The 57,671-nt window shown below is 66.9% G+C and carries 45 protein-coding genes (2 of these 45 running past the window's edge); 18 read left to right on the top strand and 27 right to left on the bottom strand.

Annotated features, from left to right (window positions below; all coding sequences use genetic code 11):
* The 15 genes from OR37_RS05340 to OR37_RS05410 all read right to left on the bottom strand — a co-directional run.
* Window positions 1-1,050: the 5' portion of an MFS transporter gene (locus tag OR37_RS05340; RefSeq protein ID WP_004616711.1), read on the bottom strand. Its footprint begins 261 nt before the window's first position; 1,050 of the gene's 1,311 nt are visible here — the first part of the coding sequence; its start codon is at window positions 1,048-1,050; its stop codon lies off the left edge, out of view.
* A gap of 164 nt (window positions 1,051-1,214) precedes the next feature.
* Window positions 1,215-1,472 carry a hypothetical protein gene (locus OR37_RS05345; RefSeq protein WP_004616713.1) on the bottom strand — a complete coding sequence of 86 codons (258 nt, stop codon included), beginning with the start codon at window positions 1,470-1,472 and terminating at the stop codon, window positions 1,215-1,217.
* A 46-nt stretch (window positions 1,473-1,518) separates the two neighbouring features.
* A complete protein-coding gene (locus OR37_RS05350; protein ID WP_004616715.1) occupies window positions 1,519-4,056 on the bottom strand; it encodes a S8 family peptidase in 2,538 nt (845 codons plus the stop codon).
* A complete protein-coding gene (locus tag OR37_RS05355) occupies window positions 4,049-5,254 on the bottom strand; it encodes an ATP-binding protein (protein ID WP_004616717.1) in 1,206 nt (401 codons plus the stop codon). Before OR37_RS05355 ends, OR37_RS05350 begins: the two co-directional genes overlap by 8 nt.
* Window positions 5,255-6,255: 1,001 nt before the next feature.
* Window positions 6,256-7,857, bottom strand: a complete 1,602-nt coding sequence (gene treF / locus OR37_RS05360) for an alpha,alpha-trehalase TreF (RefSeq protein WP_004616719.1) — start codon at window positions 7,855-7,857, stop codon at window positions 6,256-6,258.
* Between the two features lie 62 nt (window positions 7,858-7,919).
* Window positions 7,920-9,413, bottom strand: a complete 1,494-nt coding sequence (locus OR37_RS05365; protein WP_004616721.1) for a tryptophan halogenase family protein — start codon at window positions 9,411-9,413, stop codon at window positions 7,920-7,922.
* An 8-nt stretch (window positions 9,414-9,421) separates the two neighbouring features.
* Window positions 9,422-11,446, bottom strand: a complete 2,025-nt coding sequence (locus tag OR37_RS05370) for a hypothetical protein (protein WP_004616724.1) — start codon at window positions 11,444-11,446, stop codon at window positions 9,422-9,424.
* Between the two features lie 187 nt (window positions 11,447-11,633).
* A complete protein-coding gene (locus OR37_RS05375; RefSeq protein WP_235046549.1) occupies window positions 11,634-14,360 on the bottom strand; it encodes a TonB-dependent siderophore receptor in 2,727 nt (908 codons plus the stop codon).
* 137 nt (window positions 14,361-14,497) lie between these two features.
* Window positions 14,498-15,448, bottom strand: coding sequence for a FecR family protein (locus OR37_RS05380; RefSeq protein WP_004616728.1), 951 nt, complete (start codon window positions 15,446-15,448; stop codon window positions 14,498-14,500).
* The gene (locus OR37_RS05385) at window positions 15,423-16,004 is read right to left on the bottom strand and encodes an RNA polymerase sigma factor (RefSeq protein ID WP_035016992.1); all 582 of its coding nucleotides are present in this window, start codon (window positions 16,002-16,004) and stop codon (window positions 15,423-15,425) included. The genes OR37_RS05380 and OR37_RS05385 overlap by 26 nt, the downstream gene beginning before the upstream one ends.
* Before the next feature lie 112 nt (window positions 16,005-16,116).
* A complete protein-coding gene (locus OR37_RS05390) occupies window positions 16,117-16,290 on the bottom strand; it encodes a hypothetical protein (RefSeq protein WP_004616732.1) in 174 nt (57 codons plus the stop codon).
* The gene (gene zigA, locus OR37_RS05395; protein ID WP_004616734.1) at window positions 16,290-17,513 is read right to left on the bottom strand and encodes a zinc metallochaperone GTPase ZigA; all 1,224 of its coding nucleotides are present in this window, start codon (window positions 17,511-17,513) and stop codon (window positions 16,290-16,292) included. Before zigA ends, OR37_RS05390 begins: the two co-directional genes overlap by 1 nt.
* 195 nt (window positions 17,514-17,708) lie before the next feature.
* Window positions 17,709-19,376 carry an acid phosphatase gene (acpA, locus tag OR37_RS05400; RefSeq protein ID WP_004616736.1) on the bottom strand — a complete coding sequence of 556 codons (1,668 nt, stop codon included), beginning with the start codon at window positions 19,374-19,376 and terminating at the stop codon, window positions 17,709-17,711.
* A gap of 49 nt (window positions 19,377-19,425) precedes the next feature.
* Window positions 19,426-21,516, bottom strand: a complete 2,091-nt coding sequence (locus OR37_RS05405) for a S46 family peptidase (protein ID WP_004616738.1) — start codon at window positions 21,514-21,516, stop codon at window positions 19,426-19,428.
* A gap of 301 nt (window positions 21,517-21,817) precedes the next feature.
* On the bottom strand, window positions 21,818-23,038 hold the full coding sequence (locus OR37_RS05410) for an MFS transporter (RefSeq protein WP_004616740.1): 1,221 nt from the start codon (window positions 23,036-23,038) through the stop codon (window positions 21,818-21,820).
* A 288-nt stretch (window positions 23,039-23,326) separates the two neighbouring features.
* On the opposite strand from OR37_RS05410, the gene OR37_RS05415 reads away from it, so the two are divergent.
* Together OR37_RS05415 and OR37_RS05420 are read left to right on the top strand one after the other, a co-directional pair.
* Window positions 23,327-23,980, top strand: coding sequence for a TetR/AcrR family transcriptional regulator (locus OR37_RS05415; RefSeq protein WP_004616741.1), 654 nt, complete (start codon window positions 23,327-23,329; stop codon window positions 23,978-23,980).
* Window positions 23,981-24,225: 245 nt separating this feature from the next.
* On the top strand, window positions 24,226-26,481 hold the full coding sequence (locus tag OR37_RS05420; RefSeq protein WP_035016994.1) for a TonB-dependent receptor: 2,256 nt from the start codon (window positions 24,226-24,228) through the stop codon (window positions 26,479-26,481).
* A gap of 141 nt (window positions 26,482-26,622) precedes the next feature.
* Here the strand turns inward: OR37_RS05420 and OR37_RS05425 are convergent, their stop codons facing one another.
* Window positions 26,623-27,273 (bottom strand): class II aldolase/adducin family protein, encoded by a 651-nt coding sequence (locus OR37_RS05425; RefSeq protein WP_004616745.1) that lies wholly within the window; start codon window positions 27,271-27,273, stop codon window positions 26,623-26,625.
* Window positions 27,273-28,220 carry a carbohydrate kinase family protein gene (locus OR37_RS05430; RefSeq protein ID WP_004616746.1) on the bottom strand — a complete coding sequence of 316 codons (948 nt, stop codon included), beginning with the start codon at window positions 28,218-28,220 and terminating at the stop codon, window positions 27,273-27,275. Before OR37_RS05430 ends, OR37_RS05425 begins: the two co-directional genes overlap by 1 nt.
* Before the next feature lie 79 nt (window positions 28,221-28,299).
* On the opposite strand from OR37_RS05430, the gene OR37_RS05435 reads away from it, so the two are divergent.
* A complete protein-coding gene (locus OR37_RS05435) occupies window positions 28,300-29,574 on the top strand; it encodes an aminotransferase class III-fold pyridoxal phosphate-dependent enzyme (protein WP_004616748.1) in 1,275 nt (424 codons plus the stop codon).
* Between the two features lie 162 nt (window positions 29,575-29,736).
* On the opposite strand, the gene OR37_RS05440 is transcribed toward OR37_RS05435, so the two are convergent.
* The 3 genes from OR37_RS05440 to OR37_RS05450 all read right to left on the bottom strand — a co-directional run bounded on the left by OR37_RS05440 (window position 29,737) and on the right by OR37_RS05450 (window position 33,202).
* Window positions 29,737-31,161 (bottom strand): N,N-dimethylformamidase beta subunit family domain-containing protein, encoded by a 1,425-nt coding sequence (locus OR37_RS05440; RefSeq protein ID WP_235046550.1) that lies wholly within the window; start codon window positions 31,159-31,161, stop codon window positions 29,737-29,739.
* A 265-nt stretch (window positions 31,162-31,426) separates the two neighbouring features.
* On the bottom strand, window positions 31,427-32,269 hold the full coding sequence (locus tag OR37_RS05445) for a metal-dependent hydrolase (protein ID WP_004616752.1): 843 nt from the start codon (window positions 32,267-32,269) through the stop codon (window positions 31,427-31,429).
* A 222-nt stretch (window positions 32,270-32,491) separates the two neighbouring features.
* Window positions 32,492-33,202 (bottom strand): sensor histidine kinase, encoded by a 711-nt coding sequence (locus OR37_RS05450; RefSeq protein ID WP_004616753.1) that lies wholly within the window; start codon window positions 33,200-33,202, stop codon window positions 32,492-32,494.
* On the opposite strand from OR37_RS05450, the gene OR37_RS20665 reads away from it, so the two are divergent.
* The gene (locus OR37_RS20665) at window positions 33,180-33,410 is read left to right on the top strand and encodes a hypothetical protein (RefSeq protein WP_054508510.1); all 231 of its coding nucleotides are present in this window, start codon (window positions 33,180-33,182) and stop codon (window positions 33,408-33,410) included. The genes OR37_RS05450 and OR37_RS20665 overlap by 23 nt on opposite strands.
* Before the next feature lie 101 nt (window positions 33,411-33,511).
* Here OR37_RS20665 and OR37_RS05455 read toward each other — a convergent pair whose 3' ends face one another.
* Window positions 33,512-34,201 carry a response regulator gene (locus OR37_RS05455; protein WP_004616755.1) on the bottom strand — a complete coding sequence of 230 codons (690 nt, stop codon included), beginning with the start codon at window positions 34,199-34,201 and terminating at the stop codon, window positions 33,512-33,514.
* A 169-nt stretch (window positions 34,202-34,370) separates the two neighbouring features.
* Here OR37_RS05455 and OR37_RS05460 point away from each other — a divergent pair, with 169 nt between their 5' ends.
* The 5 genes from OR37_RS05460 to OR37_RS20670 all read left to right on the top strand — a co-directional run bounded on the left by OR37_RS05460 (window position 34,371) and on the right by OR37_RS20670 (window position 41,096).
* Complete coding sequence (locus OR37_RS05460; RefSeq protein WP_004616758.1) at window positions 34,371-35,492, top strand: efflux RND transporter periplasmic adaptor subunit; 1,122 nt, start codon at window positions 34,371-34,373, stop codon at window positions 35,490-35,492.
* A gap of 4 nt (window positions 35,493-35,496) precedes the next feature.
* Window positions 35,497-38,616, top strand: a complete 3,120-nt coding sequence (locus tag OR37_RS05465; RefSeq protein WP_004616761.1) for a multidrug efflux RND transporter permease subunit — start codon at window positions 35,497-35,499, stop codon at window positions 38,614-38,616.
* A gap of 3 nt (window positions 38,617-38,619) precedes the next feature.
* Complete coding sequence (locus OR37_RS05470) at window positions 38,620-39,999, top strand: efflux transporter outer membrane subunit (protein WP_004616763.1); 1,380 nt, start codon at window positions 38,620-38,622, stop codon at window positions 39,997-39,999.
* A 13-nt stretch (window positions 40,000-40,012) separates the two neighbouring features.
* Window positions 40,013-40,585: a cytochrome b gene (locus OR37_RS05475; RefSeq protein ID WP_004616765.1), complete on the top strand. Its 573-nt coding sequence runs from the start codon at window positions 40,013-40,015 to the stop codon at window positions 40,583-40,585.
* A gap of 106 nt (window positions 40,586-40,691) precedes the next feature.
* On the top strand, window positions 40,692-41,096 hold the full coding sequence (locus OR37_RS20670) for a sigma factor-like helix-turn-helix DNA-binding protein (RefSeq protein ID WP_054508511.1): 405 nt from the start codon (window positions 40,692-40,694) through the stop codon (window positions 41,094-41,096).
* A 23-nt stretch (window positions 41,097-41,119) separates the two neighbouring features.
* On the opposite strand, the gene mmsB is transcribed toward OR37_RS20670, so the two are convergent.
* On the bottom strand, window positions 41,120-42,025 hold the full coding sequence (mmsB, locus tag OR37_RS05485) for a 3-hydroxyisobutyrate dehydrogenase (protein ID WP_004616767.1): 906 nt from the start codon (window positions 42,023-42,025) through the stop codon (window positions 41,120-41,122).
* 23 nt (window positions 42,026-42,048) lie between these two features.
* On the bottom strand, window positions 42,049-43,545 hold the full coding sequence (locus OR37_RS05490; protein ID WP_004616769.1) for a CoA-acylating methylmalonate-semialdehyde dehydrogenase: 1,497 nt from the start codon (window positions 43,543-43,545) through the stop codon (window positions 42,049-42,051).
* Between the two features lie 100 nt (window positions 43,546-43,645).
* On the opposite strand from OR37_RS05490, the gene OR37_RS05495 reads away from it, so the two are divergent.
* Window positions 43,646-44,539, top strand: coding sequence for a LysR family transcriptional regulator (locus OR37_RS05495; RefSeq protein ID WP_004616771.1), 894 nt, complete (start codon window positions 43,646-43,648; stop codon window positions 44,537-44,539).
* Window positions 44,540-44,660: 121 nt separating this feature from the next.
* Here the strand turns inward: OR37_RS05495 and OR37_RS05500 are convergent, their stop codons facing one another.
* Window positions 44,661-45,428 (bottom strand): DeoR/GlpR family DNA-binding transcription regulator, encoded by a 768-nt coding sequence (locus tag OR37_RS05500; protein WP_004616772.1) that lies wholly within the window; start codon window positions 45,426-45,428, stop codon window positions 44,661-44,663.
* Window positions 45,429-45,648: 220 nt separating this feature from the next.
* Here OR37_RS05500 and OR37_RS05505 point away from each other — a divergent pair, with 220 nt between their 5' ends.
* Together OR37_RS05505 and OR37_RS05510 are read left to right on the top strand one after the other, a co-directional pair.
* On the top strand, window positions 45,649-48,426 hold the full coding sequence (locus tag OR37_RS05505; RefSeq protein ID WP_035017020.1) for a TonB-dependent receptor: 2,778 nt from the start codon (window positions 45,649-45,651) through the stop codon (window positions 48,424-48,426).
* A 94-nt stretch (window positions 48,427-48,520) separates the two neighbouring features.
* Window positions 48,521-49,699, top strand: coding sequence for a histidine-type phosphatase (locus tag OR37_RS05510; protein WP_004616776.1), 1,179 nt, complete (start codon window positions 48,521-48,523; stop codon window positions 49,697-49,699).
* 12 nt (window positions 49,700-49,711) lie between these two features.
* On the opposite strand, the gene OR37_RS05515 is transcribed toward OR37_RS05510, so the two are convergent.
* Complete coding sequence (locus OR37_RS05515; RefSeq protein ID WP_004616778.1) at window positions 49,712-49,897, bottom strand: DUF3008 family protein; 186 nt, start codon at window positions 49,895-49,897, stop codon at window positions 49,712-49,714.
* Window positions 49,898-49,953: 56 nt separating this feature from the next.
* Window positions 49,954-51,042: a prolyl aminopeptidase gene (gene pip, locus OR37_RS05520; protein WP_004616781.1), complete on the bottom strand. Its 1,089-nt coding sequence runs from the start codon at window positions 51,040-51,042 to the stop codon at window positions 49,954-49,956.
* 101 nt (window positions 51,043-51,143) lie between these two features.
* Between pip and OR37_RS05525 the strand changes: the two genes are divergently transcribed.
* The gene (locus OR37_RS05525; RefSeq protein WP_035017021.1) at window positions 51,144-51,449 is read left to right on the top strand and encodes a DUF1244 domain-containing protein; all 306 of its coding nucleotides are present in this window, start codon (window positions 51,144-51,146) and stop codon (window positions 51,447-51,449) included.
* A gap of 2 nt (window positions 51,450-51,451) precedes the next feature.
* Here OR37_RS05525 and ilvD read toward each other — a convergent pair whose 3' ends face one another.
* A complete protein-coding gene (ilvD, locus tag OR37_RS05530; protein ID WP_004616786.1) occupies window positions 51,452-53,305 on the bottom strand; it encodes a dihydroxy-acid dehydratase in 1,854 nt (617 codons plus the stop codon).
* A 95-nt stretch (window positions 53,306-53,400) separates the two neighbouring features.
* Here ilvD and OR37_RS05535 point away from each other — a divergent pair, with 95 nt between their 5' ends.
* From OR37_RS05535 to OR37_RS05555, 5 genes are all read left to right on the top strand, one after another.
* Entirely contained in the window at window positions 53,401-54,324 is a 924-nt protein-coding gene (locus OR37_RS05535) for a LysR family transcriptional regulator (RefSeq protein WP_004616788.1), read from the top strand.
* A gap of 5 nt (window positions 54,325-54,329) precedes the next feature.
* A complete protein-coding gene (locus OR37_RS05540) occupies window positions 54,330-55,022 on the top strand; it encodes a response regulator transcription factor (protein WP_004616790.1) in 693 nt (230 codons plus the stop codon).
* Window positions 55,013-56,374 (top strand): sensor histidine kinase, encoded by a 1,362-nt coding sequence (locus OR37_RS05545; RefSeq protein WP_004616793.1) that lies wholly within the window; start codon window positions 55,013-55,015, stop codon window positions 56,372-56,374. Before OR37_RS05540 ends, OR37_RS05545 begins: the two co-directional genes overlap by 10 nt.
* A 3-nt stretch (window positions 56,375-56,377) precedes the next feature.
* Window positions 56,378-57,046, top strand: a complete 669-nt coding sequence (locus tag OR37_RS05550; protein WP_004616795.1) for a response regulator transcription factor — start codon at window positions 56,378-56,380, stop codon at window positions 57,044-57,046.
* A gap of 165 nt (window positions 57,047-57,211) precedes the next feature.
* Window positions 57,212-57,671, top strand: the 5' portion of a protein-coding gene (locus OR37_RS05555; RefSeq protein ID WP_004616797.1) for an efflux RND transporter permease subunit. Its footprint extends 2,765 nt past the window's final position; 460 of the gene's 3,225 nt are visible here — the first part of the coding sequence; it begins with the start codon at window positions 57,212-57,214; the stop codon falls past the right edge of the window.

Consider the following 57,671-nt stretch of genomic DNA (forward strand, 5'->3'; position numbering starts at 1 on the left):
GGCGTGCGACAGGGCGAACTGGGCGGCGAACAAGGCCGGGCGATCGGCGGCCGAGGCCGAGCGGCGCAGGGCTCGCCCCGCCGGCGTCAGGGTCAGCGAGTAGCCAAAGCCCATGACCAGCCAGAGCGCCAGCAGCGCCGGATAGCTCTTGGCGGTGAAGGCGCCGGCCAGTAGCACGCCAGTCATCAGGAAGGCGCCGGCGACCATGGCGCGACGGTCGGTGACCTTCTCCAGGACGCGCGGCAGGACCAGGGCCGCGCTCATCGAGCCCAGGCCGAACACCGCCAGAGCCCAGGCGCTGGCCTGGTTGGACATGCCGAAGTTCGAGCGCACCAGCACGACGGTGTTGATGAACACCATGGCCCCGCCAGCGGCCTCGGCCAGGCTCACCGCCAGCAGGCCCCGCAGGCGCGGCGTCAGGGCGAACAGGCGCAAGCCCCCGGTCAGACGCTGCGAGAACGGCAGCTGCTGGGCGCTGGAGACCGGCGGCAGGACGGCCGTGACCACAAAGCCGGCCGACAGCACGAAGCCCAGCGCCGTGCCCAGGAAGAGGTCGTTGAAGCTGATCACCGACAGCAGGATCGCCGCCAGCACCGGGCTGGCCACGCTCTCCAGGTCCGACGCCAGGCGCGAGAGCGACAGGGCTTTGGTGTACTCGGCCTCGTCTTCGAGCAGGTCGGGGATCATGGCCTGGAAGGCCGGGGTGAAGGCGGCCGAGGCGATGTAGAGCACCGTCATCAGGCCATAGACCTGCCAGGGCTCACGCACGAACGGCAGCGCCACGGCCACCAGCGCCCGCACGACGTCGAGCGACACCAGCAGCGTCTTGCGGGGGAGCTTGGTGGCGAGGGCCGACGCGAACGGCGCCACGCCGATATAGGCGACCATCTTGATCGACAGCACCGCGCCTAGGATTTCCCCGGCGCTGGCGCCCGCTAGGTCATGGGCCAGGAGGCCGAGGGCGACGGTGGCCATGCCCGTGCCCAGCAGCGCGGCGACCTGGGCGATGAAGAGGTGACGGTAGGCGCGGTTGCGGAGGGGCGAAAACATTGGGCGGGGATCCTCGATCGGCCAACGAGACAGCGGACAATCCCGTTGCAAGGTCTTACGCAGCCCGCGGGCGCCGCCCTCGCCTCAATAGGTCGATGTCAATGAAGTCGTGAGGCTTTGCCGCCCCGAACGCCGCACAAAGTCGTTGGAGAGATCGTTCAGTTTCAACCTTCACGGCGATGGTGGATCGAACCAGTCTTCAGCGCCTTCCAATCCCTCGTGAGCACGATGGCGAGGATGGTGTCGAAGGTCCCCACAAGGAACCCCGATAGCCACTTCATGCCGATGAGGCCAAGGACAATGCCCACAATCAAACTGGCCGCGGCGAGCCATCCCAGCGTCGCATAGATGATCGCCTGAGCGCCCTCGCCTCGCTTCGCCAGCAGGAGTTCCAGGATACGTTCAAGCCAAAAGCCAATCACCTTCCCTCCCCTCGATGGACATTACTATCACCCACCACTGGCCGACCTAATTTCGACTGCGCAGGCGGATGGCCGTGCGAACATCCCGAGCATCGGCGCGGCTGGCTTGCAACTGCTGGCGGAATTGCGGAAAGATCGGCCGCGTACCTTCAGGGTCTTCCAAAGTCAGAAGCACAGCGAAGGGCACGCCCTCGGCAGGGAAGCTCGCCTCGGCCCGCACCAAACTCGTGACCTCCAAACACCACTGCGAGGACTCGCCGTTCTCGTTGAAAGTGCTCTCGTACTGCTTGGACGGCCACCATTTCAGGCCGTGATCGATCAAGGCTCGCTCGGGAATGGCCAGCTTCGCCGACCCTGGCAGATAGCCGGCATCGATCTGGTTGAGGAAACGCGCGCGCCCATCCTTGGCTGGTTCGGTTTGCCGCTGCCTGAGGCTGGCCTCAAGATTGACGCGAACGAATTCCGCGCCAAAGGCTGGGTCCAACGGCGGCGAGTAGACAAGGGTAATCCGGGCCCGCCCCGAGCAGGCCCCGTCGGGCGTGGTCAGGCTCTGTGGCCAAGTGAACGGGAAGTGCAGGATAACGGGCTTGCGCTCACCGATGCTGAGCCGGCTCTGGAACAGCAGCGTGATCTGATGATCGCCGGTCTCCAGCATGTCGACCACCTGAGCCGGCTGACCGAAGCCCGCGAATTGTCGGGCCAGTTGCTTGTGCCCGCGCTTGGTCAACGGTTCAGGCATGACCGCGTGGTGCAGCAACATGGCGCGCAGGGCCTCACTGGTCAGCCCGCCCTCCGTCGCGACATCCAGGCCCGCCAGGCCGCGTGCCACCAGAGGCGCAGCGAAGCTGGTGCCGACCACGTCCTGACGAAGACCGGCCGGAGTCAGGGAGCTCAGGCCCGTGGACGCACCAGGCCGAGCCCCGCCGGCCCCGCCATACGCGGCCACGTCAGGTTTGACCCCAACCTGCAGACCAGGCCCGCGCGTGGTGTAAATCGTCGGCGCTCCAGCCACATCCGCCAGACCTGGCGGATTCAACGCCCCCACCGAGATAGAGCGTACGCTCTCGGACGGTTTGAAGATCGTGTCCGGCGACGTGCGTGAGGCGAAATACGACACCGCTTCGCTAGGCTTCTTGGGCCATGGCGCCCGCGACTGAGACCGGGGGAGATTGCCTGCGGAATTGACGAAGATCACCCCGTAGGTGTCGGCGATCTGATCCAAGCGCGAAGCGTAAATGCTGTAGCGGTGACGCTCGACATCCGACACGGCGTTGATCGACAGATTGAAAACCCGCACGCCGTGCTGCTGGATGGCCTCAGCGACCGCCTGCTCGACTTCCTCGAGGAAGTCGGTGAAGCCCCGCGGATACTTCTCGCTGAACGAACCGGTTGGATAGAGCGGCACGTCGTAGATCTGGCAGCCGTTGGCCTCTGGCGTCACCGTCGGCGGATTCACCAGCTGCGGAACGGCGATCAGGCCGGCCACCCCAGTGCCGTGGACAGCGTTAAACTCAGTCTCGTCCAGGAAGTCGAACCGCCCGACCACCCAATCCTCAAGACACTTGCCAACGCCAGAGTCGATCACCCCGACGACCGGATAGCTCGCCCTGCTCGCTGGCGTTGGGATTTCCAACGGCTCATCCCCAAGGGAAAGCCCCTCGGCGGACCGCGTCGGGGTCTCCTCGTCCGTAAGCTGCAGAAGCACCGGCGGCAGCACCGCCCGCACAAGGGGATGGGCCTGCAGAGCGTTCAACACGGCTTCATGCCGCGCAGGATCCAGGTCTACCGGAGCCGGGGGCGGCGCCGGTACCAGATCGGACCGGATAAGACTGGTGCGGTTGTCGACCAGGGCCGGCTGGACGCTGCGGGTCAGCTGCAGTTCCATAACCGGCGTACGGCCGATCGCCGAAGCGATGAAGCTGCGCGCGCCAGCGCCAGTGGACAGCAACACCTGCTCGAGCGATCGGCGCAGCGCAGCTCGCCCCGTGAGATCGCTGGCGATGACCTTTTCATCCGGCGTCTCAAAAAGTTCGATCTGGTAACCGGAAACCACGCGCGGGTCCTCGAAGGCCGCCAGCGCCGCCGAGACCGAAAACGAGCGCTTCTGTTCGGGCGGCGCGATTTCGATGGACTCGATCGCCCCGACCTCCTGGCGCGCGTAGGTGGGAGCCTTGTAGGGTTCGCCGTCGCGCTGGCGATACTTGGTGACGACCGTCAGCTCCGCCTGTTCGATCCTGGCCCGGAGCGTGGCGAGATAGAGCAGCGGGGCCCGGAAGTAGAGCGTTCCGACCGCGTCGGCGCCGACGCACGGGAACTGGTCGCGCTTGAAGAGCCAGCCCGGTCGATAGGACTTGGCCAGCGCCTCAGGACGCATCTGGACCTTGAGATAGGTGGCCGGCCCGTGAGGGCTCTTCGTCACGGCCGCGATCACCGCGTCGACTGCCGCAAGCAACTCGGCCTTGTGTGCGGCGAAGGCGGCGTCGGCTCCGTCGTAGAAGTCCTTGGTGCGGGGCGGCTGACCAGGCTCGGGGGCCTGATGGAAGTCCTGATCGTTGAGGATGATCTGGACCGGATTGTTAGGCATGAGCGGCCTCCATCAGGGGCAGATGCAGCTTGGCTTTCTTCAGATCGCTTATTTTGGATTGGGCGTAGCCGGTGGCGTCGCCGATCTCGGTCTGCTTGAGACCCGCATCAGGGTCACTGGCGATAAGACTGACAAAGGCCTCCAAGTCGGCGGCAAGAATGCGCGCAGGCTGGGAGTCCAGCGATGGCGCGCGGGCCAACACCGCACTAAGAGCTCGGAACAGGGCCGGCCCGTCATGGGCGTCGCCACTCAACGCGACCCAACGCTTCACCGCTGCGCACACTCGCTCAAGATCAGCGCCGGATCGCCCGGCCAGGCAGTAGGCGAAGATCCGCAAGGTGGCAGGCTCGGCACCGATCGGGCGCAGGAAGCGGGCGATCATCTGTTCGCGAGCCCCAGGTTCAGGCTCGCCCATGTGGACGTGGGTCTCGAACCGCCGCCACACCGCCGGATCGAGAAGACGGTCGTGGTTGGTGATGGCGACGGTGATGCCGAACTCGCGGCGCATGTCGAGGTTCTGCAGCAGGGTATTCACCACCCGCTTGATCTCGCCGATCTCCTGGGGGTCGTCGCGAAGCTTGGCGAGCGCGTCGAACTCATCGAGCAGAAGCACGCACGCGTAGCGATTGGCGAAGTCAAACAGGTTGGCGATGTTGCGCGCGGTGGTGCCGAGGAACGAAGAGATCAGGCCGTCGATGCGGGCGGTGATCAGAGGCAGGCCAAGACGCTCGGCAATGTAGCGCGCGGTGACCGTCTTGCCCGACCCCGGAGGGCCATAGATAAGCAAGGTGCGTGTTGGCTCCACGCCGACAGATTGAAGCGCCGCCGCACTGCTCCATTCTTGGAGCAGGCCTTCGATCGTTTCCCGGATAACCGGGCCATAGATCGGCGCCGGAAGACCGTCGCCGACGAAATCGATCGAACACAGCCGCGCGCCGGTTTCGCGATCGATGGGCGGATGCACTTCACGGGTCAGCCGCTCGCCGGTGACCAGAGAGCGGGAAACCTCGACGCGGCTGGGCGCCATTTCGCGGGTTTCCTCGACCGCCTCCAGCAGGCGCTCCAGCGTCGCGGCCTCCTTCGCCGCGCCGGCCTTCTCCAGCCTTTCGCGCAGACGGGCGACCTGTTTGCCCAATGCCGCCTGATCGCCCGCAAGCGCGGCGCGAACGATACTCTGCACCACAGCAAAATGTTCCATAGGACGATCCACCCGTAAACCAGTAAGGCAGATTCATATCGACGAAACAGAAAGAGAACAAGGGAAATTTCGTTAATATATCTCAACACTCCCGATCAATATCGGGATTTTCGCCATTCATATCTGACAATTGGGAAATCAAATCCGAATTGGACGGCGGAGCCATCGCCCATCCCGTCCGCATAAGCGCCGCCCCACCCGAGGCGACCCCTTAGGCGTCGAAGTAGACGAACGAGTAGCTGAGCATAGTCCTTCGCAGCCCCGAGGGCTGGATCGCGCCGCCGACGGGCCGGCGCGCAATTTCGGGCAATTTCGCGCGCTGGAGGGGAGAAGAAAAGGCGAACGCAGTGTACACGCACTGTACACGTCGCCCCATAAGTTATTGATATTTAAGGCCGATCAGACCAATCCATCATCGGCGCGACGGAAAATCTATGAGCTTGAAATGTATTCACTTTTATAGCCGGCCCGACAGCGAGACCAATCCAACCAGGTTCAAATTTCTTGGACCGAGTTTCGCGCTCGCCCCCTCGGCTTTATCACCGCCCGCACCTATAGAGCACGCCGCCATAAAACGGAAACATTGGCGCTGACGCGACCAAGCCCGCCGCGTATCGCCAGCCGGGCGCGACGCCGGAAACACGCCCGCCCCCAGATCAGGGCGGACCGCGCGAAATGCAGAGCGTAAACCTAAATCCGGGAAGGCCTATCAAACGAGAAGCCCGACCAGAAGGAAGCAGGGTGTGGCGTGACGACCTCAGCACTAAGGGAGCGACACCCCATAATCGTCGATTACAGAGCGAAAAATCCTCAGATTTCGGTTGAGAGCCCCGATCTAAAGACGCGCCAGCAGATCCGAGTCCGAAATCGGACCTGCGGCGGTGGGGTCTATAGTACGCTACCGCCGAACAGGCGCGCATCCCCGCCCGGCGCGGCTTTGAAAGTCACTTCGGCGTCTGGGGTGCCACTGTCTCGGGCCTCCAGACGCAAGCCGGGCGGCCCTAGCGACCGGAGGGCGCTTGACGGACGGTCGCCAAAGACTCCTGGAGCGCGCGGGTGACGCCGTTGGTCCAGCCGAAGCCGTCCTGAGTGGGATATTCGCCGCCGCCGCCCGCCTTGGCCTCCTCGATGTCGTACTTCTCCAACATCTTGCCACTGGCCGCGTACTCGCGCTCGACAGTGGAAAGCCAGCGCTTGGATATCTCGGCGGCAAGGGCGTCCTCGCCATAGCGGCGCAGACCGGACACCGCGACCCATTGTAGCGGCGCCCAGCCATTGGGACCATCCCACTGCTGGCCAGTGCGGACCGTGGTGGTGCGCAGGCCGCCGGGAGCGAGCAGCTCGTCCCAGGCCTTCCGGGCCACGATGTGGGCTTGGCGCGCCTCGGTCGCGCCCACGAACAACGGATAGATGGTCGCCGCGCTCAGCCGGTCCAGCCGCTGAGCGGTCGTCCACTGGTAGTCGAGGAAGGCGCCCTTTGCCGAATCCCAGAGGTAGAGGTTGATCGCCTTGGCCCGCGCCGCGGCCCGGTCGCCGTACTCGCGTGCGCAAGCGGCATCGGCCAATCTGGCGCAGCCCTCGGCGATCGCCTTTTCGAGACCGTACATCAGGCTGTTGAGATCGACCGGCACGATCGATGTCGTCTGAATCGTCGAGAGGCTTTCGCCGTTGGCCATCCAGCGCGAGGAGAAATCCCAGCCGCTCTCGGCGCCGGCGCGCAGGTCGCGGAACACGTCGGGCGCTGGACGGTCGCTCTGGGCGGCCGTTTCGAGATCTTCGCGATAAGATTCGTCGCGCGGCGTGGCGCGGTCGTCCCAATAACGGTTCAGAACCTCGCCGCCGGCCAGGGCCACCACGCGACGGTGCGCCTGACTGGGCTTGAGGCCGTCCGCCCCCTCCATCCAGAAGGCGTGCTCGCGCCGCATCAGGTCGACGCGGGTTTTGAGCGTCTTGGGATCGGTCGCCCTCGAGAGTCCGACCATGGCGAAGAAGAACGGCGGCTGCGAGCGGCTCAGATAGTAGGTCCGCGCGCCGTTGGGCACATGGCCGTAGGTTCCGATCAGGTCGCCAAAATTGTCGATCATGCTCTCGACCAGATCATCGCGTCCGTCGGCCTTCAGGCCAAGCATCGTGAAATAGCTGTCCCAGTAATAGATCTCGCGAAAGCGCCCGCCCGGAACGACGAAGGACCTCTTCATGGCGAGCGCCGAGCCGCCCGCGACCGGCTTGACCGGCGGTCGCGTCAGCCTTGGCCATAGGGCCACGATATGAGCCTTGATCGGCGGCCGGGCCTTGCTCGGCGTCGGGGTCGCGCCGGCTTCGGGTAAGATGAAGTTGGCGCGGACGAAGCGCGCCAACTCGGCGTCGGTGAACCGGCGATGCGCGCGGTAGTCGGCCATGATCCGGTCCGCCGGCCGCTTGGGGACCGCGTCGACAAAGGTCTTGCCGTCCGCGAAGATCCGACGGGTCTGAACCGCTTGGAACAGCGCCTGATAGGTGTCCGCCGGCGTCGGGATCGTCGAGGCCTTCTGGGTGGTCTCTTGCGCCCCGACCGTCGAGGCCAGGGCCGTGACCGCCAGCGTCGCGAAGATCAGACGACTCATGTGCGGCCTCCTGGCGCTCAAGGGCGTTGGCGCGCCACGCCCCATCGAAAGTCGGGCCAATCTCATCCCCCAACCAATTCGGCGATCACCGCGTCATGGTTCGGCAGCGTCGGCGCGGCCCGAGCGATCAGCGCCGCGAGGTCGTCTAGACGCCGCAGGTTCGATGCGGGGTCGAGCGTATCGGCGAGCGGCGCGTATCCCTGAGCGACAATCCCCTGCCCCTCCAATACGGCCAGCCAGCTGGCCTCGCGGAAGAGTTCGTCCTGAGAGAGCATCAAGCGGCCCGAGCGGCGGTAGTGGGCGATCTTCTCGCTCAGGGAGTCGGGCGCGGCCATGGCGCGGGCCTGGCGCCACAGGGGCTGATTGTGCTGTTCCGTCGCGTGGTAGTGCAGGATGAGGAAGTCGCGAATGCCGTCCATGTCGCGGCCAAATAGGGCGTTGAACTGGCGCGCCAGGCTTGGGTCGCAGTCACGATCCGGAAACAGCGAGATCAGCTTGGCGATGCCGCTCTGGATCAAGTGGATGCTCGTCGACTCCAGCGGCTCCAGGAAGCCGGCGGAGAGCCCGATCGCCACTACATTGCCTCGCCAGCTCTCGCGCCGGAATCCGGCCTTGAAGCGCAGGAAGCGGGGCTCGGCCAGAAGTTCGCCGTCCAGATTCGCCAAAAGGGTCGAGGCGGCCTCGTCGTCGGAGATGAAGGCGCTGGCATAGACATAGCCATTGCCCGTGCGGTGCTGCAGCGGAATGCGCCACTGCCAGCCGGCCGGGCGAAGGGTCGACCGGGTGTAGGGCGTGGTTTCGCGGCTTCGCGCGCAAGGCGCGGCCACCGCGCGGTCGCAAGGCAGCCAGTGAGACCAGTCCTCGAAGGGCGCGCCCAGCGCCTCGCCGATCAGCAGCGCTCGGAACCCCGAGCAGTCGATGAAGAGCTCGCCCTCGATCCGTTCGCCGCGGTCCGTGGACAAGGCGACGACGAAACCGCTCTTCGGATCCCGCTCCACCGCCGTCACCTTGCCCTCGTGACGAACCACGCCCGCCGCCTCGGCCAAGCCGCGCAGATGGGACGCGTACAGCGCCGCGTCGAAATGGTAGGCGTAGCCCAGGGTCGAAAGGATCGAACGGGGGTCCTCCGCCGGCTTGGCGAAACGATTGGCGGCGGCCAGGGCGGTCGCGAGCGAGAAATCGGACAGCGGACGGGACGAACCGTCCGCCCGGGATTTGAGCCAGAGCTGGTGGAACGGCGCCTGATCCAGCTCGACGCCATAGCGTCCGAACGGATGGAAATAGCGATGGCCGGGTCGCGCCCAGTCGACGAACTCGATGCCGAGCTTGAAACTAGCCTTCGTGGCCCGCAGGAACTCCGCCTCATCCAGGCCGATGAGCGCATTGAACCAATGGATCGTCGGGATGGTCGCCTCCCCGACTCCCACCGTGCCAATCGCCTCTGACTCGACGAGGTCGATCCGCACGGTTCGGCCGAAACAGCGGGACAAGGCGGCGGCCGTCATCCAGCCGGCGGTTCCCCCGCCCAGGATCACGACCCGAGAGATACGGTTCATGGCGTCTCCTACTTTCCGGCCGGAGGGCGGACCGCCAAGTATACCGTGCTCCAAAGCTGGGCGGCGTTCGACTCGTCGACATCGGCCTTACCGGCTCCGAAAGGAACCACCTGGTAGCGTCCATCGCGAAAGGTCCAGGACCAGAGTTCGGAGCTCTGCAACGCCCGGGTGGCGTCGATGGCGCGCCACAGGCTCGCCTGAGCCGCCTTCAACCGGGCCTTTGTGGCTTGGGGCAAATCGCGGCGCGCCAGCTGCCGCTCGATGCCCGCCGCCAGCAGGGCCTGCTGCCACGACCAGACCACCGCGCCGTGATACTCGGCCGGCGAGAAGCGCGTCTTGACCTCATCACCGGCGAACGCGGGGTTGGCGACCACCAGGCCGACATCGGTCATCAGGCCAGCCGGGAACGGCCGCATGATCGCGCCGAGATAGGTGTCGAGGTCGCGGGCCGACGGCGCTCCGAACAGGAGCAGGAAACCCTCATCCGAATTGACGATCGGGACGGGTCGCCCCTCGGCGTCCAGCGACAGCGCGTGGAAGGTCAGGGAATAGCCGCCGAGCGCGGTCAGCGCCGGGGTCGCCGGAACGCCCATCGACGCGGCGTAGGCGTCGATAGCCCGGCGCGCCTGGTCGTTGTCGAGCTTTACGTCGAACAATGGGGGCGCCTTGGCGCGCCAAACACGAGCGGCCTCCCCTGCGCGCTTGAACCGAAGCCGCTCCTGGTCGGACAGATAGGGATCCAGCAAACCGGCCTTCAGCAGCCGATCGGCCGCCTCCAACGCCGCCGGGACCAAGGTGGCGTTGACATCGTAAGCGTAGATCCCCCGCCCCAGCCCCTCGTTGCTGTCGCGCCATTCGCCAGTCATCCGGCCGGCTTTGAGCGCGATCAGTTTCGCCTTGCCGGGCGCTTCGGCGAACGGCGCCGCCGCCGCGAGGACAAAGCGCAGGTTTCTGACCAGCAAGGCTCCGACGGGCTCTCGCTCTCCTGGCCTGGATTCACTGGCCAGCGTGGTCGCAAGATAACCCGCCGCCCGCGCGCGCCCAGGTCCCAGCAGATAGTCGGCCGCGACCGGGCCCAGCATGTAGTCGCCGTCGATCATTCCGTAGTCGAGCTCGGCGGCGTCGCCCGGGCGCCCCGCCTTGCGATTTTGGAGAATGGCGAACTCGCCGATGCCTTCCTCGTGGGCGACCTCGCCTTCGGCCGAAAGCCTGGCCAGGACCGAATTGAGTCCGGCCTCGGTCGCCTCGGGCCGAAGCGCCGGCATCAACAGCCGCGTGGACATCAGGGTGTCCCGGCCGAAATAGGTGTTGAAGCGCCAGGAGCCGGCCAGGAACTTCTCCCGGTAGCTCAGGAAGGCCAGGGCGTTTCGAGCCGCCGGATCCTTCGCGGCGCGAGCATTCAGCAATTGCGGAACAGGCAGAGGCGTCAACGGCGCATCGCCAGTGAGCGCCGTGACCTCCAGCCGGATCTTGCCCTTGACCCCCGCGATGATCGCGCCTTGGTCGATGCGGCCCTCGATCACGCGGAGCGTCAAGCCATAGCCCGGCGCGCCATCAAGACGCGGGCGTCGGTAAGTAATCGTATCTCCGGCAATGGAGGGTTTGACGGCGACTTCCGGGGGGAAGCGGCCGACGGACTGATAGTCGCGCAGATAGCGTACATTCGACAGCACCGCCTGGCGCGGGACGAGCCTGGGGGTCGTGATCTCCGCCGAGAAAACGATCCCACGCGACACGCCTTCGCGCACGGGCTTCGGCGCGGCGTCCAAGCGCCATTCCGCCGACCGATCGAGCCGCTCGAACCACAGACCCGTTCCGCTGTTGCCAGCGGGGAACGCCACCAGGATCCTCGGGTCCACGCCGTTGCGCAGCAGCAGGTGCGCGGCCACCGCTCCGTCGCGGATGAAAGCGTTGAGGTTCTGCCCCTCGGTAAGGCGATAGGCCAGTTCCGGGCCAGCGGCCGCGGCGATCCTTGGCGAGACGAGGGTCAAGGCCAAGGCGGCCGTGACGGCGGCGCGGGTCAGAGTTTTCATGACGCTACCGTTCTGGAAAGGAAAGCGGACGCCGAACCTCGGCGTCCGCGAGTTACGCCCTCAGGGGAGGCGGCTAGAGCCCTCTAGCTTTAGATGGAACCGTCCAAAGCATTCGAAAGGGCTCTAAACCTTTGAAAACAAATCCTGTTTTATCTGGTCTAGGTGGTTCCATCCAAACCAGACAGGCCTAGAAGCGTAGGGTGATCGACCCGCCATAGGTCGGGCCGGCGATGCCTCTCGCGTAGAAGTAACCCGACGCCGCGTTCTGGGTTTGGCCTTGGCGCGGATTGCCCTCGGTCAGGCCCACGACGTCGAAGATGTTGTCGGCGTTGAAGCTGACCTGGACGTTGTCCTTGACGTTCAGGGAGATCCCCACACTGGTCACGCCGTAGGACGGGAGGGCCACGCCATTTCCGGAGTCGGCGTAGATCTTGCCGATGTACTTGTATCGCGCGTAGATCTCGCCGAGGCCGTTGGGCAGCTTGACGGTCGGCGTAATCGTGAGGAGTCGGGCAGGCGTCCGCTCGGGCCGATTGCCGTCATAGGTCGGCTGGGCCACGCCATTGAGCCTCAGATTGTTCAGCTGCGGCTTCTGGAGCACGCCGGCGATATCGACCGAGAACCATGCGTTGGGACGGATCAGCGCATCCAGCTCGATCCCATTGGTATGCAGGTCGGCCAGGAAGCTCGTCTGCTTCGTCGGGTCGGCGGGATCGATGAAGTTGTAGAACTGATTGTTGAAGTTGGTGCGGAACACCGTGGCCGAGGCGTTGATCAGATCGCCGCGCTTGAACCGAACCCCGGCTTCGTACAGCTCGATCTTGGTCATGGGATCGGTGTTGTTGGTCTGGAAGCCGCTGGCGTAACGGCCATAGACCGAGAGGCTGGGCGTAAACAGATAGCTGGCCCCCAGCGTCCAGGCGACCTTGGCGCGCGTCTTTCGCGTCACCGAATAGGTTCCGTCGAAGGTCGAACCGACCGTGCGGACCACGCCGACGACGCCGGGCTGAACCGGCTGATTGACCGCCGCGGTGTTGCCGTCGAAGTGGGTGGCGTCGTCGCTTTCCCACCGCGCGCCGCCATCGATGTGGATTTTCTCGCCGATCGCCAGTTCGTCGTTGGCGTAGACCGAGACGGACTTGTCCTCGTTGCGGCGCATCCCCGCGCCCCAGTTGCCATACGAGATCATGCCGTTGTCGCTCAGCGTGCCGATAACGGCGTTGCTGCTGTTCAGCGCAACGATGTCGTAGATGTCACTGTTGTTCCGGACATCGTTGACCACCGAAGCGACCGCAGACTGGTTCTGCGAGCGGCTCACATCGTAATATTGCAGACCCGCGGTCAGCGAGTTTTGATAACCCTCGCCCCGCTGCTCCCAACGCCCTCCGACATTGACGGCCAGGTCGTGGCCCGACTGGTAGTCGTGGTTGAGGGTGGTCTGTTGCAGAAAGCCATTGCCGTTCAGCGCGTTCAGCGTGGCGACTTGGTTGGCGCCGACGACGACGCCGGTCCGCAGGTTCTTGATCCCGAACCGCGCGGCCGTCGGATAGGCGGCCTGTCCCAGCGTGAGCAGGTCATTGATCGGCGAGCCCGCGCCCGGCGTCAGATAGGCGACCGCGCTGGCCAAGCCGGCGTTGCCTGTGCCCGAGCCCGGAAACAGGCCATTGAAATCGTCGCTCAGATCGAGATAGCGGGCGCGCGCGAAGACCTCGAAAGAGTCGCTGATCGGCTTCTCGATATCGAGCCGCAGTTGCTTGGTCTTGACCCGCACGCCTTCCGAGAACCGGAAATCCCGAAATCCGTCGCTCTCGACGGCCGTCGAGACCGGGACCGAAAGCCTGGCGAAGGCGTCGCCGCCGATATTGTCGAACTGGGTGTCCAGGCCGGGGATCGCGCCGGGCTTGCCGTTTCGATACGCATAGGGCTGGTCCGCATAGTACGCCGCCTTGACGTCGCCGACCTTGCCGGTAAGCCGCGCATAGCCGCCCCCGTCGAAACGGTATTCCAGCATCGCCTTGAAGCGATAGCCGTCATAGTCGAAGGTGTTGTGGCGCACGCCGGGGTTCGACTGGATATAACCCCCGACGTTGAAGGCCAGCTTGTCCGTGATCGGGGCGCTATAATAGACGTCTGCCCGCTTAAGCCCGTAATTGTAACCGGTCAGGCGCGCGACGCCCTCGGCCTTGGTGAAGTTGGGCTTGCGGGAGATGAAGTTGATGGTCGCGCCAGCGCCATTGACCGTGAGAATGCCCGACGTGCCGCCCTTGACCGCCTCGAGACGGTCGATCGTGATGTCCTCGGAAAAGAAGAAGTCCGCGCCACCGCCCTGGTAGATGACCGGTAGGCCGTCTTCCTCCAGCTGGATGAAGCGCTGACCGCCCCCCTGCAGGCCACGGACCGAATAGTTGTTCGAAAGCTCGCCCGCCGTGCCCTCGACGAAGATCCCCGGCACCATCTCCAACAGATCGGCGGTGGAGCGCGGCGCCTTGCGCTCGAGGTCGTCACGGGTGGCGTAGGTGATGTCGGCGGACGCCGTGATCAGCGGGCGATTACGGGATGTCATCCCGGTGACCACGACCTCGTCCACAGTCGTCGGCTCGGCCTGGGGCGCGGCGGCCGGATCCGCCGGCCGAGCGCCTTGGTCGAGAACGATAGTGCGGCCGTTGTTGGAGATCACCTGCAGATTGGACCCCCGAAGCAGCCGCTCCAGCCCCTCGCTGACAGTGTAGGCGCCTTGGACCGCGCTGACGCGCTGCCCTTGAATCGCGCTCTGCGGCGCGAGGATCTGCGTCTCGGCCTGCTTGCCGAACAGGGGGATACCGGTCGTGGCTGGCTGCGCGGGAACATCGAACTTGCGCACCTGGGCCTCGGCGCCAGCGGCGACCATCAAGGTCACGGCGCTCGTTGCGAGCATCAAATAGGATCTATAGTGGCCGCCCTGCGTCCGCATGAGCCCCCTCCCTTAGCGTTGCTTAAATCGACGCTTCTCGGAGCGCCTAATAGTAGGGATGCGCCGGGAGACAGGTTCCGTCAGAAAATTTGATAAATTTGTCAGGATCCCGAGGCGGTTCGGAGGATGATGGCGTCCTCCCGCTGAGTGATTTGGCCGTGGAAGGTCGACGCCGCCGCCTGGGCGAAGCCCTCGGGATCGTTGATGCGGAACCAGCCGACAAAGCGCTTGTCGGCCAAGCGCGCGTCGGCCACCTCGATCTTGCGATCGTTGTAGCGATTGAACTCGGCGGCGGCCTCGGCCAGCGTCTGGCCGTCCAGCACGATCTGCCCGTCGCGCCACGCCAGCTGGCGGCCTAGATCCGCGTCGGCCTTCGGCGGCGTCAGCACGCCCGCGTCATTCTCGGCGAACACCCGTTCCCCGGCCGACACGCGTCGCGGCGGCGCGCCACCATCTCGCGTCCAGACCTCGACCACCCCTTCGGTGACCAGCACATCGCTGCCGCCCTCGCGCCGGCGCACCGAGAACGCCGTGCCCACCGCCCGAACCCGCACCGGCCCGCTCTCGACCACAAAGGGACGGACGGGATCTTTCGCCACCTCGAACCAGGCCTCGCCGCGCGCCAGCCTCACCGCGCGCAAGCGAGGACGCAAAGACACTTCCACTTCGGAATCCGTGTTGATCGCCGCCACCGAGCCATCGGCCATCGGCACTCGCCGGATCTCGCCAAGCGTGGTGCCGTAGCGTCGGACCAGCAGCCGCGGGACCACGACCGCCGCGGTCACGCCGGCGGCCATGGCGCCCAGCCCGGCAATGATGCTCCGCCGCCGCAGGCGCGATCCCCCGGACACCGTCGGCGCCAGCACGCTGGAACGGTCCAGATGTTTCCACCCCGCCTGGGCCCGCGCATAGGCGCCGCTTCGGCGACGATCGGCGGCCAGCCAGGCCTCGAGCTCGGCCTGGAAGCCGGGATCGTCCCCGTCACGGTCCGCCCGGACCACCCATCGGGCGGCGGCGGCGTCGATGTCAGCGGCGCTTTCGCGATCGACCATCACTACTTACTCTCGGTCTCTTCGCCCTCGCTGGAGCGTCCTGTTCGGTGATGGCCGCGAGAATGGCGCGCAGCCCCCTCACGGACTCGTTCTCGACAATGTTCTCGGTCACGCCCAGCCGGCGGGCGATCTCGCGTTGCGGCAAGCCTTCTATCTTGCGCATTTCGATGATCCGTCGACAACGGTCCGGCAGAGCGGCGATCAGGCCCCGAACGCGCTCAAGCTCGCGCCGACCCGAAACCACACGCTCGGCGGAAGGGTCATCGAGGATGAGATTGAGGCTCTCCATCTCGCTAACCGTTTCGATCCGAACCACGCGCGCGCGCCGAAGCTGTTCCAGCGCCACGCTGCGCGCCGCTTGGAAGAAATAGGACCTCGGATGCTCGATATGATCGATCTGGGTCAAGGCCGCCAACCTGCAATAGGTCTCCTGGATAATGTCGTCGACATCCCCAGCATTGGCGAAGGACTGCTTGAGCCAGGCGCGCAGGTCCGCTTCGTGGGGAAGGATGTGCCGCCCCAACCAGATCGTAACGCGGGCCCGCCCTTCCAACACGTCTCCTCACCGCCGCACACTCTAAAGAGATAGATGCACGAGGGCCGGGGTTCCGTCACGCTGGCCGCGGAAAGTTCGCGTCTCTAGGGCCCAGCTGGTCAGCGGCGTGACCTCACAGGGCCTCGCAAAAGAAGCGCCCGGGTAAGGGGCCGTTCGGATAAAGGGCTTGGAACCGGTAGAGGACCAAGACCCACTCGGCTTCATCGAAGGTGAGGCCGAACCGCTTGGCCACCCATGCCGCGGACGGCTCGGCATAGATATCCTCGACGTCGGTCTCCGGCGCCATCAGTCCCATGCGGGAAACGGATCGGAGAGCTTGGCCCAGGCCTTGGGGCCAAAGCCGAACTGCAAGTCGGACACCAGGCAGGCGTCGAAGCCCCTCTCCAGCGCTCCGCGATCCATATTCTGACCGATCAGCACGATCTCCTGACGCCGATCGCCATGTATCGGCCGCCACACCTTCTCGATCGCGGCGCGCCAGGTCGGATCATCCGGCCAGCGCTCGCGCGGGGCCGTGGCCCACCAACGGCCCTGCGGACCAAACTGTGTGACGGCGCCGGCCTGACTCCAGCCGCCGACACGGTCATGGCGAGTGGCCAGCCAGAGGAAGCCCTTGGACCGGATGACGCCGGGCCATTCGCTATTCAGCCACGCCTTAAGCTTCTCGGGATGAAAAGGCTTCGCGGCGCGATAGACGAAATGGCTGATCCCATATTCCTCGGTTTCGGGCAGCATCTGGCCCATCAGCGCCTTCTGCCAGCCCGCCGCGCCCTCGGCGCGAACGGGATCGAACAAACCGGTATCCAACACGTCGTCCAGCGCGACAGCGCCCCGCGCCGCGCGAACGATCCGCGCCTGCGGATTGAAGGTCGCGATGACGCCCTCGAGCCGCCCGAGGTCCTCGGCGGACACGAGGTCGGTCTTGTTCAGGACGATGACGTCGGCGAATTCGACTTGCTCGACCAGCAGATCGACGACCGTGCGATCATCGCCCTCCCCCGCCGTCTCGCCACGATCGGCCAGACGATCGCGCGACCCGTAGTCGCGCGGGAAATTGAAGGCGTCGACCACCGTGACCAGCGTGTCCAACCGCGCCACGTCCGACAGGCTTTGGTCGTCTTCGTCGCGGAAGTCGAACGTGGCGGCCACGGGCATGGGCTCCGAAATACCCGTGGACTCGATCAGCAGGTAGTCGAACCGACGCTCGGCGGCCAGACGGCGCACCTCCTTCAGCAGATCCTCGCGCAAGGTGCAGCAGATACAGCCGTTGGACATCTCGACCAGGGCTTCATCGGTGCGCGACAGGTCGGCGCCGCCCTCGGCGACCAAGGCCGCGTCGATGTTCACCTCGCTCATGTCGTTGACGATGACCGCGACCTTCTTGCCCTCGCGATTGGCCAGGACGTGGTTCAGCAGCGTGGTCTTGCCCGCGCCAAGGAAGCCCGAGAGCACCGTGACCGGCAGCCGGCGGTCCACGCGGCGGGACGATGGATTTGTCGCGACGGTCATGGCGGCCTCTAAATGTTATAATATAACATCAATAGCGCAGACCAACCCGCCCGTGCAAGTATTGTTATGTTATAACATATATGCTTTAAGCCCTCTGTCTCGCCGCGGGTTCGCCTCGATGCAGCCCCCAACGATCGACCACCGCCAAAGCCTCCCCTCTGGCGGCCAGGCGCGCCCGCGGCGGGCGCTTTTCAGCTAGCCCAGATCCAGCGCCTGCGTGAGATCACCGGGCGCGACGCCGCCGGCCGCGATCATCGCCTGGTCGCGCGCGACGACGCCCGGCAACGGCGCCAGCCCGAAGCGGCGGTTCAGCAGGCGTTGGATCGAGCCGGTGTCATAGACCGTGTGGTCGACATGACCGCGTCGGGCATGGGGCGACACGACGAGCGCCGGGATGCGTGTTCCCGGCCCCCAACGATCCCCCTTCGGCGGCGAAACATGATCCCACCAGCCGCCGTTCTCGTCGAAGGTCACGACGACCAGCATCTTGGCCCACTGCGGACCGCTCATCAGGGCGTCGATCACGCGGGCGATGTGGCGGTCGCCGGCGTCCACGTCCGAATAGCCGGCGTGCATGTTGAGATCGCCCTGCGGCTTGTAGAAGCTGACGGCCGGCAGTCGCCCGGCCTGGGCGTCGGCCATGAACCGATTGGTGCGAGCGCTGTCGCCGAAGCCCGCGTCGCGCAGCCGCCCACGTCCGGGAGCGCCCGGAGCATAGCGGGCGAAATAGTTGAACGGCTGGTGGTGAACCTGAAAATTGGGCCGCGCCGGAAACAGCGCCGCGTCGTCGCCGGTCCCCGCGAGGGCCAGCGCCCAAGCACCGGCGTACCAGGCCCACTCGACGCCCTTGGCCGAGAGCCGGTCGCCGATCGTCTCGTGGCCTTGCGGCGGCAGGGTCAACGGCTGCTTGGCGTCGGCCAGGCGAGGATCGTTCGGATCGCGACTGGCGCTGGGCGCGTAGGGCGGCATCATCGTGTTCACCGCCCAGAAATCCGGCGTCAGCGTGCTTGGCCCGAAGCGCGGCCGACCATCAAGGGCGCTGGCCGGACTGCCGACCAGAGGCTTGAGCCGCGCGCCCTTGGGGTCGTCCCCCTCGACCGTGGCGAGCAACCCCTTGGCCGGGCCCTTGTCGGCGTCGGGGTAGAACGGCGGCCGGGCCGCGATCAGGTACTGGTGATTCAGGAACGAACCGCCAAAAGCGCCCATGAAGAAGTTGTCGCAGAGCGTGAAGCGCTCGGCCAACCGCCAGAGGCGCAGGTTCACCGACGCGTCGCCATAGTGGCCCATCACCAGCGCGCCGCTGTCGCCCCAGGCGACAAACCGGTCGTTGGCGCCGCCATTGATCTGCATCTGGTTTTGGTAGAAGGCGTGCACGAGGTCGCGCGTGACGACCCCGTGCGGGAGAGGATCCCCGCTGGGCGTCGCCAGGGCGAACGGCGCGTTGGGAAGGCGCGGCAGGTCCGCCTCGCCGATCTTGTAGCGCGTGTGCTCGACGACCTGCTCGTGAGGAACCATGCCGCCCCAGACCGGCGGCAGGTGAGCCAGGGGCCGTCCATCGCGGTCGCGCTGTTCGACGCGCTCGGGCGGTTCGGCCGCCAGCGGCCGCTCGAGCCCAGGGAACCCCGCGAACAGATTGTTGAAGCTCCGGTTCTCGGCATAGATCACCACGACCGTGTCGATCGCCTCGCCCAGTCGGCGGTCGATCTCGGCGCGGGATGTCCGCGTCGGCGCGGCCCCGGCGGCCTGGGCCGACACGCCCGCCCCGGCCAAGACCAACGCGCCAAGAAGGCCCCGACGCGAAGGGCGCCCCGGCGCGCCGCCATCGGCGACGCCGCCTTGATCGCTCGTCGAACGCTTACGCATCACTATGATCCAACCTTAAAAGTCCACGCCCAGCCCGCCCTTGGGCGCGTCAGCGACCGCCCTTCTTGAAGGGCTTGCCCAGCAGTTCGTCGACCAGGGCCTGCTGGCCGTAGACCTTGACGAAAGCCTCCGTCGCGGCGGCCGTGGACGCCACGACCGTTCTGTTGATCGAGCCGTCATAGGCGAAGGCGCCGCCCAGCGAGTGGATGTTGCCGTCGAAGGCCGCGCCGATCACCTCGCCCTTGGCGTTCAGGACCGGCGAACCGGAATTGCCGCCGGTGATATCGTTGGTGGTGACGAAATCGAACACCGTATCGTCGGAGAGCTTTCCGCGCGCGGCTTCCCAGCGCGGCGCCAGAGCGAACGGATCCTGGCCGGTGGCGCGCTCCCACAGCCCCTTGAAGGTCGTGGCGTAGGGAACGGTCTGACCGCGATAGGTCCAGCCGGCGACCTTGCCGTAGCTCAGGCGGGGGCTGAACGTGGCGTCCGGATAGACCTTGTCGCCATAGACCGCGAAGCGCGCGGCCGCGATCTTCTGGGCGGCTTGCCCGCTCGGCCCGGTGACCCGCTCCTCATAGGCCTTGCGCGCCGCGCGGGCGGCGCCGTCCGTGGCCAGCACGTACTGGATCAGCGGATCCTTGGACGCCTGAATCGCCGGCAGGCCGCCGTCCCACAGCGCCTTGCGCACGGCCGGATCGGCCAGGGTCGAGCCCGCAAGCCGCGCGGCGATGGTCTCGGGCGAGTCCTTGCCCAGCAGCAGCTTGGTCTGGGGCGCGTCGGCGGTCAGCACCTCGCGCACCTTCAGCAGCCAGAACTCGATCTGCAGCTGGTTGAGATCCTTGTCGACCGGCTTGGCGTCGGTGATTTCCTTTTCCAGCAGCGGCAGGCGGGCGTCGGCGTATTCCGGCAGGCGCTCGGTGTTCGGCTTGGCGCGCTCCTGGGCCGCGCGGACCAGTTCGACGGCGTAACCGTAGAGCGGCGAGAAGAAGCCCGCGCGGCCTTCCAGCAAAACGTAAGGCGCATAGAGGCCGGCGCGCTCGGTCTGGACGGCGGCGATCTTCGCCCAGGGATCGCCCGTCGCGGCGGCCAGCTTGGGATCGGCGGCGACCTTGGCTTTCAGCTCGGCGTCGGCCTGGCGCTTGCCGTCCAGGAAGCCCGGCCCCGACAGGGCCTGTAGCTGGCCGACATAGACCTTGTAGCTGTTCTCGATGCCGAAAAGTTCGTGGCTGGCGACGCGTTGCTGTTCCGGACCGCGCTTGCCGAACTCGATCAAGCGGCCGCGCAGTTCCGCCAGCTGGGTCAGGGTCATCGGGAAGCTGACGTCACGCAGGAAGGCCAGCTGGTCGGCGGTCAGCAGACGGTTGGTCGTGCCGGGGTTGCCCGCGACGATGGTCAGCTCGCCATCCTTCGGCGGCGCGGGATTCCAGACGAGGTGCCCCGGCGTGGCGACCGGCTTGCCGTTCTCGTACAGGCGCACGAACGACATATCGAGGTCGTAGCGCGGAAAGTTGAAATTGTCGGGATCGCCGCCGAAGAAGGCCGTCGCCAGCTCGGGCGCGAAGACTAGCCGAACGTCCGAGAACTTGCGGAACGTGTAGAGCTTGTACTGGCCGTCCTGATACAGGTTGACCACCTGGCAGGTCTGGACCGCCTCCTTGCCCGCGCAGTTGGTGCGCTCGATGTCCGCGATGGCGGCGTTGCGCGCCTTGACGAACTCGCCGCCGGCCTTGCCCGAGGCGGCGCTCTTGACCGTGTCGGTCACGTCCTTGATCGACAGCAGCACCTCGGCCTGCATCCCCGGACAGGTGCGCTCCTCCTCGCGGTTGGCGATGACATAGCCGGTCTTCAGATGGTCGCTGGTCGCGGTCGAGAGGTCCTGAGCGCAGTCCGAAACGCAGTGGTGGTTGGTCAAAACCAGCCCTTGCGCCGACACCACCGAGGCCGAGCAACCGGTCGACAGACGCACGGCGTTGGCCTGCACATGATCCAGCCAGGCCTTGTCCAGCGTCACGCCGTAAGTCGCCTTGACCTGGGCGGCCGGGAAATTGTCGTAGGTCCACATGCCCTCGTCCGCCAGGGCGGCGCTGGAGGCGAAAGCGGCCAGGCAGGCCGCGCTGGCGCCCAGGAAGAGATTGCGCATGTCGAAGTCTCCGTTCAGCGGCGTCAGCCGCCGTGGTCCAGGCGAAAGAGGAGGCCCTTCTCGCCGTCATTAATCAAGGAAAGAGGTCGTTTTGGGCGTCAAGCGGCCGGATCGAGGCCCGTTAGGCCTTCGCCATGGCCGCCCGCGTTTGACCGGCGCCACGCGCCGTGTCGGCTCGATATCGCAACCCAAGCGTCAAGACCGCCCCTCAACCATCGTGCTCATGGCCAACAATGTTACTATATAACAGCGCCGGTCAAGCCGGGTTTGCGAGGTCATTCGCGGTCTCGCCCGCTGGCCTTCAGACGACGGCCAGCGCTGACCTTGCCTGGCGGCGGCGGCGCGAGACCCACAGCGCTATCGCCAACACGAACGAGAGGGCCAGACACGCGCCGGACGCCACCAGCACGCCTCGCGCGTCCTGGACAGTCACGAAGAACGAGCAGAGCATCGGGCCGGCGGCCGCGCCCACCGCCTGAACACTGGGCGCGAGCAGCACCGCGCGCCGCGAGGGATCGGACTCGATGACGAAGGGCGCTTGCAAGGCCTGCAGGAAGCCCCAGGCCAGTCCATGGAGACCCGCGAGAACGAAGAAGACGCCCGAACCGGGCAGCCCCCACAGACCGACCAGCACCGCCAGGAAGATCGGCGCGCAGACCAGCAAGGCGCGATGATAGGCGATCTTGTCGGCCAGCACCGCCGCCAGACCCGAGCCCGCGATCGAAGCGCCCAAGGCCAGGGCGACGGCCAGCCCTCCCTGGACGGGCGTCAGCCCCGCCTGCCCCGCCAGCCGCTCCACATAGGCCAGGAAACCGATGAAGAACGAGAAGATCAGGAAGACCGCCGCCAGGCTGACATAGGCCGCCTTTGGAATCGGCTCGGCCAGAACCGGCTCGTCGCTCCGGTTGCCCGCCAAGGGCGCGAGGCGGTCTGGCAAGACGAGCGCGATGATCCCCGCCAGCGCGGCGCTGGCTCCCAGGGTGGCGAAGCCCGCGTTGGCGCCCAACGCGGGCGAGACCAGGATCGGTATGCCGGCCGCGCACGCGACTTGCAGAACCGCCTGGCTGACCAGGAACACCCCGCTCCAGCGTCCCGGGGTCGGCGAGCGGACGATCATCAGCGTCGTCAGCCAGACAATGGCGCCCTCGGCCAAGCCCGCGAGACCGCGCGTCACCACGACGCCAAGCCCGGAAACCTCGAACGCGGCGAAATTGATCGCGGCCAGAACGAGCGCCGCGGTCAGGCCGATCAGCTTGAGGCGGCGGGGCGGCAACAGGGCGTCTGCAAGGCCAACGCCCAAGCCGATGGCGAGAAACTCGATGGTCACGCTCCAGCCCAGTTGGCTGACATCCAGACGCCCCGCGGTGACCAGCCCGCCCAGCACCACGGGCTGGACGCCGGCCATGATCAGGGCGATCGAGCCCACCGCGAGGAAGGCGGCGATCCGCGCCGCCGACGGCCGCTGACCGATCCAGCCGTCATCGGCCCTCGACGCGCGCGCTTGGGTGTCCTCGGCCGACATGAAATTCCTCCTAGGCTCGGATGAAACTTACCGGGTCTCCGCCCGCGCGCCTTAATGTTAGCTTTTGCTATCGCAAGGCCATCGTCAACCGGTCTTGGGAGCGATGATCCTAGGACATGCCGCTTTCATTGGCGTCACCTCGCCTCTTCCGCCACGCCGCCAGCGCTTGGCGGACGGCTTCAAGGCGGTTCTCGGGCGCGGCCTCGCCGCGACAGGTTCTCTTCAAGCGTCGGTATTGCTATCTGACGATGGAGGTCGCTGGTCCGCGGCCCTCTTCAAGGACGCCTGGTGAGCAATCCCGAACTCGAAGCCAAGTCGCGACCGTCGCGGCGCAACGGCATCAATACCTTCGAAGCCATCTTGGCGACCGCCGGAGAGCTCCTGGCCGAGGTGGGCTTCGAGCGGCTGACAACGAATCTGGTCTGCGAGCGGGCGGGCCTGACTCCGCCGGCTCTCTACCGTTACTTCCCCAACAAGTACGCGCTTCTGACCGAGCTGACCCGGCGACTGATGGACGCCCAGGACCAGGTCGTCTTCGCTTGGGTCGAGGCGGGCGGCGCCCATTGGACAACACTTTCGGCCGCCGTGGAGAGCCACATCCGCCTGCAGAAAGAGATCATCACCGTCACCCGCGCCTTCCCCGGCGGGCTCTGGATCCTGAGGGCTATCCGCGCCCTGCCGCCGCTGCAGGACGTCCGCGCCCAATCGCGCACGGCGGTGCTGGATCGGATCTATGCCTTCCGACTGCAGGACGGTCCCGCGGTCGACGAGGAACGGCTCAAGCTGTCGATGCGCGTCTCCGAACTGATGGGCTACGCGGCCATGGAAATGCTGGTCGAGGACCCCGAGCTCGACGAGGACATGGTCATCGAGGAAGTCGCCTGGATGATCGGCCGCTACCATTTCGACCTCCCCCGACGGTCGCAATTGGCCCAGGACTGATCCGGGCGCGGCCCAGATCGTGGCCGGATTGATATGGCCGACCTCGCGGGCGGAACCTCGCGAGCGGACCTTCCAATTCCGCGCGAACGCTTTTTACCCAGTTTTCGCCCGTTAACTGGGCGCCATGACGGCCGCGCGTCGCGCGGCCTCGCGACGGCTTGCGCGCATCCCCCTTGCATCGCGATAGTTTTTATTATCGTAATGGCCGGGACCGGTCGGAGTACTGGGTGTATGGGGAGAAGAACATGAAAGCGTCTATGTTCCTGGGCTGCGCCGTTCTGGCGCTGTCGGCCGGGGCGGCTGCGGCTCAGACCCAGCCCGCCAAGCAGGACAACACGGCGATCGAGGAAATCGTCGTCACCGCCCAAAAGCGTTCCGAAAACCTGCAGGACGTGCCCGTGTCGGTGACCGCCCTGACCGGCGACGCCCTCGCCGCGCGCGGCGTGAAGGACGTCCTGGCCCTCAACAACCTCGCGCCTGGGATGCGCATCAGCTCCGCCGACGCGGCCGCCAATCCCAAGATCTACATTCGCGGCGTGGGCTTGAGCGACTTCAACCCGAACGCCTCCAGCGGCGTCGGCGTCTATGTCGATGGCGTCTATATCGGCTCGCCCCTGGCCCAGATGGCGGGCTTCTTCGATCTCGCCCAGGTCGAGGTGCTGCGCGGTCCGCAAGGCACCCTCTATGGTCGAAACACCAATGGCGGCGCGATCAACATCACCACCAAGCGCCCTAGCCAGACCTTCGGCGCGGACGCGTCGCTAGAGTACGGCAGCTTCAACGCCGTCACGGCCGACCTCGGCGTCGGCGGCCCGATCGTGGCCGACAAGCTGGCGTTCCGCGCCGCCGCGCAATACGTCAAGGATGACGGCTACACCTACAATCGCGTCACCGGTCACGACCTCAACGCCGCCAACCACTGGGCGGGTCGTCTCTCGATGCTGTACACGCCGAGCTCGGATTTCGAGCTGCTGGCGCAGGTCAACCGCTACGTCAATCGCGGCGACGCCACCGCTCCTCAGCACAGGGCGCTGTTCCCGAAGACCGCCGCCGCCACGGGCCCCGACGGCTTCTGCGCCTCCTCGGCCTATTCCAGCGGCCAATGCACGGACCTGCTCGGCTATGCCGACACCGACAACAATCCCCGCGCGACGGACGCCAATCTGGAAGGCAAGGACAAGGTCGACCTGTTCGGCGCGTCCAGCCAGGCGACCTGGAAACTGGGCGGCATGTCCCTGATCTCGGTCACGGCGTGGCAGTGGGCGCACCGCAACGACCTCGAGAACACCGACGCCAGTCCCCTGCAGATGCTCGAGATCAATTACCGGTCGCGTCAGCACCAGTTCACCCAGGAGGTGCGCCTTCAGTCCGACGACGAGGCGGCGCGCTTCAAGTGGGTGCTCGGCGGGTATTTCATGGACGAGCAGGTTCAGGACAACACCCGTCAGGACGTGCTGCGCGCTCTGCGGCCGCTATTCACAACGCCCGACAATCCGACCGGCCTCAGCCTCGATAACAGCGTCGCCGTCTTCGGCTATCCTTACACCCAGAAGACCAAGGGCTATGCCGTCTTCGGCCAGGCCGACTACAAGCTGACCGACAGGCTGACCGGCACGGTGGGTCTTCGCTGGTCCGCCGATGACAAGTCTATCGACTACAGGAGCCAGGCCGATGACGGCGCGATCGTCATCCTGATCTCCAAGCAGAGCAAGACCTTCTCGGCCGTGTCGGGCCGTCTTGGCCTGCGCTACGCCGTGAGCGACGACACCAACGTCTACGCCACCTATAACCGGGGCTATAAGAGCGGCGGCTTCTTCGGCGGCATGGCCACCACGGCCGCCCAGATGGAGCCCTATAAGAACGAAACGCTCGACGCCTATGAGCTGGGCATGAAGTCGGAGTTCTTCGATCGTCGGGTCCGCCTGAACGTGTCGGGCTTCTATTACGACTATAAGAACCAACAGGTTTTCGCCCAGGCGACCCGCAACGGCCTGACGGTGCTGGTGCTCAGCAACGCCGCAAACTCCAAGGTCTATGGCGGCGAGGCCGAGATCACCGCTCGGCCGATCCAGCCGCTGACCCTGACCGCGGGCCTGTCGCTGCTGCACGCCAAGTACGGCGACTACATCTCCGAAGGTAACAACTTCACCGGCAACTGGCTGCCGCAATCGCCCAAGGTGACGTTCAACACCGCCGCGACCTGGGTCGCGCCCCTGGCGAACGGCGCCTCGATCGTGGCCAATGTCGACGCCAACTATTCGTCGAAAATCTATTTCGACAACTCGAACGCGCCGCGCCTGTCGCAGGGCGCGGTCTGGATCGCCGGCGCTCAGCTCAGCTGGCGCTCCCCGGACCAGAAGATCGAGGCCGGCGCCTTCGCCCGCAACCTGTTCGACAAGACCTACACGGTCGCGATCTCGAACATCGACAGCCTCGGCGAGGATCTCCTCACCTACAACCGCCCCAGAAGCCTGGGCGTATTCCTGCGCTACCACTACTAGAGCGCGTTAGGTTTAAGTTCGAGCGGTTAAACCGCTCGAACGCGCTCTAAATATTTGAATTTAGAGCCTGTCCGCTTCAAATGATCCCATTTGAAGCGGACAGGCTCTACGACACGTCGGTCGGCTTACGCGTCGCCGCGATCAGCGTTGCCCGTAGGATTTGAACCGCAGCAGGATGCGGTCCATTTCGTCCTCCGCCAGCAGGCTGGGCCCGCCGATTGCCAGAGTTCCCCAATACACGGCCGCTTGTTCCTCGACCTCCTCGGCGATGGCCAGGGCGAAATCGAGATTGGGCGCGGCGACGATCTGGCCATGATTGGCCATCAGCGTGGCATAGCGGCCGTCCAGCGCCTCCACCACCGCCTGGGCCAACTCGACCGAACCAAAGGTGGCGTAGGGCGCGACCGGCACGCTGCTGCCCCCGCTGACGGCGACCATGTAGTGCATGGCCGGGATCGGCCGACCAGCGCAGGCCAGGATCGTCGCGTGGCGCGAATGGCAGTGGACCACGGCGCCGACATCGGGACGGCGATCGAGAATCCCCTGATGCATCCGCCATTCGCTGGATGGCTTCAGCGCGCCTTCGGGCGAGGAGCCGTCGGGCCGGATCAGAACCATGTGCTCGGCGGTCAGCCGCCCGGCCGGGACGCCGCTGGGCGTGACCAGCATGTCGGGACCGCAGCGCGCCGAGACATTGCCGGACGTGCCCCGGTTGAGGCCCCGTGCGTCCATGGCCTGCATCACCTCGACCATGCGCGCGCGCAGGGCGGCTTCTTGAGGAATCCCGCTCATCACGCCGCCTCGCTCAGGGTCATCTGGCGCATCGCCGCCTCGGTGGCCTCGAAGCTCTCGACCTTGCCCAGCGTGGCGAGGCCCTGGGCGACGAGCGCGGCGGTGGCCGTCCCGAAGCGCGCGGCGTCCAGCGGCGCCCAGCCGCGTGACAGGGCGGCGATGAAGCCGGCGCAGTAGGAATCCCCGCAACTGGTCGTGTCGACCGGCGTGATCGCATAGGCGGGCAAGGTCGTGCTGACATCGTCAAGGACGACCACCGAGCCCCGACCGCCATTCTTGATAATACAGGCCTTGGCGCCCCAGGACCGGAAGGTCTCGGCGGCGGCGAAAAGGTCCTGCTGACCGGTCAGGAACACCGCCTCGGCGGCGCTCGGCAGGAAATAGTCGACGTGGGGAAGCAAGCGCCGAACCTCTTCGATCGCCGAAGGCTGCGGCGCGATCAGGTCACAGGTGACCACAGCGCCCGCGCGCGAGGCCGCTTGAACGATCGAGAGCCCTTCGCCGCCATCGAGCTTGGGACCGCCGACGCCGCCATAGTGCAGGAAGCCGACCTCCGAGGCCGCCTGGAGAGCGCCCGGCGTGACCCGGGCCAACATGCCCGCGCCCAAGGCATGGAAACCAGGACGCACGCCGCTGGACGAGACGGCCAGCAGGGTCGTCGAGCTAGGCAGGCCTGGCAAGGTTTCCAGGTCGGAGACATCGACGCCGGCGTCGCTCAGCGCCGCGCGGATAAAGCGGCCGGTCAGGTCGTCGCCCACCGCCGAGATCAGCCGACTGGCCACGCCCAAACGCGCCGCCAGCAGCGCTGGAGCCCCCGCGGTCCCGGCGGGCGCGCAGGCGATGCCTTCGATCAGGCCGGTCCCCTCCACCTTGGGCAGCTCATCTATGGCGCGGGCGACCACGTCCAGGGTGGTCAGCCCGATGCACGCCAATCCGTTCTTCTTCATCAGAGATCCTCCCAATGCATTGACAGACAATATGCCTCGGCCATTATAATAGTCAAAACTATCTTATAGGGGACAAGGCATGGCCTGGACGAACAGCAAGGATGCGGCGCTGCGTGAACGCGCCATGGCGGTGATCCCCAACGGGATGTACGGCCACCAGTCCGTGATGCTGCTGCCCGACGACTATCCGCAGTTCTACGATCGGGCCCAAGGCGCCTATCTGTGGGATACCGATGGCAACCGCTACATCGACTACCTGTGCGGCTATGGCCCGAACCTGTTCGGCTATGGGCATGAGGCGATCGACGCGGCCTATGTCGACCGCATGAAGCGCGGCGACACCATGACGGGTCCGGGCCAGGCCATGGTCGAACTGGCCGAGGCCCTGACCGCTCAGGTCAGTCACGCCGACTGGGCGATGTTCTGCAAGAACGGCACCGACGCCACGACCATGGCGATGATGATCGCCCGCAACTTCACCCGCAAGAAGACCATCGTGCTGGCCAAGGGCGCCTATCACGGCGCCGCGCCCTGGTGCACGCCGCTGAAAAACGGCGTCACCGAAGCGGACCGCGCCAACCAGGTGTTCTACGAATACAACAACGTCGAAAGCCTGGAAGCGGCGGTCAAGGCGGCCGGTTCGGACCTGGCGGCCATCTTCGCCTCGCCCATCAAGCACGACACCTTCGTCGACCAGGAACTGCCCGATCCGGCCTACGCCCGACGCGCCCGCGAACTGTGCGACGAGCACGAGGCGCTGCTGATCGTCGATGACGTTCGCGCCGGCTTCCGCCTGGCGCGTGACTGCAGCTGGTCGTTGGTCGGGGTCAAGCCGGATCTGTCGGCCTGGGGCAAGGCGATCGCCAACGGTCACCCCATCTCGGCCCTCCTGGGCGCCGAAAAAGCTCGCTTTGCCGCAGCGACCATCTATGCGACCGGCTCGTTCTGGTTCTCGGCCGCGCCCATGGCCGCCTCCCTCGCGACGCTGAAGCTGATCCGCGACACCGATTATCTGGAACGCACCATCGCGCTGGGCGAGCGCCTACGCGCGGGCCTCGACGAGGCCGCCGGCCGCCATGGCTTCACCCTGCGCCAGACGGGTCCGGCTCAGATGCCCCTGATCATGTTCGACGACGACCCCACCGGGGCCAAGGCCTACTTCTGGAACAACGCCCTGCTGAAGCGCGGCGTCTACTTCCACCCCTGGCACAACATGTTCATGACCACGGCCATGACCGACGCCGACATCGACCACACGGTCGAGGCGGCCGATGTGTCCTTCAAGCTCCTGAAGGCCGCCGGCCCCCTGCCCCCGGTCGAGAAACTGGCCTTCCTGCATTCCATGGTCGATTGACGGCCCGCCCTCGCGGAAACGCGGGGGCGACCGCCCGCCTGACACGGGCGCCCGGACTTGCCCCGAGCGCCCTTCCCGCGATGTCTCCGGCGGCGTACCGCTCATGGAAAGGGCCCCTCCTCGGAGGGGCCCTTCTTTTTCGTCGACGATACGGCCTTCGCCTCAGGCCGAGGTGGCGCGCGTGACGCCGAAGCGCCGCAGCACATTGTGGGTGATGACCTCGATGAAAGGATCGCGCGCGGCCAGGCCGTGAGCCCATTCGGTGGTGCCGCTGTTGAACACCTCGCCCTCGCCACGCTTGAAGCTGGCCAGCACGGCGTGGCCGCGCATGACCCTGGCCTGCGCCTCGGCGCTAGCGTCGCCGTAGGTGACCTGGGCGATAACGTCCAACTTCTCGGGCGGGATGATCGGGTTGTAGCCCCGACCCGCCTCCTCGCCGAACGCGCAAGGCGCGACGCCGATGATCTCCAGGGTCTCGGGAACGCCCAGCATCGGCACGGCCTTGGGCAGGCCGTCGTCGCCGAACTGGAAGCGGCAGCCGTCGCTCTCATAGCCGATCAGCGGCAGCTCGCCGCCGATCACGTCGCCATAGAACAGGTCCGAGCCCTCCAGGGCCCAGTGCCGATCGTCATAGATCGTGAAGCCCGCCTGGCCGCGCGACACGCACATGCCCAGCCGGTGATAGCCGGCGAAGACGAAGCTGAGGCCCGTGAGCGCGGCCTCCGGACGCTGGAACGCCGGGTGCGACCACAGGTGCGTGGCCTTCTCGGGCGGCACGTCCTCGGCCTCGAAACCCTTCCACTTGTGGCAGACATAGGTCTTGCCGTCGTTCTCCCAGCGCACCTTCCAGAAGCAGCTGTTCCCCGAGAAGATCGCCGCTTTGCCGCCCGCGTCGACGAACCGCTCGACCTGGTCGCGCTGGGGGCCGGACCAGTATTCGCTGTGGCCAACGAACAGCGCGGCCGCGTAGCCGTCCAGGAGGTCCTGTTCGACGTCCAGGTCGTAGTCCGTGGCGAAATCCAGCGCGTAGCCGTTGGACTCCGCCCAGGCGACGAAAGCGTGCTCCCATTTGTGCAGGAAGCCGGCCGAGCCGTCATAGGGCGAGGCGCGATGCTCGACCATCCAGGCCATGTCGGCGGCCCAAGGCGCTTCCTTAAAGCCGCGCTTTCGCAGGTTGATCAGGCGCGGCGGATTGGGCGGCGGCGCGACGATCAACGGTGGAAACGGTCGCTGCGTCGACAGCACGCCGATCGCCTGGTCCATCGCCTCGACGAACGGGACCTGGCCGCTCATCAGCCCCGTGACGTTGGAGTAGGCGTTGGCGCCGCCCCAATAGTTGTAGGATTGGTAGGTGTTGGTCGCCAGCACCATCAAGGCGGTCGCGCGACGCACGCCGACGGGCGGCTTGACGACCACGAAGTGATGGGCTTCGGCCCCGGTTCCGTCGGTCAGAACGATATCGTAATAGCCCGAGGCCCAGTCCTCGCCGATCTCGATCTCGAACGCTGCGGGCCAGCCGCAGCCGTCGCGATCAGCGTTGGGCGGAACCGGATGATGATCGACCCGCAGGCCGTCGAGCTCAAACACGGCGCGGCGCTCGGCCCCGACCCTGGCGATCGAAAGCCGGCAAGAGCCACCGTCGCCGCTGGCGTGGAGAGAGACGCGCTCGCCTGGGCGAGCGCTCAAGCGATCCGTATAGCAAGCCAGCATTCGTTTCCTCCATCCCGCGCGGTCTCGACAGCCCCAGCGACCGCGGCGCCTTCGTGGAAACGGCGACGCGACCGACCCGAGATCGTTAAATAGTTTTTACTACTACAAAGATCCCGATCGCAAGTTTGAAGCCTGACCGGTTCTAACGCGCTAGGACGAGGGAGAGACTGGCCTCGGCCTGGGCGGCGAGCGCGCGGTCGTCATGCCGCCAAGGATGGAAGCCGGGCGCGTACCACGCCAGATAGGGCCCCAACACCTGCCGGAAGAGACCCGGTCGCGCGACCAGATAGCCGACCAGACGCCGCCAGCTCGTCGCGTTGTCGAGGCCGTCCTGTTTCAGCAGCAGGCCAATGTCGCGGAAGCGCTCCTTCCAGAATTCGAACGTCACCTTGCCCATGACCATCGTTCGGAACAGCCAGCGCTTGAACGGCGAAAGATCGCGCGTCGCGAAAAGGAACGTGTCGAAAGCCACGCCCTTGTGCTCGATTTCCTCGATGCTGTGCCATTGCCAGAGCCGGCGCAGGTCTTCCGGAAAATCCTTGAAGTGGCGCGGATCGCTGAGCCAGGCATGGGCGAAGATGCCCGTGAAATGTTCGAGGGCGGCGGTTACGGCCAACTCGACTTCCGGACCCGCGTCCTTGCTGACCTGGATATCCTTGCGGATCAGCGCATCGATTTCCTTGGTCTCATAGCCGCCCGCCGCGACCTGGCGGTTGAAGGCCATGTGCTCGCGCGAATGGTAGGCTTCCTGCTGCGCGAACTCCTCGACCTGACCGCGCAGCGGCTCGGACAGTTCCGGAAGATATCGACGCACGCTGTTCACGAAGAACGACTCCCCCTGCGGGAACGTCAGTGACAGCGCGTTGAAGAAGGCGGTGACGACCGGATCACCGCCACACCACCAGCGCTCATAATTGACGCCGCGTCCAAATTCGACGTTACGCGGCTTGATCTCCAGGTCCGCAGGGCCTCCGAAAGCGCGCATGAACTCCTCCTTCACAGCGACGCCTAGAGCCCATCTGGTCCGGAATGAAACATCGACTCCAGGAAAAGGGCTCTAGATTCAAGTTCTTGGTACGCATTGGAGCGGTTCGCCCGCCCTCGACCCAACGCGCACCGGAACGATGCCACATATTTCGATAGTTTCAACTATCAAATGACGAACGCGTCACCTTTGTCGGTCTTTTCCGACTTGCCGATCGCGGGCTCAGGTCGAGGGGCGTCTGGGCATCGTGATCGCGAAGACGGAAAGACCATCGCGCCACGCATAGCTCACCTGCCCTCCGTGGGCCTCGGCGATGCCACGCACCACGGCGAGGCCCAGGCCAGAGCCGCTCTTGACGTCGACATCCTCGCCGCGCCGGAAGGGCTCGAACGCGCGCCGCGCGAGGCTGTCGGGCATTCCAGGGCCCCGGTCGATGACGCTGATCTCGACCTCGGCTTCCGACACGCGCGTGACGATCTCCAGAACACAGGGCGCGGCGTACTTCACGGCGTTGTCGACCAGCGCGAGCACCGCCTGGCGCAAGCGAACGGGATCGGCGACGCAGCGACCGCTCGCGAGGGTCATGCGCAGACCAAAGCCGGCCTTGGCGAGATCCCGCTCGACGAGACGCGCGAGCCCTTCGATCTCGGCGGCCAGATCGATCTCGACGGACCGCAATTGCAGGCGGCCGCTGTCGAGCAGGCTGACCACCCGCAGATCCTCGACCAGCCGCGCGAGGGCGTCGGCCTGGTGGTGCAGGGACCGCAGTAGCGCGGGCTCTGGCTGGAACACGCCTTCGGCCAGCCCCTGAAGGCGGCCCTTCAGGATCGTCACGGGCGTTCGCAGCTCGTGAGCGATCACGCTGTTCCAGGTGACAATATCGTCCACCGCCTTCTCCAGGCGGTCGGCCATGGCGTTGAAGTCGGCGATCATCTGGCTGGCCTCGGTCGGCGCCGGCGATTTCGCGCGCGGCCTCGGCCAGCGCCTCCAGCGGCTCGACCATGCGTCGGGCGACGCGCGTGGCGACCACGCTCGCGGCTATGCCGCCCAGCACGATGCAAACCGAGTAGATGCCCCACTCGACCGGCCCAGGGAGGATCGCGTCCTCGGCCGACAGCAGCTTGGGCGCGAACTGGAATAGCAGGCTGTAAGCCGCCATCACGAATGTGAGGCTGAAGACCAGGGTCGCCAGGGTCATGCCGACGATGGTCCAGTTGAGCCGCTGGGAAAGGCTCTGCGCTTTCATTGGTCCCCCATCAGGCGATAGCCCAGCCCCCGCACGTTGCCGAGCATCCCTGGCGCGCCGGCGGCTTCGAGCTTCTTGCGCAGCTTGCTCAAGTGGCTGTCGACGGTCCGCTCCAGCGCGTCACCGCCCGACAGGCAGGCGTCCAGCAACTCGGCGCGCGTATAGAGCCGCATCGGCGCCTGAGCCATGTGCAGCAGCAACCGAAATTCCGTCAGGGTCAGGGCCAGACGGCGCGGACCGTCCGGGGCGTTCACCGTGGCGATGTGATTGACGGGATCGACATCCAGAAGGCCCGCCCGCGCCACCGACGCTGTGTCTCGCCCGGATGCGCGGCGCAGCACGGCCTTGGCGCGAGCGGCCACCTCCAGCGGGTTGAAGGGCTTGACGACATAGTCATCGGCCCCGATCCGCAGCGCCTGCAGCTTGTCCAGATCCTGGTCCAGGGCGGTCAGCATGATCACCGGCGTCGCGCCGCGCAGGCGGAGCCGCGCCAGGACCTCCCAGCCGTCCAGCTTGGGCAGCCCCACGTCGAGCAACACGATGTCGGGGCGGAGCGCCTGATGCAGCTCGACCGCCGTCTGGCCGTCCCGCGCGGAGACGGTCCTGAACCCCTCGCGCTCCAGATAGCCCACGAGGATCTCGGCGATCTCGGGCTCGTCCTCGACGATCAGAACCAGGGCGTTCACGAGGTCTCCAATGGGGCCGCGACCGAATGGTCCAGGCACTAATCATCGTTCCGCGCCCCGCGCCAGCGCCCTCCACGAAGTCGCAACATAGTCTCCACGAACGCGCAGCCCCCCTCGGGCATAGGCCGCCGGCGCCTTCGAAAGGCGCGTCTCGGGAGCCGCCCCTTTCATGCACCGCCATCGTCTTCGCCTCGCCGCGACCCTGATCCTGAGCGCCTCGACCTTGGCCGCCTGCGGTCGGCGCGAGGTCGGCGCGAGCGCGCCGCCGCCCGAGGTCGCCGTGGCCGCGGCCGAGCTAGTGACCGTGACGCCGGTCGACGACCTGCCCGCCCGCGTGGTGGCGTTCCGGACCGCGGAGATCCGTCCTCAGGTGTCCGGCGTCGTGCGACGGCGGCTCTTCACGCAGGGCGGCGAAGTCCGCGCCGGCCAGCCGCTGTTCCAGATCGATCCCGCGCCTTACCAAGCCGAGGCCGCCGGCGCCCAGGCCGCGCTTTCTCGCGCCATCGCGGTCGCTGATCGCGCCAAGGCCCAGGTCTCGCGCCTGGGGCCGCTGGTGGAGGCCGACGCCATCAGTCGCCAGAGCTATGACGACGCGGTGTCGGCCAAGATCCAGGCGGAGGCGGATCTGGACGCGGCCCGCGCGACGCTGCGACGTCGCGGCGTCGAGCTGAGTTTCGCGACCGTCACCGCGCCGATTTCCGGCCGGATCGGCGAGGCGCAGGTCACCGAAGGCGCGCTGGTCGCCGCCGGCGGAGGCGGTCCGATGGCCACCGTCCAGCAGATCGACCAGGTCTATATCGACGTGCGCCAACCCTCCGCGCGCCTTGAGGCCCTGCGCGCCATGACGGGCGGCGGCGCGGGTCGCGAAGTGGAGATCCTGACCCCTTCAGGCGCGCCCTATCCGCGCAAGGGCAGGATCCTGTTTTCGGGCGTCACGGTGGATCCGGCGACGGGCGACGCGGTGGCGCGCGTCCAGATCGACAATCCCGACCGCGCGCTGCTTCCCGGGATGTTCGTCCGCGCCCGATTGCCGCGCGCGCCGATCCAGAACGCGGTGCTGACGCCCCAGCAGGCCGTGCTGCGCGACAGCGGCGGCAAGCCGATCGTCAGCCTTGTGAACGCCAAGGGCCGGGTCGAGACCCGCGCCGTCGAGGTCGGCGATGTCGTGGGCGGCCGCTATGTGGTGACGCGCGGCCTAAAGGCCGGCGACCGGGTGATCGTCGAGGGGCAAGACCGCGTCTCCGCCGGCGTCCTGGTCAAGGCCGTTCCGTTCCAGATGGCGGGGCGCTAGGCCAATGCCGAAGTTCTTCATCGAACGGCCGATCTTCGCCTGGGTCATCGCCATCGCGATCGTCCTGGCCGGCCTGATGGCGATCCCCCGCCTGCCCGTGGCGCGCTATCCCGTCGTCGCGCCGCCGACCGTCAGCATCTACGCCAGCTATCCCGGCGCGACGCCCCAGGCCATGAACGACTCCGTCGTGAGCCTGATCGAGCGCGAGCTCTCCAGCGTCAAGAATCTGCTCTATTTCGAGTCCTCGACCGACACGTCCGGCTCGGCCACGATCACGGCCACCTTCAAACCGGGCACGAATCCCGAGCTGGCCCAGGTCGACGTTCAGAACCGGCTGAAGACCGTCGAGCCTCGCCTGCCCCAGACCGTTCGCCAGACCGGCGTCAGCGTCGAGAGCGCCGCGTCCAATTTCCTGATGATGGTCAGCCTACGGAGTGTCGACGGGCGCGACGACGAGGTCGCCCTCAGCGACTACATGGTCCGCAACATCGCCGACGAGTTGAAGCGCGTTCCTGGCGTCGGTCGGGTGCAGATGTTCGGCTCCGAGCGCGCCATGCGGATCTGGATCGATCCGAACAAGCTGACCGGCTTCAATCTCGCGCTGAGCGACGTCACGGCGGCGATCGCGGCGCAGAACCAGCAACTGGCGCCCGGCGTGCTGGGCGGCGAGCCGACGGTCATGGATCAGCGGGTGACCGTGCCGCTGACCGCCAACGGCCAGCTCCAGACCGTCGAACAATTCGCCGCCATCGTGCTGCGCGCCAACACCTCCGGGTCGCGCGTCACCCTGGGCGACGTCGCCCGCATCGAACTGAACTCGGCGAACTTCAACTTCGCCACGCGTGAGAACGGCCAGCCGGCCACGGCCCTGGGCGTTCAGCTTTCGCCCGGCGGCAACGCGGTGCGGACCGCCGCGGCGATCCAGGCCCGCCTCGACGACCTGCAAAAGTCCACGCCTCCGGGCATGAAGCTGGCCATTCCTTTCAACACCGCGCCGTTCGTCCGCGTCTCGATCGAGAAGGTCGTCCAGACCCTGGCCGAGGCGATGGCCCTGGTGTTCCTGGTGATGTTCCTGTTCCTGGGAAAGGTCCGTTACACCCTGATCCCCGCCATCGTCGCGCCGATCGCCCTGCTGGGCGCGTTCACGGTGATGCTGGCGGCGGGCTTTTCGATCAACGTGCTGACCATGTTCGGCATGGTGCTGGCGATCGGCATCATCGTCGACGACGCCATCGTCGTGGTCGAGGCGGTCGAGCGGATCATGGCCACGGAGGGCCTGTCGCCCAAGGAAGCGACGCGCAAGGCCATGTCGGAGATGACCGGCGCCATCATCGGCATCACCGCCGTGCTGGCGGCTGTCTTCATTCCCATGGCCCTGGCCGATGGTTCGGTCGGCGCGATCTATCGGCAGTTCACCCTGTCGATGGCGGTCTCTATCCTGTTCTCGGCCTTCCTGGCGCTGTCGCTAACGCCCGCCCTTTGCGCGACCTTGCTCAAGCCCGTCGACCGCCACGCGCCGAAGACGGGCTTCTTCGGCTGGTTCGACCGACACTTCGAGCGCCTGACCGACGGCTACGAGCGTCTGTTGGGGAAGGTGCTGCGGCGCGGCGGCCGCGCGATGGCCGCGTTCGGCGTGGTCGTCGCCGTCACGGCGGGCGCGTTCCTGGTCCTACCGTCCGCCTTCCTCCCCGAGGAGGATCAGGGCTATTTCATCACGTCCTTCCAGTTGCCGGCCGACGCCACGGCGCGGCGCACGCGCGAAGCGGTCTCGCGCTTCGAGCACTACGCCCGCACGCGCCCCGCGATCGAAACGACCCAGGCCGTCACCGGCTTCAGCTTCGCCGGCCAGGGCCCGAACACGGCGATGATCTTCTCGATGCTCAAGGACTGGAAGACGCGCGACGGCGCGACAAGCGCCAGCGAGGTCCAGGCCGCGACCGAGGCCATGAAGACCCAGCGCGAGGGCGAGATCATGTCGCTGATGCCGCCCTCGATCGACGAGCTGGGCAACTCGTCCGGGTTCACGCTCGCTCTGCAAGACCACGCCAATCGCGGTCCCGAAGCGCTGGCGCAAGCCCAGGCCCGCCTGTTGGCCCTGGCCGCCGACAGCAAGCTGGTGACCGGCGTCTATCCCGAGGGCCTGCCACCCGGCTCGACCGTGCGGTTGGATATCGACCGTCAAAAGGCTCAGGCGTTGGGCGTGTCCTTCGCGGCGATCGCCGACACCCTGTCCACCGCCCTGGGCTCCAGCTACGTCAACGACTTCGCCAACGCTGGGCGCTTGCAGCAGGTGATCGTTCAGGCCGACGCGCCTTTCCGGATGCAGCTCGGCGACGTGCTCAAGCTCTATGTCCGCAACGACACCGGCGGGATGGTCGCGCTGTCCGAGGTGGTGAGTCCGGCCTGGACCAAGGCCCCGGCGCAGATGACGCGCTTCAACGGCTATCCGTCGGTTCGTTTGACGGGTTGGCCCGCGCCGGGCGCCTCCAGCGGGCAAGCCATGGCGGAGATGGAGCGTTTGGCCGCCCAGCTTCCCCGAGGCTACGCCATCGCCTGGACCGGACAGTCGCTGCAGGAAAAGCTGGCGGGCGCGCAAGCCCTGGCCCTGCTCGCCCTGTCGATGCTGGTCGTCTTCCTGGTGCTGGCCGCGCTTTACGAGAGCTGGTCGATCCCGCTGTCGGTCATGCTGGCCATTCCGCTGGGTCTGATCGGCGCCTTGGCGGCGGTGATGCTCAGGGGCTTGCCCAACGATGTCTTCTTCAAGGTCGGGCTGATCACCATCATCGGTCTGTCGGCCAAGAACGCCATCCTGATCGTCGAGTTCGCCAAGGCCAACCGCGCCAAGGGCATGGGCCTGACCGAAGCGGCCATCCACGCCGCCAAGCTTCGCCTGCGCCCGATCCTGATGACCAGCCTGGCCTTCACCCTGGGCGTCGTTCCCCTGGTCATCGCCTCGGGCGCCAGCGCCGAGACCCAACACGCCATCGGCACCGGCGTCTTCGGCGGGATGATCACCGGCACCCTGCTGACGATCGTCCTGGTTCCCGTCTTCTTCGTCGTGGTCATCGGCGCGGCCGAGCGCTTGTCCACGCCCCGAAAGGCCGCTCCGGCGGCGGAGGCCTGATCGATGCGCCTTATGATGATCTGCGGCGCCGTGCTGCTCGGCGGCTGTTCCGTCACCCCTCGCCTCGACATTCCGGCCGCGCCGGTGGCCGCGACCTATCCCGTCGTCGAGGGCGGGGTGGCGGCGGACATTCCCGAGGCCAGGTCGCTGGACTGGCGGCAAGTCTATGGCGATCCCCGGCTGCGGGCCCTGATCGACCGCGCCCTACACCAGAACCGGGACCTTCGCGCCGCCCTGCTGAACGTCGAGGCCGCGCGCGCCGAGCGCCGCCTGGCCAGCGCCGCCTTGGGTCCCAGCCTCGACGCCAACCTGTCGCGCGCCCAGGAGCGCTCGCCGACCCAGGGCCGCTCGGATACCTACGCGGCCAATCTGGGGCTGACGGCCTTCGAGCTGGACCTGTTCGGGCGCCTTAGGGCCCAGTCCAACGCCGCCTATCAGCGTTACCTGGCCAGCGAGACCGGCGCGCGCGCCGCGCGCATCGCGCTGATCTCCGCCGTCGCGACCGCCTATCTCGACGAACGGCTCGCCGAGGAGCAGTTGGCGCTGACCGAGGCGACCCTGGCGGACTGGCGGACCTCGCTCGACATCGCGCGGCGGCTCAAGGCGGCCTCTCAGGCGGGCGGTCTTGACGTCGCCCAGGCCGAAGGGCTGGTCCGCCAGGCGGAGGCCGACCGGGAGGCCGGCCGCCGCGCCTCGGCCCGGGCTCGCAACGCCCTGGAGCTGGTCGTCGGCGCGCCGACGCCCGCCTCGCTGCCCGCCGCGATGCCCTTGGCAGATCAGCCGCTCCCAACACAGCTGCGGCCCGGTCTTCCCGCCGATCTGTTGACCCTGCGTCCCGACATCGCCCAGGCCGAGCATATGCTGCGCGCCGCCAACGCCGATGTTGGCGCCGCCCGCGCGGCCTTGCTGCCCAGGATATCCCTGACCGGGGCGTTCGGCGCGGCCAGTTCGGATCTCGGCGCCCTCTTCGATCATGGGAGCCGGGCATGGTCATTCACGCCGCAGATCACCCAGCCGATCTTCAGAAGCGGGCAGTTGCGCGGCGCCGTGACCTTGAGCGAGGCGCGCAAGTCGATCGCCGTCGCCGCCTATGAGCGCCAGATCCAGTCCGCGTTTCGGGAGGTGGCCGACGGCCTCGCCGCCCAGGCCACCTTCGCCAGCCAAGTACATGTCGAGGAGGGCGTGGTCGACGCCGCGCGGCGACGCCTGCGCCTATCCGACCTTCGCTATCGCGCCGGGCTGGACGGGCGGCTGGAACTGCTTGACGCGCAGCGCGCCCACTACGCCGCGCGGCAATCGCTGCTGTCGCTCAGACACGACCAACTCGCCGCCATGGTCACGCTCTATGCCGCGCTCGGCGGCGGGCTAGACCCGACGGTTTGACGGAGAAAGACCCGTGAACGCCAAGACATCCGTTCCAAACCGCGACGCGACGCCCCAGCGCTATCCCTTCGCCATGCGGGGTCTGCACTGGCTGCGCGCGATGATGCTCTTGGGCCTGATCGCCCTCGGCTGGTTCATGACCGCCCTTCCCGACGCGGCGCCCATGAAGTTCATGCTCTACCCGGTGCATAAACAGCTGGGCGTCACCGTCTTCATCATCGCCATCGTCGCGATGATCGTTCGCGCGCGCGCTTCCCGTCCGGCCGCCCCGGTGGGGCTCGCGCGCCGGGAAGCCGTCCTATCCCACGTCACGCACCACGCCCTGCTGGTGCTGGCCGTACTCGTGCCGCTGATGGGCTACGCGATGTCCAGCACCTATGTCGACAGCGACGGCGTGCCCTTCCTTTTCATGAAGCTGCCCGAGCTCCTCCCCAAGAGCGGTCTCGGCTTCGCCGCTTTCCAATGGCTGCATCGGATCCTGGCCTACACGCTGCTGGGTCTGATCGCGCTGCACGTGATCGGAGCGTTGAAGCACCGTCTCCTTGATCGCGGCGGAGACAGCGACGTGTTGGGCCGTATGCTGTGACGCCGCGCCCCTCCACAACCCGCTTCCGCGGGCCGCGAACAACATCCCGCGTCCGGCCTTCCGGCCCGAACAGCCAGCGCCGATGAACACGCCACGATCACCGCTGATGCTCGCCTATTTGGCGCGGCGGGAGGAGATGCGGCGCTTCTTTCGCGCTCGAACCGGCGGGCGGGAAGACGTCGAAACCCTGATGCGGCGGCTTCTCGACAAGGCCCGGCAAGCGGATGGCGAGGCGATCGAGGATCCGTCGGTCCGGCTCTACCGCCTAGCGTCGAGCCTTCTGCGCGATCGCCCGCGCGCGGCGGCCGGAGACCCCTCCTGGGTTCGAACCCTCGACACCCTGCCCCCTATGACGCGACAAGTATTCCGGCTGCATCGGTTCGAGGGTTTGACCCAAACCGAAATCGCCGACCGGCTCGGCCTGTCGCGGCGCGCGGTGGAAATACTCATCGGCCAAGCGATCACGCGCCTTCTTCGAGCGCGTCAACAGCAAGACGGCGAGGCCACCTGAACGCGCCGTCCGCGAGGCGGCCCTTAGGCGCTCGCTTCCAGAGTAGCGAGTTGACCTCGCAGCAAGGCCAGCATGGCCGAAAAGTCGCGGCCGCCGTGACCAAGACCGGCGAAGAGCGCGTAGAGCGCCTCCGCCTGAGCCCCCATGGGCGTGCTGGCGCCGGCGCGGGCCGCCGCCTCCTGGGCCAGCTTCAGGTCCTTGAGCATCATCGCCGTGGCGAAGCCGCCCTGATAGTCACGGTTGGACGGCGCGGCCGGCACCGGTCCCGGCCAGGGATAATAGCTGGTCACGCTCCAGCACTGGCCCGAGGACTTCGAGGCGATCTCGAAGAACCGCTCGGGATCCAGGCCCAGCTTCTCGGCGAGCGCGATGGCTTCGCACGTGCCGATCATGCTGACGCCCAGCAGCATGTTGTTGCAGATCTTGGCGGCTTGCCCCGCGCCCCAGTCGCCGGCGCGGATCGTGACGCGGCTCATCGGCGCCAGCGCGATTTCGACGGCTGGCAGATGGCCTTCCTCGCAGCCGACCATGAAGGCCAGGGTTCCGGCCTCGGCGGCCGCCGTGCCGCCCGAGACGGGCGCGTCGGCGAAGACGAAGCCCGCCTCGCTGGCCGCGCGCGCGACCCGCCGGGCGGTGTCGACGTCGATGGTCGAGCAGTCGAGCAGCAGCGCGCCGGCGCGCGCGGCCCCGAACACCTGCTCGCGATAGACCTGTTCGACCTGGGGTCCCGCCGGCAGCATGGTGATCACCACGTCCGCGTCGGCGACGGCGGCCGCGACGCTGTCGGCGGCCAGGCAACCGGCCGCGACCGCGCGGGCCAGCGCCGCTTCGCTTAGGTCGAAGGCGCGAACCTGGCGCCCCGCCGCAGCTTGGCGGGCGGCCATGCCGCCCCCCATATTGCCCAGACCGATGAAGGCGATCGTCTGCATGGCGTTCAGTCCTTGAGGATGGATCACTTCATGGTCGGGATGACGAAGCTGGAGTCGCCGACCTCGCCTTCGGGCCAACGCGCCGTCACGGTCTTGACCTTGGTGTAGAACTTCACGCCCTCGACGCCGTGCTGGTTGGTGTCGCCGAACGCCGAGCGCTTCCAGCCGCCGAAGGTGTGATAGGCCACCGGCACCGGGATCGGCACATTGATCCCGACCATGCCGACATTGACGCGGGCGGCGAACTCCCGAGCGGCGCGGCCGTTACGGGTGAAGATCGCCGCGCCATTGCCGTACTGGTGCGCGGACGGCAGGGCCAAGGCCTCCTCGAAGCTCTCGGCGCGCACGATCTGGAGGACCGGGCCGAAGATCTCCTCCTGGTAGGTCTTCATGTCCTTCTTGACGCCGTCGAAGAGCGACGGGCCGATGAAGAAGCCCTTCTCGTAGCCCTGCAGACTGAAGTCGCGGCCATCGACCACCAGCTCGGCGCCCTCTTCCTGGCCGATACGGATGTAGTCGGCGATCTTGGCGCGATGCTGGCTGGAGACGACCGGCCCATAATGCGCGTCCGGATCGGTGGAAATCCCCACTTTAAGACTCGCGATCTCGGCGACCACGCGTTCGCGCAGGTCGTCGGCGGTCTTCTGACCGACCGGCACGACCACCGGCAGCGCCATGCAGCGCTCTCCGGCCGAGCCGAAGGCCGCGCCCGACAGGTCCTTGACCACCTGGTCCATGTCCGCGTCGGGCAGCACGATTCCGTGGTTCTTGGCCCCGCCCATGGCCTGGACGCGTTTTCCGTTCGCCGTGCCGGTCTGGTAGACATAATGCGCGATGTCGGAGCTGCCGACGAAGCTGACCGCGCGGATCAGCGGATGGGTCAGGATGGCGTCGACCGCGTTCTTGTCGCCATGGACGACGTTCAGCACGCCCGCCGGAGCGCCCGCTTCCATCATCAGCTCGGCCAGCTTGACCGGCACGGTCGGATCCTTCTCCGACGGCTTGAGGATGAAGCTGTTGCCGACCGCGATGGCGATGCCGAACATCCACATGGGGATCATGGCCGGGAAGTTGAACGGGGTGATCCCCGCGACAACGCCCAGGGGCTGACGCATCGAATAGACGTCGATGCCGGGGCCGGCGCCCTCGGTATATTCGCCCTTCAGGACATGGGGGATGCCGCAGGCGAACTCGATGACCTCAAGACCGCGTTGAACGTCGCCCTTGCTGTCGGCGATGACCTTGCCGTGCTCGGACGACAGAATCTCGGCCAGGACGTTCATGTCGCGCTCGATCAGACGCTTGAACTCGAACATCACCCGGGCGCGGCGCTGCGGGTTGGTCGCCGCCCACTCCACCTGCGCCCTGGCGGCCGCCTGGACGGCGACGTCCAGCTCGACGTCGGTCGCGAACGGAACGCGGGCCTGGACCTCGCCGGTGTTGGGATTGAAAACATCGCCGAACCGGCCGGAAGCGCCCTCGACGGCCGCGCCCGCGATGAAATGGCTGATGGTCCGCATCGCCGTCTCCCTGATCTTTCGTTGAACCAAGGCCTAGCACCGGACGCTCGCCGCCTGCTAATGCAAAAATGCGGGGCAAGATCTGTATGGATGCAATACCATGTTCGACTGGGATGACGCGCGCGTCTTCCTCGAGGCCGCCCGCACCGGCTCCCTGAACCGTGCGGCGCTGCGCCTGGGGATCGATCCGGCGACGGTTGGGCGACGCGTATCGCGGCTCGAATCCGCCCTGAAGGCCACCTTGCTGGCTCGGTCCGCCACGGGATTAGAGCTGACGTCAGCCGGCCAGTCGTTCCTGCGAGCGGTGACGCAGGCCGAGACGGCGATGGGCGCCGCGGCCGAGGTCGGCCAGGACCAACCGGTCGGCACGGTCCGGATCAGCGCCGCCGAGGGCTTCGGGTCCGTGATCCTGGCCCCGGCCTTGGTGGACCTGGCCGCGGAAGCGCCGACGATCCGGGTGGAGCTCGCGGCCAATTCAGGCTTTCTCTCGCCCAGCCGTCGCGAGGTCGACCTGGCCGTGACGCTCAGCGCGCCCAACGCCGCGCGGCTGGATGTCGAGCCGCTGACCGACTACGACTTGGCGCTCTACGCCGCCGACGACTATCTGGCGGCGCACGGCGCGCCTCGGACGGTCGACGAGCTGCATGGCCATCGGATCGTCGGCTATGTCGACGACCTGCTCTATGCCCAGGAACTGCGCTATCTCGACGAGATCGCCCCGGGGCTGAAGCCCCATCTGGCCAGCTCGTCGATCCGGGCCCAGCGCGAAATCATCGCCGCGGGCGGTGGCGTCGGCGTCCTGCCCTGCTTCCTGGCCGATGGGCTGAGGCGCGTGTTGCCGGGCGAGGTGCGATTGCGTCGTCGCTTCTGGCTCAGCGCCCACCACGAGGTCAGCGGCGCCAAGCGCGTGCGCTTGGTCCGCCAGTGGCTCAAGACGCTGTGCGCGCGCGAGACCGGGCGGCTGCGCGCGCCAGCCGATCAGGCGGGGAGATAGCTCTTTCCTAGAGCGCGTCAGGTTTAAGCGTGAGCGGCCAAATCGCTCGAACGCGCTCTAAATATCTGAATTTATAGTCTGTCTATTCGCTTCAGATGACACCTTTTGAAGCGGACAGGCTCTAAGGCGCGATGACGACGGTCGCGCGGCGGAATGCCTGGGCGAAGGCTTCGTCCAGCGGCGCGTCGGTCACCAGGATGTCGACCTCCTCGGGAGACGCGGTGCGGATCAGTCCCAGACGGCCGAACTTGGTGTGGTCGGCGGCGAGAAGGACCCGGTCGGCGCGCTCGTAGACAATTCGGCTCATCGCGGCCTCGCGCGCGTGCCGGTCGGTCAGACCATGGTCGGGATGCACGCCTCCGACCGTCAGAATGGCCAGGTGCGGCGTGAACTGGGCGACATAGGCCTGAGCCACTTGGTCCGAAAACGCCCTGTAGTCGTAGTCCATCTCGCCGCCGGCCAGGAACAGGGCGTTTCCGTTTCGGCCCCCAAGGGTCTCGGCCACAACCAGGGAATTGGTGATGACCTTCAGATCGCGACGGGCGCCCGCGAGAACCCGAGCGACGAAACAGGCGGTGGTTCCCGCGTCGATGAAGACGATGTCGCCGTCGCGCACGAACTCGGCGGCGGCGGCGGCGATGCGCGTCTTCTCGGCGACGTTCTCCTGCATTCTCCGGTCCAGAGGCCCTTCGCTGGACGCGGCGGCCAGCTGAACCGCGCCGTGCGTCCAGACGACCGCTCCCCGCGCCTCAAGAACCCGCAGTTCGCGGCGGATGGTCTCCTCGGAGACCTCGAGATCCTGAGCCAGCCGACCGATGGCGTGGTTCTCGCCGGGCCGCAGCTTGAGCTTGCGCAGGATCTCTCGCTGCCGATCCTCACGCCGGACCATCCATTCCTCCATATCCATCAACGAGATGCGCGAATCTTGAGCCTTTTGTGTGGAAAACTCAAGGCCACCTTCGCATATTTAGCCCAAAATGCACACCAATGTCACAACCCTGTCTCAGACCCTGACTAAGACCCCCGCCGTCGCGAAAGGCTGACGAGTTCTGGGGGTTATGATGATCAGGTTGAATGGCGAAAGCGCGCGCGGGCGCGCCAGCGGATCGATGAAGGCGGCCCTCCTGGCGAGTGTGTTCGGCCTGATCAGCGCGAGCGCCGCCCATGCCGAGACGGCGGCGGTGGCGGCCACGGCCGAGCCTTCCGAGACCATCGACTCCCTGGTGATCGTCGCCAACCGCAACGACGCGACCAAGACACAGATGCGCGCCGCGACCGCGATCTCGGTGCTGTCGGCGGAAGACCTCGAACACACCGCCGTGCACAATGTCGCCGAAGCCCTGGGCATGATGCCCAGCGTCAACGTGATGAACACCGGTTCGTCGTTCTTCGGCGGCGTAGACGGCGCCTCGCGCGGCGAGGGCATGTTCGTGTCGATCCGCGGCCTGAACGCCGAGTTCAACGTCAACATGATCAACGGCGTGACCGTGGCCCAGGGCATGCCCTACAGCCGCCAGGTCCAGCTGAGCCTGCTGCCGCCGTCCGGCCTGCACACCATCGTGCTGAACAAGACCTCGACCGCCGACATGGACGGCGACGCCATCGGCGGCACGGTCGATTTCCGCACCCCCTCGGCCTTCGACTATCGCGGGGACTTCACCGGCTCCATCACCGCCTCGGGCCGCATCGAGAGCCGCGCTCGCGACTATGGCGACCAGGGCCTGGGCGGCGGTCTGTCGGCCGAGCTGGCCAAGAAGTTCGGTCCGAACCAGAGCTTCGGCGTCTACGCCAGCGCCTTCTATGACAAGCGCAACTACGCCAACAGCGAGGTCGCCGGCGTCATGTCGGCGCAGAACGACGGCGGCTGGGGCTTCCTGATCAAGGACGCCAACGGCGCCAACTACCCCGGTCTGGACCCCGAAAAGAACATGACTCAGACGGGCCTCAATGTCGGGGTCTCGAATGGCTATACCGAGCGCTGGGGCGGCAACTTCACCCTGAACTGGCGCCCGAACGATACGCTGGACGCCTATCTGCGCGGCTCCTACGCCTACGCCAAGACCCAGCAGAACTCCACGCTGAGCCAGTTCGTCAGCACCAGCAAGAGCTACAAGGAAGCCGTCCCCGGCAGCGGCCGCTACGCCCTGAGCGTCGACGCGATCTCGACCCGCGTCTGGTACGAGACCAATCCGGAAGAGGCCGATCTCGCCACCCTGCAAGCCGGCTTCGACAAGACCCTCGGCACCTGGACGCTGTCGCCGCAGATCTTCTTCAGCGAAGGCAACAACGACCGCCCGAACCACATCGAGGCCTCCGAGCGCGTCAACCAGAGCGACAAGTACAACAAGGGTCCGACCCGTCCGTTGGGCGGCCTGTCGATCGGCTATGCCGACAACCTGCCCTACCCGCTGTTCACCAGCACGATCTACGACGACCTCAACAACGCCAACACCGCCCTGCTGGCGCGCCGCTCCGGCCAGTTGACCGAGCAATTCAGCGGCCAGCAGAAATACGGCTTCAAGTTCGACGCCAAGCGCGTGTTCGAAGGCCAGGCCCTGCAGTGGATCAAGCTGGGCGGCAAGTATATCGACAGCCACCGCCGCGTGACTAACCGCGACTGGACCAACGACCATTTCGCCAACGCCATCGGCCAGGGCGGCCTGACCTGGCAGAGCCTGGGCCTCTCGACCAGCTATTACGACCAAGTTTTCCCGAGCCAGTACAACTGGCGTGTTCCGAAGGTCAATCAGAGCAAGCTGTTCGAGTACTTCTACAAGTACAAGACCGCCGCCTCGTTCGACACCTGCGGCTCGCTGGACATCAACAATTACAACTGCAACACCCAGAAGGGCGACGAGGCCGTCACCTCGGTCTACGCCGTGGCCGACTATCAGTTCGGTGACGTCGAGATCTCGCCCGGCTTGCGCTACGAACACACCCAGATCGACAATCTCTACTGGTCGATCCCGACCACGAGCGCCGGCGAACAACCCGGCAATTGGGCCACCAGCCACACCAAGTACAACGAAGTCCTCCCTAGCGTGTTCGTCACCTGGCGTCCCGACGGCGCGGCGGTCTATCGCGGGTCGATCTGGAGCTCCTATACGCGTCCAGCCTTCATCCAGTTGGCCGGCGGCGAGCGCCGCTCGGTCAGTGACGACGGCAACGTCTCGATCTCCCGCGGCAATCCGAACCTGAAGCCGATCAAGGCCCTCAACGTGGATCTGTCGGGCGAGTGGAGCAATTCCAAGGGCGGCTACGCCATGTTCGGCGGCTTCTACAAGCGCCTCTCGGACTACATCTACGACAATGGCTCGAGCTCGGTGAACACCGACAGCTACGCCGAGGGCAAGACCTCGATCAGCCAGCCGAACAATGGCGGCAGCGGCGACGTCTATGGCCTGGAAATGCAGCTGCGCCAGAAGTTCTCGGATCTGCCGGGCCTGCTCAGCGGTCTCGGCGCGGGCATGAACCTGACGCGCCAATGGACCCTGGTCGACCTGGGCGATAGCGTCCAGAGCCGGATCCAGAACGGCGTCCACAACCGGATCCAGAACGCGCCCGACTGGCTGGGCAGCGCTCAGCTCTTCTACCAGAAGGGCGGCTTCAGCTTTGACGTGATCTATCACTACACCGGCGCCTATGTGGCGGGCTACGACGCCCTCAACCAGCCCGGAAAGTGGGACAATCTGTGGGTCCGGCCGCATCACAGCGTCGACCTGCACGCAGGCTACGCCTTCGACAACGGCTTCAAGCTGGATCTCTCGGTCGCCAACCTGCTGAAGGACTACAGCTACTGGGCGCACGTGGGCCAACATAGCCTGGCGGTGTCCGACGTCGTCGACTCGGGCCGCACCACGCTGCTGACGCTGAAGAAGACCTTCTAACGACACGGCGATCCCGTATCGGTCGTGACGATGCGCTCCCGGCTCCGGGGGCGCATCGCTGCGTTCGCGGCCAGACCAGACGAAGGACATCATCATGCGACAGATCCTAAACGCCCGCCCGGTCGCCACGGCCCTGCTGGCTTGCGCGGCGCTCATCTGGACGGGCGCTTCCGAGGCGGCGCCGCTCCGCGTCGAGCGGGTCGTCGTGGTCATGCGCCACGGCGTGCGCGCGCCGATCGTCGGTGAAGCGCCGGAAGACACCTTGACCGGCGCGCTCTGGCCGACCTGGCCGGTTCCGCCGGAACATTTGACGCCGCACGGGGCGAAAGCGCTCGAAATCCTGGGAGATGTCGACCGCCGATGGCTGGCCCGCTCGGGCGTTCTGCCGGCGCGCGGCTGTCCCGCCCCTGGCCAACTTCGGGTCTGGACCAACACCGCCGAACGCACGATCGCCAGCGGCAAGGCCTTCGCCGAGGGTCTCGCGCCCGGCTGCGACACGCCCATTGGCCATCTGGGCCCCAACCAGACGGATCCGCTGTTCGAACCCCTGGGAGCGGCCGTCGCGCCGTTCGATCCCGCCGCCGCCATCGCCTCGATCCAAGCCTATACCGGCGGCGTGGATCAGCTCGCCGCGCGCCTGAAGCCGCAACTGGACGAACTGGATCGCGTGCTGGACTGCCGCGCGCCCAAGGGATGCTCACCCGTTCGCCCTTCGAAGCTCCAGCCCTCGACCGATGGGCGGGGCATCGACCTGACCGGTCCCGTCCGCGACGCCTCCGGCACGGCGCAAGTGCTGTTGCTGCAATATGTCGAGGGCCTTTCGCCGGATCGATCGAACTGGCGCGCGGTCGAGCCGGCCGCCCTCAAGCGTGTCGGGGCGCTGCACGCGGCGCTGTTCGATGTCTTCACGCGGCCACCCTATATGAACGCGCGTCAGGCCGGACCGCTGGGACGCCGCGTGCTGGCGGCGCTCGACGCTCCGGAAGCTGGCGGCGTGGACGTGTTCATGGGACATGACACCAACGTCACGGCCCTGGCGGCGGCGTTGGGCGTCCCCCTGGACGCGCCCGACTATGCCCGAGGCGATGTCCCGCCTGGCGGGGCGCTCGTCTTCGTGGCGCTCGTGGACAAGAGCGGCAAGCGTTCTGTCCGTGTCTATTACCAGACCCAGCCCCTCGAAACGATCAGGCGACTGGACCGCCGCGTCACGCGTTCGCTGGTCGCCGTCTCGCTCGACGCGTTCCGGCGCCGGGTCGCCGAAGCGCGCGAGTAAGCCTCCTCCGCATCAACGGTCCGAGACGTGCTCCGGCTTGCCCTTGCGCTTGGTGTGGGCGAACTCCTCAAGCTCCTTCTCGGTCATCGACATCATCGATTTGGACGCGCCCTTGAGCTTGCTCTTGGGCGTGTCCCCGCGCTTGGCGGACAGGGCCGCGCCGGCGGCCTTCTGTTGAGCGGCGGATTTGGCGGGCATGGCGAAGCCTCCTGACAAGTGAGAAGACTTAAACGCGCGGCGACGCCAGACGTGGCTCAGTTGAGCGGCGGAAGGCCGTCCATGATCGCCGTCAGGGCCAGCACCGTCTGGCCCTCCATGGCGCTGTGGCCCGCGTCCGTCCGGACATAGGTCGCCGGCGGCTGACCCGCCGCTTCCAGCGCTTGGACCAGCCGCGAAGCCTGGGTCAGCGGACACACCTGATCGAAGCGACCATGGACGATATGCACCGGCACGCCTTTCAGACGCGCGACGTTGTCGGTGATCTCGTTCGGCTTCAGGAACAGGTTGTTGGCGAAGAAATGCGCCTCGATCTGCGCGAAGCACAGGGCGAACTCGGCCTCGCCGAACTTGCCCGGATCCTCGTCGGCGGGAATCATGTTCGAGATCGCGCCCTCCCAGACCGACCAGGCCAAGGCCGCGCGCAACTGGCGCTCGCGTTCGGCGTCATTGGTCGGACGACTGTCGAAGATGGCCTTGTAGGCGCCCATCATGTCGCCGCGCCGAGCCGGCTCGATCACCTCGACGAAGGCCTTCCACTCGTCGGGATAGGCGATGTAGGCGCCGGGCTCGGTCAGGGCGTAGGGCTTTTCGGCGAAGGTCGCGGCGTTGCCCTGGTACATGTAAAGCAGGTCTTCCTGGCTTCCGAGGAAGATGCCGCGAAGGATCAGCGAAGCGACCTTCTCCGGATTGCGGAGGGCGTAGACCAAGGCCAGGGTGCTGCCCCAGCTGCCGCCGAAGACGTGCATCTTGCCCGTGATCCCCAGCGCCTCGCGCAGCGCGTTGATGTCGTCGACCAGATAGTCGGTGGTGTTGTGGGCCAGGGCGACCTCGGGACCATTGGCCGCGACGGTCGGCCGGCTCTTGCCGCAGCCGCGCTGGTCGAACAGGATCACCCGATAGCGCTCGGGATCGAAGAAGCGCGACATCACCGGCGCGCAAGCTCCGCCGGGTCCGCCGTGCAGGAACATCACCGGCTCGCCGTCGGCCTTGCCATATTCCTCCCAGTAGAGTTCGTGGTCGGGCGCGGTGTCGACGCGCAGCCAACCGGTGTTCAGCGGCGCCCGCTGCGGATAGGCCCACTCGGTCGTGACCTTGCTGGTTTTCCGAAGCCGCGAGAAATCCATGACCAAGACCCTATTTGTCGAACAAAGCGGTCTCGCGCCGCGCCGCCTGAGTCTCTAGAGGAAAATCGGTCCCAATCCGAGGGAGTGAACGCGTGAACGATATGACCGAGATAGACGATCGCATCGCCGCGGCCGCCTTCCGCCGCCTGGTCGAACACCTGCGGATGCGCGCCGACGCTCAGAACATCGACCTGATGGGCCTGGCCGGCTTTTGCCGCAACTGCCTGGGCGACTGGATCAGCGAGGCCTCGCGGGGGGCGATCAGCCGCGAGGCCGCGCGCGAGGCGGTTCACGGGATGCCCGCGGCGGAATGGAAGGCGCGTCACCAGTCGCCCGCCACGCCCGAGCAACTGGCCCGCATGGAAGCAAGCCTCGCCTTGAACGCCAAGCTGCGCGGCGAGGCCTGACGTCAGCCGCGCTCGACCTGGCTGATGTCGCGCACCGCGCCGCGGGCGGCGTTGGTGGTCATGGCGGCGTAGGCGCGCAGGGCGGGCGAAACCTCGCGCTTGCGATCCTTCGGCTTCCAGGCGTCCTTGCCTCGGGCCAGCTGAGCGGCGCGGCGTTCGGCCAGGACGTCCTCGGCGACCTCCAGGGTGATCCCCCGGTTGGGGATGTCGATCAGGATGGAGTCGCCGGTCTCGACCAGGGCGATCAACCCGCCCTCGCCCGCCTCCGGCGAGACGTGACCGATCGACAGGCCCGAGGTGCCGCCCGAGAAGCGACCGTCGGTGATCAGGGCGCAGGCCGCGCCCAGGCCCTTCGATTTCAGATAGGTCGTCGGGTACAGCATCTCCTGCATACCCGGGCCGCCCTTGGGTCCCTCGTAGCGGATCACAACGACCTCGCCGGCCTTGACCTGACCGCCCAGGATGCCGCTGACGGCGGTCTCCTGGCTCTCGAAGACGCGGGCCGTTCCCCGGAACGTCAGGATCGACTCGTCGACCCCGGCGGTCTTCACGATGCAGCCCTCGGGGGCCAGGTTGCCGAACAGCACGGCCAGGCCGCCGTCCTTGGAGAACGGGTGCGCGACCGAGCGAATGACGCCCTTCTCGCGATCCAGGTCCAGCTCTTCCCAGCGGGCGGCCTGGCTGAATGCGACCTGGGTCGGCTTGCCGCCCGGCGCGGCGCGGAAGAACGTCTGGGCCGTGGCGTTATTGGCGCGCCCGATATCCCAGCGAGCCAGGGCCTCCCCCAGGGTCGCGGCGTGGACGGTCGGCTGGCCGACGTCGATCAGGCCGCCGCGCTCCAGTTCGCCCAGGATCGACATGACGCCGCCGGCGCGGTGGACATCCTCCATGTGCACGTCGCTCTTGGCCGGCGCCACCTTGCAGAGGCAGGGCACCCGGCGCGACAGGCGGTCGATGTCGGCCATGCCGAAGTCGACCCCGCCCTCGCTGGCGGCGGCCAGCAGGTGCAGCACGGTGTTGGTCGAGCCGCCCATGGCGATGTCCAGGCTCATGGCGTTCTCGAACGCCGCCCGCGTGGCGATCCCGCGCGGCAGGGCCGTGACGTCCTCCTGCTCGTACCAGCGCTGACAGAGGTCGACGACCAGGCGGCCGGCTTCCTTGAACAGGGCCTCGCGGTCGGCGTGGGTGGCCAGGACCGAGCCGTTGCCGGGCAGCGACAGGCCCAGGGCTTCGGTCAGGCAGTTCATCGAATTGGCGGTGAACATGCCCGAGCAGGAACCGCAGGTCGGACAAGCGGCCTTCTCGATCGCGGCCACTTCCTCGTCGGAATACTTGTCGTCCGCGGCCACGACCATGGCGTCGACCAGGTCCAGCGCGCGGATCGCGCCCTTGACCTGCACTTTTCCGGCCTCCATCGGCCCGCCGGAGACGAACACCACCGGGATGTTCAGCCGCATCGCCGCCATCAGCATCCCGGGGGTGATCTTGTCGCAGTTCGAGATGCAGACCAGAGCGTCGGCGCAGTGGGCGTTGACCATGTACTCGACGCTGTCGGCGATCAGCTCGCGGCTGGGCAGCGAATACAGCATCCCGCCGTGGCCCATGGCGATGCCGTCGTCGACGGCGATGGTGTTGAACTCCTTGGCCACGCCGCCGGCCGCTTCGATCTCGCGGGCGACCAGTTGGCCCAGGTCCTTCAGGTGCACATGGCCGGGCACGAACTGGGTGAAGCTATTGGCCACGGCGATGATCGGCTTGCCGAAATCCTCGTCCTTCATGCCCGTGGCGCGCCAGAGCCCGCGCGCGCCGGCCATGTTGCGGCCATGGGTGGAGGTCCGCGAGCGATAGGGAGGCATGGGAAATTCCGTTTTTGACGTTCGGTCTTTTAAGCCGGCTCATACCGAGATCAAAATATATTACTTAGACCTCATTAGGTCGCTATACATATCAAATGGACGTACGGCAGTTCCGCCACTTCGCCGCCGTGGCCGAGACCCTGCACTTCGGCCGGGCGGCCGAGCGGCTGGGCATGACGCAACCCCCGCTCAGCCAGTCGATCATGGCGCTGGAGCGCGAGCTGGGCGCGCCGCTGTTCGTCCGCACCAAGCGCCATGTCCGCCTCACCGCTCTGGGCGAGCAGTGGCTGCCACGCGTGCTGGAGGCCCTGGCCGCCGTCGATGACCTGCCCCATACCGCGCGGCGGCTGCGCGACGGCCAGACCGGACGGCTGTCGCTGTCGTTCGTCAGCACCGCCGACTACAGCGTCCTGCCATCTCTGGTCCGCCGGTATTCCCAGGCCTATCCCGAGGTCGAGATCCAGCTGGTCGAGGCCACCAGCGACGTGCAGCTTCCGGCCCTGGTCGCGGGCGAGCGCCACGCCGGCATCATCATCCCGCCCGCCGACCGGGCCCTTCCGCCCAGCCTGATCTATCGCCGCCTGCTGAGCGAGCCGCTGATCGCCGCCGTGCCCAACGCCTGGATCGACGAGGGCCGGATCGCCAGCGACGCCGGGATCACGCGCGCGGAGGTGCTGGCGTCGCCGCTGATCCTGTTCCCCAAGCAGGTGGCGCCGGCCTTCCATGACCTGGTGACCGGCTACTACGCCGCCCTGGGCGGCACGGCGCGGATCGTCCAGGAGGCGATCCAGATGCAGACCATCATCAGCCTGGTCTCCAGCGGCTTGGGGATGGCGCTGGTGCCCGCCTCGCTGCGCAATCTGGCGCGGGCCGGCGTGCGCTACGCGCCCCTGGCCGGCGCGGCGCCGCGCCTGGAGACGGGCTTGGCCTGGCGAAGCGGCGAAACGCCGCCAACCCTGGCCAACTTCCTGCGCCTGCTGGACGCGGAGTCGCCAAGCCTCGCCGATGGATCTATCTAGGGCGAATGCCCAAGATCCTGGCCATCGAGGATGATCCGACCACCGGACGCGAGATCGTCACCGAGCTCGAACAGCACGGCTTCGAGGTCGAGTGGGTGGCCGATGGACGCGATGGCCTCATCCGCGCCGTCAGTGGCGACTTCGACGCCATCACCCTGGATCGAATGCTGCCGCGCCTCGACGGCCTGGCCATCGTCACCGTGATGCGGAGCACCGGCGTCGACACGCCCGTGCTGATGGTCAGCGCGCTAAGCGACGTCGACGAGCGGGTCCGGGGCCTGAGGGCCGGCGGCGACGACTATCTGACCAAGCCCTTCGCCTCGGAGGAGCTGGCCGCGCGGCTGGAGGTGCTGCTGCGTCGCCGCGCCACGGCGCCGCCGTTGACCCAGCTGACGGTCGGGGATCTGGAGATCGACCTCCTGGGCCGCGTCGCCCGCAGGGCCGGCGTCGACATCAAGCTGATGCCGACCGAGTTCAAGCTGCTGGAGTTCATGGCCCGCAACAGCGGTCAGGTCCTGACCCGGACCATGATCTTCGAGGCCATCTGGGGCTATCACTTCGATCCAGGAACAAACCTGATCGACGTGCACATGGGCCGGCTGCGGCGCAAGGTCGATCGGCCCGGCCAACCGACCTTGATCCACACGATCCGCGGCTCTGGCTACGCGCTGAACCCTCCCGAACAGCCATGGCGCTGAACAGCCGGTTCTGGCGCACGACGCCCTTTCAACTGACCGTGCTGCACGGGCTGGTGTTCGCCGTGGCGGTCATGGCGCTTCTGGGCCTGATCTACGCCCGCACGGCCGGCTATATGACCCGGCAGATCGACGCCATCGTGCTGAGCGAGGCCCACGCCCTGGCCAAGCCCGGCCCCGATGGCCTGCCCGACCGTGTGCAGGCGGCGGTCAAGGCCGACGAGCGGGCCATCGCCTACTATGCCCTGTTCTCGGCCGACGGCGTCTGGATCGCCGGCAACGTCCGCGCCTTGCCCGCCGGCATGATTCCGGACGGCAAGCCGCGCGTGCTGAAGGGCCCCGCCTTCCTGCCTGGCGCGCGAGCGGTCGTGCTGCGCCTGCCCTGGGGCGAGCAACTGTTCGTCGGGCACGACGCCAAGGTGCTGAGCGGCCTGCGCGAGATCATCGTCGAGGCTCTGCTGGTCAGCGGCGCGCTGATCCTGGTGTTGGGCCTGATCGCCGCCGCCGCGCTCAGCGCCCAGCCGCTGCGGCGGATCGAGAGCCTGCGCGTCGCGAGCCAGGCCGCGCTGAGCGGCGCCGTGGGCGTGCGGCTGCCCGTCTCGCCCCGGCGCGACGAGATCGACATGCTGGCCAACCTGGCCAACGCGATGATGGACGAGAGCGAGCGCCTGCTGTGGGAGGTCAAGAGCGTCGGCGACAACATCGCCCACGACCTGCGCACGCCGCTGAACCGCCTGCGCGCCCTGCTCTACCGGGTCAGCCAGGAAACCTCGCTGACGCCCGCCGACGCCGCGATGATCGAACAGGCCCTGGCCGAGACCGACGCCCTGTTGTCGCGGTTCCGCGCCTTGCTACGCATCGGCGAAATCGAGCGCTGCGACCGCCGAGCGGGCGTCAAGCCGGTGCGGCTGCAAGAAGTGCTGGCCCATGCCGGCGAGCTCTACGAACCCCTGGCCGAGGATCGAGGCGTCGCCTTCTCGATCGCGCTGGATCCCGACGCCCCCATGGTCGAAGCCGACGCCGATCTGCTGTTCGAGGCCGTCGGCAATCTGATCGACAACGCCCTGAAATTCACGCCGCCCGGCGGGACCGTGCGCGTGCGGCTGATCACCCTGGCGCAGGGGCCGCGACTGGAGGTCGCCGACGACGGTCCGGGCGTTGATCCGCAGGAGCGCGACGCGGTGCTGAACCGCTTTCATCGCGGACGACGCACGCTGGATACGCCAGGTTCGGGCCTAGGCCTTAGCATCGTCGCGGCGGTCGCGCGCCTCCACCAGTTCACCCTCACCCTGAGCGACGCCAAGCCGGGCCTGGTGGTGTCTCTGGACTGCTGGCCACGCCGTTTGGAGGCCTGAGGCGTGCGGGTGCTGCACCTGAGCCCGCGTCGGCGCGACGACTACCTAGCCCGCGCGCTGGTCGAGGCCGGCCATGTGGTCGAGACGGCGTCCGACGAGGCCGAGGCCCTTCTGCTATGCGCCGAAGCCGCGTTCGACGCCGTGGTGCTGGAAGCCCAGGATCTGGCCCACGCGCCGCTAGGCCGGCTGGCGAGCGCCGCCGCGCCCGCCGCCCTTGCCCTTGTGCTGGACGAGGCGCGATCGGCCGAGCGCGCCCGCGCCCTGCGCGAGGGCGCCGACGCCTGCTTTGTCCGGCCCGTTCACTTCAGAGAGTTCGAGGCCCGCCTCGCCGCGCTGGTCCGCCTGACGCCGCACCCGTCCGCCGCGGAGACGTCCGCGAGCGGCGCTCGCCCTCGACTCGCGCTGGACCCCGCCCTGCGCGCCGCGCGCCTGGCGGGCCGGAGCCTTGTCCTGACCAGCGGCGAGTATCGCCTGCTCGACTACATGGCCGCCCGCGCCGGCGAGATTGTCGAGGCCGAACGCCTGCTCCGCGACGTCTGGGGCGAGCAGGATGATCCGCACCCAGACCAAGTCCGCAGCGCCGTCGCCCGTCTTCGTCGCAAGCTCTCGCAAAGCCTGGGCGCGCCCCTGCTGTCCACGGTGCGCGGCCACGGCTATCGCCTCGAAATCTGACTAAAAGAATTTTCATCCAGCCGACGCGTCCGGTTTAGGCGAACCGGCGCATCAGCCAAACCAGACGCCTCTTCCCCCACCAGAAGCGTCGCCCGCGCCGACGACGCCCCATTCCCCCCCGCGTCGTCGCGCGGGCAGTTTTCCGGAAATCGGAGCCGGCCTGCTTTGAACGCTCTCGTCCGTATCGCCCTGCAGCGCCCCTATACGTTCATTGTCATGGCGCTGCTGATCACGATCTTCGGCGTGCTGGCCGCCCTTGGCGCTCCGACCGACATCTTCCCCGAGATCAAGGTGCCCGTCATCGGGGTGGCCTGGCAGTACGCCGGCCTGTCGCCGAACGAAATGGCCGGCCGCATCGTCACACCCTATGAGCGGGTGCTGTCGACGACGGTCAACGACATCGACCACATCGAAAGCCAATCGCTGCCCGGCATCGGCGTCGTGAAGATCTACTTCCAGCCCGGCGTCGACATCCGCACGGCGACGGCCCAGGTGACCTCGATCTCCCAGACCGCGGTCAAGCAGATGCCCGCTGGCACGACCCCACCGCTGATCATCAACTACAGCGCCGCCACGGTGCCGATCCTGCAGCTGGCCCAGTCGGGGAAGGGCCTGTCGGAACAGA

The organism is Caulobacter vibrioides OR37, from assembly GCF_000372645.1.
Classification (GTDB): Bacteria; Pseudomonadota; Alphaproteobacteria; order Caulobacterales; family Caulobacteraceae; genus Caulobacter; species Caulobacter vibrioides_E.

Excerpts from the sequence above, each read along its gene's own strand:
- OR37_RS05350 (WP_004616715.1), bottom strand. The coding sequence starts at position 4,056 with ATGCCTAACAATCCGGTCCAGATCATCCTCAACGATCAGGACTTCCAT.
- OR37_RS05355 (WP_004616717.1), bottom strand. The coding sequence starts at position 5,254 with ATGGAACATTTTGCTGTGGTGCAGAGTATCGTTCGCGCCGCGCTTGCG.
- treF (WP_004616719.1), bottom strand. The coding sequence starts at position 7,857 with ATGAGTCGTCTGATCTTCGCGACGCTGGCGGTCACGGCCCTGGCCTCG.
- OR37_RS05365 (WP_004616721.1), bottom strand. The coding sequence starts at position 9,413 with ATGAACCGTATCTCTCGGGTCGTGATCCTGGGCGGGGGAACCGCCGGC.
- OR37_RS05370 (WP_004616724.1), bottom strand. The coding sequence starts at position 11,446 with ATGAAAACTCTGACCCGCGCCGCCGTCACGGCCGCCTTGGCCTTGACC.
- OR37_RS05375 (WP_235046549.1), bottom strand. The coding sequence starts at position 14,360 with ATGCTCGCAACGAGCGCCGTGACCTTGATGGTCGCCGCTGGCGCCGAG.
- OR37_RS05380 (WP_004616728.1), bottom strand. The coding sequence starts at position 15,448 with ATGGTCGATCGCGAAAGCGCCGCTGACATCGACGCCGCCGCCGCCCGA.
- OR37_RS05390 (WP_004616732.1), bottom strand. The coding sequence starts at position 16,290 with ATGGCGCCGGAGACCGACGTCGAGGATATCTATGCCGAGCCGTCCGCG.
- zigA (WP_004616734.1), bottom strand. The coding sequence starts at position 17,513 with ATGACCGTCGCGACAAATCCATCGTCCCGCCGCGTGGACCGCCGGCTG.
- acpA (WP_004616736.1), bottom strand. The coding sequence starts at position 19,376 with ATGCGTAAGCGTTCGACGAGCGATCAAGGCGGCGTCGCCGATGGCGGC.
- OR37_RS05405 (WP_004616738.1), bottom strand. The coding sequence starts at position 21,516 with ATGCGCAATCTCTTCCTGGGCGCCAGCGCGGCCTGCCTGGCCGCTTTC.
- OR37_RS05410 (WP_004616740.1), bottom strand. The coding sequence starts at position 23,038 with ATGTCGGCCGAGGACACCCAAGCGCGCGCGTCGAGGGCCGATGACGGC.
- OR37_RS05420 (WP_035016994.1), top strand. The coding sequence starts at position 24,226 with ATGAAAGCGTCTATGTTCCTGGGCTGCGCCGTTCTGGCGCTGTCGGCC.
- OR37_RS05425 (WP_004616745.1), bottom strand. The coding sequence starts at position 27,273 with ATGAGCGGGATTCCTCAAGAAGCCGCCCTGCGCGCGCGCATGGTCGAG.
- OR37_RS05430 (WP_004616746.1), bottom strand. The coding sequence starts at position 28,220 with ATGAAGAAGAACGGATTGGCGTGCATCGGGCTGACCACCCTGGACGTG.
- OR37_RS05435 (WP_004616748.1), top strand. The coding sequence starts at position 28,300 with ATGGCCTGGACGAACAGCAAGGATGCGGCGCTGCGTGAACGCGCCATG.
- OR37_RS05445 (WP_004616752.1), bottom strand. The coding sequence starts at position 32,269 with ATGCGCGCTTTCGGAGGCCCTGCGGACCTGGAGATCAAGCCGCGTAAC.
- OR37_RS20665 (WP_054508510.1), top strand. The coding sequence starts at position 33,180 with ATGGCGTTGAAGTCGGCGATCATCTGGCTGGCCTCGGTCGGCGCCGGC.
- OR37_RS05450 (WP_004616753.1), bottom strand. The coding sequence starts at position 33,202 with ATGATCGCCGACTTCAACGCCATGGCCGACCGCCTGGAGAAGGCGGTG.
- OR37_RS05460 (WP_004616758.1), top strand. The coding sequence starts at position 34,371 with ATGCACCGCCATCGTCTTCGCCTCGCCGCGACCCTGATCCTGAGCGCC.
- OR37_RS05465 (WP_004616761.1), top strand. The coding sequence starts at position 35,497 with ATGCCGAAGTTCTTCATCGAACGGCCGATCTTCGCCTGGGTCATCGCC.
- OR37_RS05470 (WP_004616763.1), top strand. The coding sequence starts at position 38,620 with ATGCGCCTTATGATGATCTGCGGCGCCGTGCTGCTCGGCGGCTGTTCC.
- OR37_RS20670 (WP_054508511.1), top strand. The coding sequence starts at position 40,692 with ATGCTCGCCTATTTGGCGCGGCGGGAGGAGATGCGGCGCTTCTTTCGC.
- mmsB (WP_004616767.1), bottom strand. The coding sequence starts at position 42,025 with ATGCAGACGATCGCCTTCATCGGTCTGGGCAATATGGGGGGCGGCATG.
- OR37_RS05490 (WP_004616769.1), bottom strand. The coding sequence starts at position 43,545 with ATGCGGACCATCAGCCATTTCATCGCGGGCGCGGCCGTCGAGGGCGCT.
- OR37_RS05495 (WP_004616771.1), top strand. The coding sequence starts at position 43,646 with ATGTTCGACTGGGATGACGCGCGCGTCTTCCTCGAGGCCGCCCGCACC.
- OR37_RS05500 (WP_004616772.1), bottom strand. The coding sequence starts at position 45,428 with ATGGTCCGGCGTGAGGATCGGCAGCGAGAGATCCTGCGCAAGCTCAAG.
- OR37_RS05505 (WP_035017020.1), top strand. The coding sequence starts at position 45,649 with ATGAAGGCGGCCCTCCTGGCGAGTGTGTTCGGCCTGATCAGCGCGAGC.
- OR37_RS05510 (WP_004616776.1), top strand. The coding sequence starts at position 48,521 with ATGCGACAGATCCTAAACGCCCGCCCGGTCGCCACGGCCCTGCTGGCT.
- OR37_RS05515 (WP_004616778.1), bottom strand. The coding sequence starts at position 49,897 with ATGCCCGCCAAATCCGCCGCTCAACAGAAGGCCGCCGGCGCGGCCCTG.
- pip (WP_004616781.1), bottom strand. The coding sequence starts at position 51,042 with ATGGATTTCTCGCGGCTTCGGAAAACCAGCAAGGTCACGACCGAGTGG.
- OR37_RS05525 (WP_035017021.1), top strand. The coding sequence starts at position 51,144 with ATGACCGAGATAGACGATCGCATCGCCGCGGCCGCCTTCCGCCGCCTG.
- ilvD (WP_004616786.1), bottom strand. The coding sequence starts at position 53,305 with ATGCCTCCCTATCGCTCGCGGACCTCCACCCATGGCCGCAACATGGCC.
- OR37_RS05535 (WP_004616788.1), top strand. The coding sequence starts at position 53,401 with ATGGACGTACGGCAGTTCCGCCACTTCGCCGCCGTGGCCGAGACCCTG.
- OR37_RS05540 (WP_004616790.1), top strand. The coding sequence starts at position 54,330 with ATGCCCAAGATCCTGGCCATCGAGGATGATCCGACCACCGGACGCGAG.
- OR37_RS05545 (WP_004616793.1), top strand. The coding sequence starts at position 55,013 with ATGGCGCTGAACAGCCGGTTCTGGCGCACGACGCCCTTTCAACTGACC.